General features: G+C 69.7%; 52 protein-coding genes (2 of these 52 cut by a window edge). 13 read left to right on the top strand and 39 right to left on the bottom strand.

Features of this window, described 5'->3' with window-relative positions:
* The 5 genes in view from tal to pgl are tightly spaced (at most 10 nt apart) and all read left to right on the top strand, a layout consistent with a single transcriptional unit that may run on beyond the window.
* Positions 1–948: the 3' portion of a transaldolase gene (gene tal, locus ACTU3I_RS09115; RefSeq protein ID WP_442925369.1), read on the top strand. 192 nt of this gene lie to the left of the window's left edge; the window shows 948 of its 1,140 coding nt (coding positions 193–1,140); its start codon lies beyond the left edge, outside the window; its stop codon occupies positions 946–948.
* Positions 945–2,567 (top strand): glucose-6-phosphate isomerase, encoded by a 1,623-nt coding sequence (locus tag ACTU3I_RS09120; RefSeq protein ID WP_442925370.1) that lies wholly within the window; start codon positions 945–947, stop codon positions 2,565–2,567. The genes tal and ACTU3I_RS09120 overlap by 4 nt, the downstream gene beginning before the upstream one ends.
* A 10-nt stretch (positions 2,568–2,577) precedes the next feature.
* Entirely contained in the window at positions 2,578–4,128 is a 1,551-nt protein-coding gene (gene zwf / locus ACTU3I_RS09125; protein WP_442925371.1) for a glucose-6-phosphate dehydrogenase, read from the top strand.
* A complete protein-coding gene (locus tag ACTU3I_RS09130; protein WP_442925372.1) occupies positions 4,125–5,096 on the top strand; it encodes a glucose-6-phosphate dehydrogenase assembly protein OpcA in 972 nt (323 codons plus the stop codon). Before zwf ends, ACTU3I_RS09130 begins: the two co-directional genes overlap by 4 nt.
* Positions 5,089–5,880 (top strand): 6-phosphogluconolactonase, encoded by a 792-nt coding sequence (pgl, locus tag ACTU3I_RS09135; RefSeq protein WP_442925373.1) that lies wholly within the window; start codon positions 5,089–5,091, stop codon positions 5,878–5,880. The genes ACTU3I_RS09130 and pgl overlap by 8 nt, the downstream gene beginning before the upstream one ends.
* Positions 5,881–5,910: 30 nt before the next feature.
* Here the strand turns inward: pgl and ACTU3I_RS09140 are convergent, their stop codons facing one another.
* The 11 genes from ACTU3I_RS09140 to ACTU3I_RS09190 all read right to left on the bottom strand — a co-directional run bounded on the left by ACTU3I_RS09140 (position 5,911) and on the right by ACTU3I_RS09190 (position 17,735).
* Positions 5,911–6,267 carry an RNA polymerase-binding protein RbpA gene (locus ACTU3I_RS09140; protein WP_442925374.1) on the bottom strand — a complete coding sequence of 119 codons (357 nt, stop codon included), beginning with the start codon at positions 6,265–6,267 and terminating at the stop codon, positions 5,911–5,913.
* A 1-nt stretch (position 6,268) separates the two neighbouring features.
* Positions 6,269–6,517, bottom strand: a complete 249-nt coding sequence (gene secG, locus ACTU3I_RS09145; protein ID WP_442925375.1) for a preprotein translocase subunit SecG — start codon at positions 6,515–6,517, stop codon at positions 6,269–6,271.
* Positions 6,518–6,597: 80 nt separating this feature from the next.
* Positions 6,598–7,389: a triose-phosphate isomerase gene (gene tpiA / locus ACTU3I_RS09150; protein WP_442925376.1), complete on the bottom strand. Its 792-nt coding sequence runs from the start codon at positions 7,387–7,389 to the stop codon at positions 6,598–6,600.
* Positions 7,377–8,594: a phosphoglycerate kinase gene (locus ACTU3I_RS09155; protein ID WP_442925377.1), complete on the bottom strand. Its 1,218-nt coding sequence runs from the start codon at positions 8,592–8,594 to the stop codon at positions 7,377–7,379. Before ACTU3I_RS09155 ends, tpiA begins: the two co-directional genes overlap by 13 nt.
* 9 nt (positions 8,595–8,603) lie before the next feature.
* The gene (gene gap, locus ACTU3I_RS09160) at positions 8,604–9,611 is read right to left on the bottom strand and encodes a type I glyceraldehyde-3-phosphate dehydrogenase (protein ID WP_442925378.1); all 1,008 of its coding nucleotides are present in this window, start codon (positions 9,609–9,611) and stop codon (positions 8,604–8,606) included.
* 102 nt (positions 9,612–9,713) lie between these two features.
* Positions 9,714–10,340: a superoxide dismutase gene (locus tag ACTU3I_RS09165; RefSeq protein ID WP_442925379.1), complete on the bottom strand. Its 627-nt coding sequence runs from the start codon at positions 10,338–10,340 to the stop codon at positions 9,714–9,716.
* Between the two features lie 130 nt (positions 10,341–10,470).
* Positions 10,471–11,448, bottom strand: coding sequence for a DNA-binding protein WhiA (gene whiA, locus ACTU3I_RS09170; RefSeq protein ID WP_442925380.1), 978 nt, complete (start codon positions 11,446–11,448; stop codon positions 10,471–10,473).
* A 58-nt stretch (positions 11,449–11,506) separates the two neighbouring features.
* Positions 11,507–12,388, bottom strand: coding sequence for an RNase adapter RapZ (rapZ, locus tag ACTU3I_RS09175; protein ID WP_442925381.1), 882 nt, complete (start codon positions 12,386–12,388; stop codon positions 11,507–11,509).
* 21 nt (positions 12,389–12,409) lie between these two features.
* Positions 12,410–14,296: an excinuclease ABC subunit UvrC gene (gene uvrC / locus ACTU3I_RS09180; protein WP_442925382.1), complete on the bottom strand. Its 1,887-nt coding sequence runs from the start codon at positions 14,294–14,296 to the stop codon at positions 12,410–12,412.
* A gap of 22 nt (positions 14,297–14,318) precedes the next feature.
* Entirely contained in the window at positions 14,319–17,237 is a 2,919-nt protein-coding gene (uvrA, locus tag ACTU3I_RS09185; RefSeq protein WP_442925383.1) for an excinuclease ABC subunit UvrA, read from the bottom strand.
* A gap of 63 nt (positions 17,238–17,300) precedes the next feature.
* Entirely contained in the window at positions 17,301–17,735 is a 435-nt protein-coding gene (locus ACTU3I_RS09190) for a MarR family winged helix-turn-helix transcriptional regulator (RefSeq protein ID WP_442925384.1), read from the bottom strand.
* Positions 17,736–17,763: 28 nt separating this feature from the next.
* On the opposite strand from ACTU3I_RS09190, the gene ACTU3I_RS09195 reads away from it, so the two are divergent.
* Positions 17,764–18,006: a hypothetical protein gene (locus ACTU3I_RS09195; protein WP_442925385.1), complete on the top strand. Its 243-nt coding sequence runs from the start codon at positions 17,764–17,766 to the stop codon at positions 18,004–18,006.
* Positions 18,007–18,016: 10 nt separating this feature from the next.
* Here ACTU3I_RS09195 and ACTU3I_RS09200 read toward each other — a convergent pair whose 3' ends face one another.
* From ACTU3I_RS09200 to coaE, 3 genes are all read right to left on the bottom strand, one after another.
* Entirely contained in the window at positions 18,017–18,439 is a 423-nt protein-coding gene (locus tag ACTU3I_RS09200) for a VOC family protein (RefSeq protein ID WP_442925386.1), read from the bottom strand.
* A 7-nt stretch (positions 18,440–18,446) separates the two neighbouring features.
* Entirely contained in the window at positions 18,447–20,528 is a 2,082-nt protein-coding gene (uvrB, locus tag ACTU3I_RS09205) for an excinuclease ABC subunit UvrB (RefSeq protein ID WP_442925387.1), read from the bottom strand.
* A gap of 64 nt (positions 20,529–20,592) precedes the next feature.
* Positions 20,593–21,183: a dephospho-CoA kinase gene (gene coaE, locus ACTU3I_RS09210; protein WP_442925388.1), complete on the bottom strand. Its 591-nt coding sequence runs from the start codon at positions 21,181–21,183 to the stop codon at positions 20,593–20,595.
* Positions 21,184–21,284: 101 nt separating this feature from the next.
* On the opposite strand from coaE, the gene ACTU3I_RS09215 reads away from it, so the two are divergent.
* A complete protein-coding gene (locus ACTU3I_RS09215) occupies positions 21,285–21,653 on the top strand; it encodes a response regulator transcription factor (protein WP_442925389.1) in 369 nt (122 codons plus the stop codon).
* A 3-nt stretch (positions 21,654–21,656) separates the two neighbouring features.
* On the opposite strand, the gene ACTU3I_RS09220 is transcribed toward ACTU3I_RS09215, so the two are convergent.
* The 19 genes from ACTU3I_RS09220 to rpsA all read right to left on the bottom strand — a co-directional run bounded on the left by ACTU3I_RS09220 (position 21,657) and on the right by rpsA (position 43,744).
* Positions 21,657–22,826, bottom strand: coding sequence for a hypothetical protein (locus ACTU3I_RS09220; protein ID WP_442925390.1), 1,170 nt, complete (start codon positions 22,824–22,826; stop codon positions 21,657–21,659).
* Positions 22,823–24,463 (bottom strand): sensor histidine kinase, encoded by a 1,641-nt coding sequence (locus ACTU3I_RS09225; protein ID WP_442925391.1) that lies wholly within the window; start codon positions 24,461–24,463, stop codon positions 22,823–22,825. Before ACTU3I_RS09225 ends, ACTU3I_RS09220 begins: the two co-directional genes overlap by 4 nt.
* Positions 24,464–24,514: 51 nt before the next feature.
* A complete protein-coding gene (locus tag ACTU3I_RS09230; protein WP_442925392.1) occupies positions 24,515–25,210 on the bottom strand; it encodes a hypothetical protein in 696 nt (231 codons plus the stop codon).
* A gap of 9 nt (positions 25,211–25,219) precedes the next feature.
* Complete coding sequence (locus ACTU3I_RS09235; protein WP_442925393.1) at positions 25,220–26,818, bottom strand: MFS transporter; 1,599 nt, start codon at positions 26,816–26,818, stop codon at positions 25,220–25,222.
* A 9-nt stretch (positions 26,819–26,827) separates the two neighbouring features.
* Positions 26,828–27,373, bottom strand: coding sequence for a GIY-YIG nuclease family protein (locus tag ACTU3I_RS09240; RefSeq protein ID WP_442925394.1), 546 nt, complete (start codon positions 27,371–27,373; stop codon positions 26,828–26,830).
* 107 nt (positions 27,374–27,480) lie between these two features.
* Positions 27,481–28,266 (bottom strand): sirohydrochlorin chelatase, encoded by a 786-nt coding sequence (locus tag ACTU3I_RS09245; RefSeq protein ID WP_442925395.1) that lies wholly within the window; start codon positions 28,264–28,266, stop codon positions 27,481–27,483.
* Positions 28,266–29,420, bottom strand: coding sequence for a uroporphyrinogen-III synthase (locus ACTU3I_RS09250; RefSeq protein ID WP_442926388.1), 1,155 nt, complete (start codon positions 29,418–29,420; stop codon positions 28,266–28,268). The genes ACTU3I_RS09245 and ACTU3I_RS09250 overlap by 1 nt, the downstream gene beginning before the upstream one ends.
* Complete coding sequence (gene cobA, locus ACTU3I_RS09255) at positions 29,411–30,646, bottom strand: uroporphyrinogen-III C-methyltransferase (protein ID WP_442925396.1); 1,236 nt, start codon at positions 30,644–30,646, stop codon at positions 29,411–29,413. Before cobA ends, ACTU3I_RS09250 begins: the two co-directional genes overlap by 10 nt.
* A complete protein-coding gene (gene nirD, locus ACTU3I_RS09260) occupies positions 30,643–31,008 on the bottom strand; it encodes a nitrite reductase small subunit NirD (protein WP_442925397.1) in 366 nt (121 codons plus the stop codon). Before nirD ends, cobA begins: the two co-directional genes overlap by 4 nt.
* A complete protein-coding gene (gene nirB / locus ACTU3I_RS09265; protein WP_442925398.1) occupies positions 31,005–33,575 on the bottom strand; it encodes a nitrite reductase large subunit NirB in 2,571 nt (856 codons plus the stop codon). Before nirB ends, nirD begins: the two co-directional genes overlap by 4 nt.
* A gap of 86 nt (positions 33,576–33,661) precedes the next feature.
* Entirely contained in the window at positions 33,662–34,543 is an 882-nt protein-coding gene (locus ACTU3I_RS09270; RefSeq protein WP_442925399.1) for a formate/nitrite transporter family protein, read from the bottom strand.
* 218 nt (positions 34,544–34,761) lie between these two features.
* Positions 34,762–35,967: an MFS transporter gene (locus ACTU3I_RS09275; protein WP_442925400.1), complete on the bottom strand. Its 1,206-nt coding sequence runs from the start codon at positions 35,965–35,967 to the stop codon at positions 34,762–34,764.
* 279 nt (positions 35,968–36,246) lie between these two features.
* A complete protein-coding gene (locus ACTU3I_RS09280; RefSeq protein WP_442925401.1) occupies positions 36,247–36,948 on the bottom strand; it encodes a response regulator in 702 nt (233 codons plus the stop codon).
* Positions 36,945–38,240, bottom strand: coding sequence for a sensor histidine kinase (locus tag ACTU3I_RS09285; RefSeq protein ID WP_442925402.1), 1,296 nt, complete (start codon positions 38,238–38,240; stop codon positions 36,945–36,947). Before ACTU3I_RS09285 ends, ACTU3I_RS09280 begins: the two co-directional genes overlap by 4 nt.
* 142 nt (positions 38,241–38,382) lie before the next feature.
* Positions 38,383–39,045, bottom strand: a complete 663-nt coding sequence (locus ACTU3I_RS09290) for a response regulator (protein WP_442925403.1) — start codon at positions 39,043–39,045, stop codon at positions 38,383–38,385.
* On the bottom strand, positions 39,042–40,313 hold the full coding sequence (locus ACTU3I_RS09295) for a sensor histidine kinase (RefSeq protein ID WP_442925404.1): 1,272 nt from the start codon (positions 40,311–40,313) through the stop codon (positions 39,042–39,044). The genes ACTU3I_RS09290 and ACTU3I_RS09295 overlap by 4 nt, the downstream gene beginning before the upstream one ends.
* A gap of 10 nt (positions 40,314–40,323) precedes the next feature.
* Positions 40,324–41,136 carry an ABC transporter permease subunit gene (locus ACTU3I_RS09300; protein WP_442925405.1) on the bottom strand — a complete coding sequence of 271 codons (813 nt, stop codon included), beginning with the start codon at positions 41,134–41,136 and terminating at the stop codon, positions 40,324–40,326.
* Entirely contained in the window at positions 41,133–42,044 is a 912-nt protein-coding gene (locus ACTU3I_RS09305; RefSeq protein WP_442925406.1) for an ABC transporter ATP-binding protein, read from the bottom strand. Before ACTU3I_RS09305 ends, ACTU3I_RS09300 begins: the two co-directional genes overlap by 4 nt.
* A gap of 230 nt (positions 42,045–42,274) precedes the next feature.
* Entirely contained in the window at positions 42,275–43,744 is a 1,470-nt protein-coding gene (rpsA, locus tag ACTU3I_RS09310) for a 30S ribosomal protein S1 (RefSeq protein WP_442925407.1), read from the bottom strand.
* A 390-nt stretch (positions 43,745–44,134) separates the two neighbouring features.
* On the opposite strand from rpsA, the gene ACTU3I_RS09315 reads away from it, so the two are divergent.
* Positions 44,135–45,424 (top strand): DUF222 domain-containing protein, encoded by a 1,290-nt coding sequence (locus ACTU3I_RS09315; RefSeq protein ID WP_442925408.1) that lies wholly within the window; start codon positions 44,135–44,137, stop codon positions 45,422–45,424.
* A gap of 18 nt (positions 45,425–45,442) precedes the next feature.
* Here the strand turns inward: ACTU3I_RS09315 and ACTU3I_RS09320 are convergent, their stop codons facing one another.
* The gene (locus tag ACTU3I_RS09320) at positions 45,443–46,063 is read right to left on the bottom strand and encodes a MerR family transcriptional regulator (RefSeq protein WP_442925409.1); all 621 of its coding nucleotides are present in this window, start codon (positions 46,061–46,063) and stop codon (positions 45,443–45,445) included.
* A 69-nt stretch (positions 46,064–46,132) separates the two neighbouring features.
* On the opposite strand from ACTU3I_RS09320, the gene ACTU3I_RS09325 reads away from it, so the two are divergent.
* Both ACTU3I_RS09325 and ACTU3I_RS09330 read left to right on the top strand, forming a co-directional pair.
* The gene (locus ACTU3I_RS09325; protein WP_442925410.1) at positions 46,133–46,696 is read left to right on the top strand and encodes a DUF4188 domain-containing protein; all 564 of its coding nucleotides are present in this window, start codon (positions 46,133–46,135) and stop codon (positions 46,694–46,696) included.
* 143 nt (positions 46,697–46,839) lie between these two features.
* A complete protein-coding gene (locus ACTU3I_RS09330) occupies positions 46,840–47,796 on the top strand; it encodes a lytic transglycosylase domain-containing protein (protein WP_442925411.1) in 957 nt (318 codons plus the stop codon).
* Between the two features lie 119 nt (positions 47,797–47,915).
* Here ACTU3I_RS09330 and ACTU3I_RS09335 read toward each other — a convergent pair whose 3' ends face one another.
* Genes ACTU3I_RS09335 through ACTU3I_RS09350 form a run of 4 tightly spaced genes read right to left on the bottom strand, consistent with a single transcriptional unit; the run spans position 47,916 to position 52,383 of the window.
* Positions 47,916–49,148 carry a family 1 glycosylhydrolase gene (locus ACTU3I_RS09335; RefSeq protein WP_442925412.1) on the bottom strand — a complete coding sequence of 411 codons (1,233 nt, stop codon included), beginning with the start codon at positions 49,146–49,148 and terminating at the stop codon, positions 47,916–47,918.
* A 19-nt stretch (positions 49,149–49,167) separates the two neighbouring features.
* Positions 49,168–50,058, bottom strand: a complete 891-nt coding sequence (locus ACTU3I_RS09340) for a carbohydrate ABC transporter permease (RefSeq protein WP_442925413.1) — start codon at positions 50,056–50,058, stop codon at positions 49,168–49,170.
* Positions 50,058–50,993 carry a carbohydrate ABC transporter permease gene (locus tag ACTU3I_RS09345; RefSeq protein WP_442925414.1) on the bottom strand — a complete coding sequence of 312 codons (936 nt, stop codon included), beginning with the start codon at positions 50,991–50,993 and terminating at the stop codon, positions 50,058–50,060. Before ACTU3I_RS09345 ends, ACTU3I_RS09340 begins: the two co-directional genes overlap by 1 nt.
* A 58-nt stretch (positions 50,994–51,051) precedes the next feature.
* Positions 51,052–52,383 carry an ABC transporter substrate-binding protein gene (locus ACTU3I_RS09350; RefSeq protein ID WP_442925415.1) on the bottom strand — a complete coding sequence of 444 codons (1,332 nt, stop codon included), beginning with the start codon at positions 52,381–52,383 and terminating at the stop codon, positions 51,052–51,054.
* A 140-nt stretch (positions 52,384–52,523) separates the two neighbouring features.
* Here ACTU3I_RS09350 and ACTU3I_RS09355 point away from each other — a divergent pair, with 140 nt between their 5' ends.
* Both ACTU3I_RS09355 and ACTU3I_RS09360 read left to right on the top strand, forming a co-directional pair.
* Positions 52,524–53,525, top strand: coding sequence for a LacI family DNA-binding transcriptional regulator (locus tag ACTU3I_RS09355; protein WP_442925416.1), 1,002 nt, complete (start codon positions 52,524–52,526; stop codon positions 53,523–53,525).
* On the top strand, positions 53,522–55,309 hold the full coding sequence (locus tag ACTU3I_RS09360) for a glycoside hydrolase family 2 protein (protein ID WP_442925417.1): 1,788 nt from the start codon (positions 53,522–53,524) through the stop codon (positions 55,307–55,309). The genes ACTU3I_RS09355 and ACTU3I_RS09360 overlap by 4 nt, the downstream gene beginning before the upstream one ends.
* A 3-nt stretch (positions 55,310–55,312) precedes the next feature.
* Here ACTU3I_RS09360 and ACTU3I_RS09365 read toward each other — a convergent pair whose 3' ends face one another.
* Positions 55,313–55,948, bottom strand: a complete 636-nt coding sequence (locus tag ACTU3I_RS09365; protein ID WP_442925418.1) for a TetR/AcrR family transcriptional regulator — start codon at positions 55,946–55,948, stop codon at positions 55,313–55,315.
* Positions 55,949–56,054: 106 nt separating this feature from the next.
* On the opposite strand from ACTU3I_RS09365, the gene ACTU3I_RS09370 reads away from it, so the two are divergent.
* Positions 56,055–56,945, top strand: the 5' portion of a protein-coding gene (locus tag ACTU3I_RS09370) for an MFS transporter (RefSeq protein WP_442925419.1). The gene runs 615 nt beyond the window's last position; 891 of the gene's 1,506 nt are visible here — the first part of the coding sequence; its start codon is at positions 56,055–56,057; the stop codon falls past the right edge of the window.

The raw sequence follows: 56,945 nt of genomic DNA on the forward strand, positions 1-56,945 counted from the left end.
CAGCTCGCCGCGAAGGGCGCGACGACGGACGAGGCGATCTTCGAGATCACCACCGACGACGTCCGCGACGCCTCCGATGTGTTCGAGCCGGTGTTCGCCGCCAGTGGCGGCGTCGACGGCCGCGTGTCGATCGAGGTCTCCCCCGACCTCGCCCACGACACCGAGGGCACGATCGCGCAGGCCAAGGACCTCTCCGCCCGTGTGGATCGGCACAACGTCCTCATCAAGATCCCCGCCACCAAAGCGGGGCTCCCCGCCATCACCGAGGTCATCGGCGCCGGCATCTCCGTCAACGTCACCCTGATCTTCAGCCTCGAGCGCTATGCCGAGGTCATCGACGCCTACCTGACCGGCGTCGAGAAGGCACAGGCTGCCGGCCACGACATCAGCACCCTGCAGTCGGTCGCCTCGTTCTTCGTCTCCCGCGTGGACACCGAGGTCGACAAGCGCCTCACCGCGATCGGCACCGACGAGGCGGCCGCCCTGAAGAGCAAGGCGGGCCTGGCCAACGCCCGGCTGGCCTACGAGCTGTTCCAGCAGAAGTTCGCCGAGCCGCGCGCGAAGGCGCTGCTGGACGCCGGCGCCACGGTGCAGCGGCCGCTGTGGGCCTCGACGGGGGTCAAGGATCCCTCGCTCCCCGACACGCTCTACGTCACCGAGCTCGTCGCGCAGGGGGTCGTGAACACGATGCCCGAGAAGACACTGCAGGCCACGTTCGACCACGGCGTCGTCACCGGCGACACGGTGACGGGTGCGTACGCCGACGCTCGCGACCTCTTCGCACAGCTCGCCGCCGTCGGCGTCGACTTCGCCGACGTGACGCAGGTGCTGGAGGACGAGGGCGTGGAGAAATTCATCGCCTCCTGGCACGAGCTTCAGGACACCGTGTCCACGGCCCTGCGGGCCGGTACCACCGACGCGGCGTCGGCTCCGCAGGGCGACGCGTGAGCTTCGAGATCCACGTCTCCGGGCGCCCCAAGGAGCTCGTCGAGACGACGGTCCCGGGCCTCGTCGCGTCGCTGATCGCCTCGGGCATCACCGCCGGTGACCCCTCGCTGTGGGGTGCGGAGGCCGAGGCAGAGGCCTCGCGCCGCCTCGGCTGGGTACAGGCCGTGACGGTCTCCCGCCCCCTCGTCGCCGAGATCGTCGAGCTCCGCGGGGCGCTCATCGCGGCCGGCGTGACGCGCATCGTCCTGGCGGGCATGGGCGGCTCGTCGCTGGCGCCGGAGGTCATCGCGCAGAGCGGCGGCGTGCCGCTGGTCATCCTCGATTCGACCGCACCCGGCCAGGTGCTCGCCGCGATCGACGGCGACGCGGAGGCGGGTGGGCTGGCGCAGACGGCGCTCGTGGTCTCCTCGAAGTCGGGGTCGACGGTCGAGACGGATGCGGCGCGCCGGGCGTTCGAGGCGGCGTTCCGCGACGTCGGTATCGACCCCGCCGAACGCATCATCGTCGTGACCGACCCCGGGTCGCCCCTGGAGGAGTCCGCGCGTGCCGCCGGCTACCGCGTCTTCCTCGCCGACCCCGAGGTCGGCGGCCGGTACTCCGCCCTCACCGCCTTCGGGCTCGTCCCGGCGGGGCTCGCCGGTGTCGACATCGACGAGCTCCTCGACGAGGCGGACGCGACGCTCCTGGAAGTCGCGATCGACAGTCCCGAGAACCCGGCGCTGGTCCTGGCCGCGGCGATCGCCGGCGGAGACCCGCGGCGCGACAAACTGGGTCTCGTCGCCGACGGCACCCACCTCCCCGGCCTCCCCGACTGGATCGAGCAGCTCCTGGCGGAGTCGACGGGGAAGACCGGCACCGGGATCCTGCCGGTGGTGCTCCTGCCCGTGTCTCCCGAGGTGGAGAATCCGCCCGCCGCCGACCTGCAGATCGTCCGCTTCGTCGACGACGCGGAGCACCTCCGCCTGTTCGAACGCCACCACGGCGAGATCCTGGTGAGCGGCTCGCTCGCCGCGCAGTTCATCGTCTGGGAGTACGCCACCGCGATCGTGGGGCGGATGCTGGGGATCAATCCGTTCGACCAGCCCGACGTCGAATCGGCCAAGGCGGCGACGCGGGGGCTGCTGGAGTCGCGGCCGGAACAGGCTCCCCCGGCGTTCACGGTCGACGGCGTCGAGGTCCGCGTGAGCGACCCGGCTCTTGCCGCGTCCGGGACCCTCGCCGGCGTCCTCGACGCCCTCTGGGAACGCCTGCCCGCCGACGGGTACGTCGCGCTCCAGGCATATGCCAACCGTCTCGCCGTGCCGCAGCTGCAGGGTCTGCGCGAGCTCGTCGCGGCCGACTCCGGCCGGCCGACCACGTTCGGCTGGGGCCCGCGCTTCCTCCACTCCACGGGGCAGTACCACAAGGGCGGTCCGGCGGTCGGGGTCTTCCTGCAGATCGTCGAGCACAGCGAGGTCGACCTGGAGATCCCGGGCCGGCCGTACACCTTCGGTGAGTTGCTGCGCGCCCAGGCCGCCGGGGACGCCGGCGTGCTGGCCGAGCACGGCCGACCCGTCGTCACTCTCACGCTCACCGACCCTTCGGTCGAGGTGCTGTCTCTGTTCGAGGCCGCGCAGTAAGGAATCCCGAATGACCGTTGAGATCTCCCGTGGGCACAACCCGCTGCGAGACCCCGAGGACCGTCGTCTCAGCCGGATCGCGGGGCCCAGCGCCCTGGTGATCTTCGGCGTGACCGGTGATCTGGCGCGCAAGAAGCTCATGCCCGCCGTGTACGACCTCGCCAATCGCGGACTGCTTCCCCCCGGCTTCGCGCTGGTGGGCTTCGCCCGGCGCGACTGGGAGGACCAGGACTTCGCGCAGGTCGTCCACGACGCCGTCAAGCAGTACGCCCGCACCGAGTTCCGCGACGAGACGTGGAAGGAGCTCCTCGAGGGCATCCGCTTCGTGCCGGGCGAGTTCGACGACCCCGAGGCGTTCCGGCGGCTGCGCGAGACCGTCGAGAAGCTCGACGTCGAGCGCGGCACCCTCGGCAACCATGCGTACTATCTGTCGATCCCGCCGAAGGCCTTCCCCCTCGTCGCGCAGCAGTTGAAGTCGTCCGGTCTGGTCGGCGACGGCGCGGATCGCGACTCGGGGTGGCGCCGCGTCGTCATCGAGAAGCCCTTCGGGCATGACCTGGCGTCGGCCCGCGAGCTGAACGCGGCACTGGAGACGGCGTTCCCCGCCGACTCGATCTTCCGCATCGACCACTACCTCGGCAAGGAGACGGTGCAGAACATCCTCGCGCTGCGCTTCGCGAACGAGCTGTACGAGCCGATCTGGAACCGCAACTACGTCGATCACGTGCAGATCACGATGGCCGAGGACATCGGAGTGGGCGGTCGTGCCGGCTACTACGACGGCATCGGGGCCGCGCGCGACGTCATTCAGAACCACTTGCTCCAGCTGATGGCGCTCACCGCGATGGAGGAGCCGATCAGCTTCAACGCCCGGGATCTGCGTGCCGAGAAGGAGAAGGTGCTCGCCGCGGTGCGGCTGCCCGAGGATCTCGCCCTCGCCACCGCCCGCGGGCAGTACGCCGGCGGCTGGCAGGGCGGTGAGAAGGTGCGTGGTTTCCTCGACGAGGACGGCATGGACCCGAAGTCCACGACGGAGACCTTCGCGGCGATCAAGCTCGAAGTGAACACGCGCCGTTGGGCGGACGTGCCGTTCTACCTGCGCACCGGTAAGCGGCTCGGGCGTCGCGTGACCGAGGTCGCGGTCGTCTTCAAGCGCGCGCCGCAGCTGTTGTTCAGTCGCAGCCAGACGGAGGAGCTGGGGCAGAACGCCCTCGTCATCCGGGTGCAGCCCGACGAGGGCGTCACGATCCGGTTCGGCTCGAAGGTGCCCGGCGACGGCACGCAGGTGCGCGATGTGACGATGGACTTCGGCTACGGCCACGCCTTCACCGAGGCGAGCCCCGAAGCCTATGAGCGCCTCATCCTCGACGTGCTCCTGGGGGATCCGCCGCTCTTCCCCCGCCACGAAGAGGTCGAGCTCAGCTGGAAGATCCTCGATCCGATCGAGAAGTTCTGGGCAGAGCAGGGCGGCCCGCTGGAACAGTACTCGCCCGGTTCGTGGGGTCCGCCCTCGGCCGACGAACTCCTCGCCCGCGACGGCCGCAGTTGGAGGCGCCCGTGATCATCGACCTGCCCGACACCACCGTCAGCCAGATCTCCAAGGCGCTCGTCAATGTGCGGGAGGAGGGCGGTGCGGTCGCCCTCGGCCGCGTGCTGACCCTCATCATCGTCACGTCGCACGGTGCCGAAGAAGAGGTCATCGAAGCGGCGAACGACGCGTCCCGCGAGCATCCGATGCGCGTCCTCGTGGTGCTCATCGACGAGGACGCGGACGCGGAGCCGCGCGTGAACGCGGAGATCCGCGTGGGCGGCGACGCCGGGGCCAGCGAGGTCGTCGTGCTCCGCGCGTACGGCGCCGCCGGATCCAACGCCGAGAGTCTCGTGACGGGTCTCCTGCTCTCCGACGCGCCGGTGGTGGCCTGGTGGCCCGCCGACACCCCGCCCTCGCCCGCCGGCTCCGCGATCGGCCGCATCGCGCAGCGCCGGATCACGGATGCATCGGCGCAGGCCGACCCGTCCGCATGGGTGGACGACCTCGGCAGCCACTACTCCCCCGGCGACACCGACTTCGCCTGGACACGGCTCACGCGTTGGCGCGAGCAGCTGGCCGCCGTCCTCGACCAGCCGCCCTACGAGCCCGTCACGGCCGTCGAGGTGCGCGGCGCGGCCGACTCCCCGTCGACGGTGCTCCTGGCGGCCTGGCTCCGCCTGAAGCTCGGGGTGCCGGTGGATTCGGCGTACCTCCCCGCCGACGAGTGGGCGAGCGGCATCAAGAGCGTGCGCCTCACGCGCTCGAGCGGCGACACGCTGCTCGAGCGCCCCCGCCCGGGCGTCGCGGTGCTCACGCAGCCCGGTCAGCCCACGCATGAGCTCGCATTCCCCCGGCGGACGCTGCGCGAGTGCCTCGCCGAGGAGTTGCGACGGCTCGACCCCGACGTGCTGTACGGTCGCGTCATCACCGAGGGCATGGAACTGCTCGAGCGGTCCGACCTCGACGGCAGCGGCAAGGGAGCGGCGACACATGGCTGATGCGGGCAACGAGAAGCGCGTGGTCATCAGCGAGGACGCCTCCTCGCTCGCGGTCAGCGTCGCACGGCGCTTCCTCGACCGCGTCACCAAGCGCGTCGACGCCGGCAAGACCGTCCACGTGTGCCTCACCGGGGGCACGATGGGCGGCGCCGTGCTGCGTGCCGCAGCGCAGGAGGAGCGGATAGCCGGCATCGACTGGTCGCGCGTGCACTTCTGGTGGGGAGATGAGCGCTGGGTGCCGCGCGATTCCGACGACCGCAACGAGAAGCAGGCGCGCCAGGCGCTGCTGGATGCGCTGCAGATCCCCGCCGAGAACATCCACCCGATGGCTTCCAGCGACCAGTCCCTCGACCTGGATGCCGCCGCGGTCGCCTATGCGGACGAGCTCGCGCAGTTCGCTCCTGCCGACCGGTCCGAGACCGGCCCGTGGCCGTCCTTCGACGTGTGCTTCCTGGGCGTCGGACCCGACGCCCACATCGCGTCGCTCTTCCCCGATCGGCCGGAGATCCAGATCACCGATCGGGCGACGGTGGCCGTCCGCGACTCCCCTAAGCCGCCGCCCGAGCGCATCTCGCTGACCCGACCGGTGATCAACTCGTCCAAGCGGGTGTGGATGGTCATCTCCGGCGCGGACAAGGCTGCGGCGCTCGGACTCGCGCTGGCGGGAGCCAGTTACGCGACAGTGCCGGCGGCGGGCGCCAAGGGCCGCCGTCGCACGGTGCTGTTCGTCGACGACGCGGCCGCGGCCCAGGTGCCGCCGCAGCTCATCGACCGCGAATACTGAGCGGACCGCCGCACACGGCGGGACGAGACGTCAGAGCTGGCCGCGGCGCTCGCGCAGCTGCTGCAGAGCGTCGTCGAGAAGGGTCTCGGCCTCTTCCTCGGTGCGGCGCTCCTTCACGTACGCGAGGTGCGTCTTGTACGGCTCGGTCTTGGCCAGCGCGGGAGGATTCTCCTTGTCGCGGCCGGCCGGAAGACCCGAGTGAGGAGAGTCGATGACCTCGGGGATCTCCTCCTCCGGGATGCCGGCGGCGAAATACCGCACGGTCTCGTTGCCGAGAGCGTCCCAATAGGAGACCGCGACGCGGTCTGCGTGGAAGCCGTGGTCCTGCTCGCCCATCGGACCCGCGCCGACGCGCGTTCCCCGGATCGCGTTGCCGCCTGTCGCCATGTCAGAGTCCCTGGAACTTCGTGATGAGGCCCAGCGCGACGATGGAGACGAACCATGCCAGCGCCAGGACGATCGTGAATCGGTTGAGGTTGCGTTCGGCGAGCCCGGACGAGCCGAGCGCGGAGGTCATGCCGCCGCCGAACATGTCCGACAAGCCGCCGCCGCGCCCCTTGTGGAGGAGGATCAGCAGGGTCAGCAGGAGGCTGGTGATGCCCAGCAGGACCTGCAGGACGAACTCGATGATCTGCACAGTGAAAAGCCTTTCGCGGCGACCCTCCCCGGTCGCACAAGCGTCAAGTATACGGGCGACGGTGCCTGAGCCTGTCGAAGCTAGACGCCGACGTGCTTCTGGTAGCGCACGATGGCGGCGAACTCGTCGACCACGAGGCTCGCGCCGCCCACGAGCGCGCCGTCGACGTCGGGCTCGCGCATGAAGCTGGCGATGTTGCCCGATTTCACCGAGCCCCCGTAGAGCACCCGGGTCCTGGCCGCCGCATCCGGGCCGAGGGCGTCGGCCACGACCTCGCGGAGCTTCGCGCACACCTCCTGCGCCTGCTCCGGAGTCGCCGCCTGGCCCGAGCCGATCGCCCACACCGGCTCGTAGGCCACGACGATGTCGGCGTCGGCGGGGACACCCTCCAGCGCGACCCTCAGCTGCCCGACGGGCACCGCGCTCGCGCCGAACTGCTCCAGATCCTCCGCCGTCTCGCCGACGCAGATCACTGGGACCAGCCCGTGACGAAGCGCGGCCTGCACCTTCGAGGCGACGATCTCATCGCTCTCGGCGTGGTACTGGCGACGCTCGGAGTGCCCGATGATGACGTAGCGGAGATCGAGCTTCGCGAGGAACTGCCCCGAGATCTCACCGGTGTAGGCACCGGCGTCGTGCGCGGAGAGATCCTGCGCGCCGATGCCGAACGGGATCTTGTCGGCGTCGACGAGGGTCTGCACGGTGCGCAGATCCGTGAACGGCGGGAAGACCGCCACCTCGACATCGCCGCTGTCGTGCTTGGCCTCCTTGAGCGTCCAGTGCAGCTTCTGCACGAATGCCACGGCCTGCAGATGATCGAGGTTCATCTTCCAGTTGCCGGCGATGAAAGGGGTACGAGCTACCGAGCCCATCCGAGGACCTCCAGTCCGGGAAGCTTCTTTCCTTCGAGGAACTCCAGGCTCGCGCCGCCGCCGGTGGAGATGTGACCGAAGTCGTCGTCGCCGAAACCGAGCTGGCGGACTGCCGCAGCGGAGTCTCCCCCGCCCACGACGCTCAGCCCGTCGACCTCCGTGAGCGCCTGGGCGACCGCGCGTGTTCCCGCCGCGTACGGTGCCATCTCGAACACGCCCATCGGACCGTTCCAGAACACCGTGCGACTGTCGCGGATCGCGGCGTTGAACGAGGCCGCCGTGCGGGGTCCGATGTCCAATCCGAGCCCGGCTGCTCCGAAAGGAGTGTCCTCGAGCCCGTGAGCGTCGGCGACGACGTGCTCGGCATCGGCGGAGAAGGAGGCGGCGACGACCGCGTCCACCGGCAGGAGGATCTCGACCCCGCGCTCGCGCGCGTCGGCGAGATAGCCCTTCACGGTGTCGATCTGGTCCTTCTCGAGCAGGCTCGCGCCGACGTCGTACCCCTGCGCGGCGAGGAAGGTGAACATCATCCCCCCGCCGATGAGGAGCCGGTCCACGCGCGGCAGCAGGTGCGCGATGACACCGAGCTTGTCGCTGACCTTCGATCCCCCCAGGACCACCGTGTAGGGACGGTCGGGGCGCTCGGTCAGCCGCTCGAGGACATCGAGCTCGGCCTCGATCAGAAGGCCCGCCGCGGACGGCAGGATCTCGGCCAGATCGTAGACGCTCGCCTGCTTGCGGTGCACAACCCCGAAACCGTCGGAGACGAAGGCATCGCCGAGAGCCGCGAGCTGCTCGGCGAAGGCGCGCCGTTCGCCGTCGTCCTTGGACGTCTCGCCGCGATTGAAGCGCAGATTCTCCAGCACGGCCACGTCGCCGTCCTCGAGCGCGGCCACCGCCTCGTGCGCGGACTCGCCGACCGTGTCCCGCGCGAAGGCGACGGGCTTGCCGAGCAGCTCCGACAGTCGCTGCGCCACCGGGGCGAGGCTGTACTTCGCCTCCGGCGTGCCGTCGGGCCGGCCGAGGTGGGACACCACGACGACGCGGGCGCCCGCGTTGATCAGGGCGTTCAGCGTGGGCAGGGACGCGCGCACACGGCCATCGTCCGTGATGACCTCGTCCGCGAGCGGAACATTGAGGTCACAACGGACGACGACGCGCTTGCCTGCGAGCGACCCCAGGGATGCGAGGGTGCGCAGAGCCATCAGCGAGCCTTACAGGCGCTCGGCGACGTACTCGGTCAGGTCGACCAGACGGTTGGAGTAGCCCCACTCGTTGTCGTACCAGCTCGAGAGCTTGACCTGATTGCCGATGACGCGCAGCAGGCCCGCGTCGAAGATCGACGAGTGCGGGTCGGTCACGATGTCACTGGAGACGATCTCGTCCTCGGTGTACTTCAGGATGCCCTTGAGCGGTCCTTCCTCGGCGGCGGCCTTGTAGGCGGCCTTGACCTCGTCGACGGTGACCGGGCGCGAGGCCGTGACGGTGAGGTCGGTGATCGAGCCGGTGGGGACGGGGACGCGCAGCGCGAAGCCGTCGAGCTTGCCCTTCAGTTCCGGCAGCACGAGGCCGATGGCCTTGGCGGCCCCGGTCGAGGTGGGAACGATGTTGATGGCGGCGGCGCGGGCACGGCGCAGGTCGCTGTGCGGGCCGTCCTGGAGGTTCTGGTCGGCGGTGTACGCGTGCACCGTGGTCATCAGGCCGTTCTCGATACCGAACGCGTCGTTGAACACCTTCGCCAGCGGCGCCAGGCAGTTGGTGGTGCAGGACGCGTTCGAGATGATGTGGTGGTTCGCGGGGTCGTACACGTCTTCGTTCACGCCCATGACGATGGTCGCGTCGTCACCGGTGGCGGGGGCGGAGATGAGCACCTTCTTGGCGCCCGCCTCGAGGTGCTTCTTGGCGAGCTCGGCCTTGGTGAAGAAGCCCGTCGACTCGATGACGATGTCCACGCCCAGCTCGCCCCAGGGGAGGTTTGCGGGGTCGCGCTCGGCGAAGGCCTTGATGACCTTGCCGTCGACGGTGATGCTGTCCTCGTCGTAGCTGACCTCGGCATCCAGGCGGCCGGTGATGGAGTCGTACTTGAGCAGGTGGGCGAGCGTCTTGTTGTCGGTGAGGTCGTTGACCGCGACGATCTCGAGGTCGGCACCCTGCGCGAGCGCCGCGCGGAAGTAGTTGCGTCCGATGCGGCCGAAGCCGTTGATCCCGATCTTGACGGTCACGGATTCACTCCTGATTGGTCGTGCGCGAAACGCGCTGTGATGAGGGTTTTCCAGATCGGACGGCGGCGTCCCGGCGGGGTCCCGCCGGGACGCCAACGCCGATTACGACAGTACCAGCAGACCCGCGGTCTTCTGGCGGGCGGTGGCGAAGCGCTCCTGCGCGTTGGCCCAGTTGGCGATGTTCCAGAACGCCTTCACGTAGTCGGCGCGCACGTTCTGGTAGTCGAGGTAGTACGCGTGCTCCCACACGTCCAGAAGCAGCAGCGGAACGGTGGCCGCGGCGATCTGGCCCTGCTGGTCGAAGATCTGCTGGATGACGAGGTTCTCTCCGATCGAGTCCCAGAAGAGCCCGGCCCAGCCGGAACCCTGCACGCCGAGCGCGGCGGCGGTGAAGTGTGCCTGGAACTTGTCGAACGAGCCGAAGGTGTCGTCGATGGCGGCCGCGAGCTCACCGACAGGCTTGTCGCCGCCGTCCGGCGAGAGGTTCGTCCAGAAGATGGAGTGGTTGACGTGACCGCCCAGGTTGAAGGAGAGGTCCTTCGTGAGCTTGTTGACGTTGGCCAGGTTACCGGCCTCGCGCGCCTCGGCGAGCTGCTCGAGCGCGGTGTTCGCGCCGGTGACGTACGCCTGGTGATGCTTGTCATGGTGCAGCTGCATGATCGTCGCACTGACGTGCGGCTCCAGCGCGGCGTAGTCGTAAGGGAGGTCGGGCAATGCGTACTTCGCCATGTTCTCTTCTTCCGTTCGGCGCGCGCCGATACCTCGGCGCAGCGAGGGTGACGTGTTCATCCTACTGAGCGCCAACGCGGCGGGTGGGCCCTTGCTTCCCGATATGACGCCCGGTATCGGGCGGGAGAGCTCAGTCCTCGACGCCCGCGGGGACGGCCGACTCGGTCCCCGGGATGCCGTCGGTCTCGGCCTTCTTGTCGGCCATCGCCAGGAGGCGCCGGATGCGACCGGCGACGGCGTCCTTCGTCAGCGGCGGGTCGGCGTGGTGGCCCAGCTCGTCGAGGCTGGCGTCGCGGTGGGCCAGGCGCAGCTCCCCCGCTTCGCGGAGGTGCTCGGGGACCTCGTCGCCGAGGATCTCCAGCGCCCGTTCCACGCGGGCGCAGGCGGCGACGGCCGCTTGCGCCGACCGGCGGAGGTTGGCGTCGTCGAAGTTCACCAGCCGGTTCACCCCCGCGCGCACCTCGCGGCGCTGACGCAGCTGATCCCATTCGGCGGCGGTGCGCCGGGCGCCCATCTCGGCCAGGGTGGCGCGGATGGCCTCACCGTCGCGCACGACGACGCGCGGCACTCCTCGCACCTCGCGGGCCTTGGCCGGTACGCCGATACGATGCGCCGCACCCACGAGCGCCATCGCCGCCTCGGGCGACGGGCAGGCGATCTCGAGGGACGCCGAGCGTCCCGGCTCGCTGAGGGTTCCGGCGGCCAGGAACGCCCCCCGCCACACGGCGGCCAGATCGGCACGAGATCCCGTGGTGAGCTTGTTGGGCAGACCCCGCACCTGGCGGCGACGCTGGTCGAGGAGGCCGGTCTGCCGTGCGAGGGTCTCCCCCGCCTCGATCACCCGCACCGCATAGTGGCCGCCGTTGCGTCCGCCCGACCCCTGCACGTGGACGAGCTCCGGCCGCACGCCGTACAGCTCGAGCAGGTCGCGTGCGACGCGTCGCGCAAGCTGCTCGGAGTCGAGCTCGGCCTCGACGGCGACGCGGTTGGCGATCGAGTGCAGCCCCCCGGAGAAGCGCAGGAGCGCCGTCAGCTCCGCCACTCGAGCCGTCGGCCGCGGGTCGCGGACGGTGGTCAGCTCGGCCTTCACGTCGGCGGTCAGCGGCACGATTCTCCTCGGGATGGACGAGCGGGGACGAGGGTAAAGCCTACTCGGCGTCGAGCCCTCACTCCCTCCCCAGGTCGCGATGGGCGACGCGGACGGCCACTCCGGGGAGGGAGCGCAATCGCTCGGCCAGCTCGCGCGCCATCGCGACGGAGCGGTGGCGCCCGCCGGTGCATCCGATCGCCACGACGGAGTGCCGCTTGTTCTCGCGCTGATACCCGGCCAGCACCGGCTCGAGGGCCGCGGCGTACGCGGTGAGGAACTCCTCCGCCCCCGGCGACGCCAGCACGTCCTGCCGCACGGCCTCGTCTTCGCCGGTGAGCGCTCGGAGCTGGTCGTTCCAGTAGGGGTTGGGGAGGAACCGCATGTCGGCGACCATGTCGACGTCGGTGGGGAGCCCGTACTTGAAGCCGAAGCTCATGAGGGTGACGGTGTGCTTCGCCGCCCCCTGCTCGCTGAAGAGCTCCACCGCGCGAGAGGTGAGCTGATGGATGTTCGTGGCAGTGGTGTCGATGAGCACGTCGGCGGCCGTACGCAGCTCGGCGAGCTGCTCGCGTTCCCGGCGGATGCCATCGAGGATCGTGCCGTCCGCCTGCAGCGGGTGCGGTCGGCGGACCGCCTCGAAGCGGCGGACGAGCGCGTCGTCTGCGGCGTCCAGGAACACCACGCGCACCTGTCTGCCGGCGCGGAGCGTCCGCATCACCTCGGGAAGATCGGAGAACAGCCCGCGGCCTCGGACGTCCACGACGACGGCGACGCGCGGCACCGCTCCGCCGGCGAGTTCGGTGAGCTCGAGCAGCGGCCGGAGCATCTGCGGCGGCAGGTTGTCCACGACATACCAGCCGAGGTCTTCGAGCGCGTTGGCGACCGTCGTGCGTCCCGCCCCGGACATGCCGGTGACGATCAGCACCTCGCCCGCATCGCGTGGCGCCGGATCCGTCATGTCCACCCCCGTCCCCCCACCCTAGCGAGACAGGTGCGCGCGAATCGACTCCGCCAGCTTCGGGCCGATCCCGGGGAGCTCGGTGATCTCCGCCACGGAGGCGTTCTTCAACGCGGTGACGGACCCGAAGTGGCGCAGCAGCGCTTTGATCCGCGCGTCGCCGAGCCCCGGCACCTCGGCGAGCACGCTCGTGATGTCGCGCTTGCGGCGCTTGCGCTGATGCGTGATGGCGAACCGGTGGGCCTCGTCGCGCAGCCGCTGCAGCAGATACAGCGCCTCGCTGGTGCGAGGGAGGATGACCGGGAAGTCCTCCCCCGGCAGCCACACCTCCTCGAGCCGCTTCGCGATGCCGCACAGGGCGATCTCCTCGTGGCCGGCGTCGGCGAGTGCCCGCGCCGCCGCTTCGACCTGCGGCTTCCCCCCGTCCACGACGAGGAGCTGCGGGCGGTAGGCGAAACGCGGGCGCTTGCGCGGAGCGGCCGATTCCTCGGATCCGTCGCCCGTCTCCGGCGCCTGCTCCTCCGGACGATCCAGATACGCCAGGCGTCGTGTCAGCACCTGGTAGAGGGAGTCGGTGTCGTCGGTGGTCTCGGGCACGCCGAAGGAGCGGTACTGGTCCTTGCGGGGCAGGCCGTCCTCGAAGACGACCATCGAGGCGACGACGTTCGTCCCCGAAAGGTGGGACACGTCGAACCCCTCGATGCGCAGCGGCGCCTCCGGGAGGTCGAGCGCCTCCTGGAGGTCGGTGAGCGCCTGCGTGCGGGCGACGTAGTCGCTCGTGCGCCGCGTCTTGTGCAGCATCAGCGCCTGCTGCGCATTCAGCGTGGCGGTTTTCATCAGCTCGGCCTTGCGTCCGCGCTGGGCGATCTGGATCGTGACGTTCTTGCCTCGCCGGTCGCGCAGCCACGCCTCCAGGTCGCCGGCGTCCTCGGGGAGGGACGGCACGAGCACCTGCCGTGGGATGTCCGCGGCGACGGCATCGCCGTAGGTGCGCTGCAGCACCTGGTCGACGAGGTCGGCGCCGTCGATGTCGATCTCCTTCTCGATCGTGGTCGCCCGGACCCCCCGTACGCGCCCGCCGCGAATCACGAAGTGCTGCACCGCGGCGGCAAGCTCGTCCTCGGCGATGCCGAACAGGTCGGCGTCGGTGTCGGGGGCGAGCACGAGCGCGCTGCGGTTGAGCACGGCGTCGATCGCCTGCAACTTGTCGCGGTAGCCGGCGGCGGACTCGTAGTCCATCGCGGCCGAGGCCTCCCGCATCCGCGCGGTCAGCTCCCGCGTGAAGCGCTGATCGCCGCCGGCCATGAACGCGACGAAGTCGTCGACGATCGCGCGATGCTCCTCGATCGTGACCTTGCCCGAGCACGGGCCGCCGCATCGTCCGATCTGGCCCGGGAAGCACGGGCGTCCCGATTGCATCGCCTTCTTGTACGACGCGTCACTGCAGGTGCGGATGGGGAACACCTTGATGAGCAGGTCGATCGTGTCGTGCACGGCCCACACCTTGGGATAGGGGCCGAAGTACTTGGCCCCCGGGATGCGCCGGTTGCGCGTGACCATGACGCGCGGCGCCTCGTCGCCCAGGGTGATCGCCATGAAGGGGTACGACTTGTCGTCGCGGTAGCGCACGTTGAACGGCGGATCGAACTCCTTGATCCACATGTACTCCAGCTGCAGCGAGTCCACATCGGTCGGGACGACAGTCCACTCCACGGATGCGGCCGTCGTCACCATCCGCCGCGTGCGTTCGTGGAGGGAACGCAACGGCGCGAAGTAGTTCGACAGGCGTGCACGGAGGTTCTTGGCCTTGCCGACGTAGAGCACGCGGCCGTCGGCGTCGCGGAACCGGTAGACGCCCGGGTTCGTCGGGATCTCGCCGGGCTTCGGGCGGTAGGGAAGCTGCGACATCCGTTCTCGGGATGCCACCGACTCAGCCCGCCTTGCGCACGTCGCTCGACGGCAGCCCGAGCGCCTCGGCGAGGAAGGCGCCGGTGTGGCTCGACGTGGCGCGGGCGACCTGCTCCGGCGTGCCCGTGGCGACGATGGTGCCGCCGCCGGAGCCGCCCTCGGGGCCGAGGTCGATGACCCAGTCCGACGACTTGATGACATCGAGGTTGTGCTCGATGACGATAACGGTGTTCCCCTTGTCGACGAGCCCGTTGAGCACCTGCAGCAGCCGCGAGACGTCCTCGAAGTGCAGTCCGGTGGTCGGCTCGTCGAGCACGTAGATCGATCGGCCGTTGCTCCGGCGCTGCAGTTCCGTCGCGAGCTTCACCCGCTGCGCCTCGCCGCCGGAGAGGGTCGTCGCCGACTGACCCAGGCGCACGTAGCCGAGCCCGACGTCCACGAGCGTCTTCAAGTAGCGGTGGATCGCCTGAATCGGCTCGAAGAACTCCGCCGCCTCGGAGATCGGCATCTCGAGGACCTCGGCGATGTTCTTGCCCTTGTAGTGCACGGCCAGGGTGTCGCGGTTGTACCGCTTGCCATGGCACACCTCGCAGTCCACGTAGACGTCGGGCAGGAAGTTCATCTCGATCTTCAGGGTGCCGTCGCCCGAGCACGCCTCGCAGCGTCCGCCCTTGACGTTGAAGCTGAACCGCCCCGCCTGATAGCCGCGCACCTTCGCCTCCGGCGTCTCGCTGAAGAGGGTGCGGATGCGGTCGAACACGCCGGTGTAGGTCGCCGGGTTCGACCGCGGCGTGCGGCCGATCGGCGCCTGGTCGACGTGCACGACCTTGTCGAGGTTGTCGAGTCCTGTCACGCGCGTGTGCTTGCCCGGGACGCGGCGGGCGCCGTTGAGGCGGGAGGCGAGCACCTCGTAGAGGATGCCGTTCACCAACGACGACTTGCCCGACCCGCTGACACCGGTGACGGCCGTCAGGACGCCGAGCGGGAAGTCGACTGTCACGTTCTTGAGGTTGTTCTCGCGCGCACCGACGACGGTGATCTGACGCTTCTTATCGATCTTGCGCCTCTTCTTCGGCGCCTCGATCGCCCGCCGACCGGAGAGATACGCGCCGGTCAGCGATCGCTCGTCCTGCAGCAGATCGGCCAGCGGACCGGAGTGGACGACGTGGCCGCCGTCGACGCCCGCGCGGGGGCCGATGTCGACGACCCAGTCGGCGGCGTGGATGGTCTCCTCGTCGTGCTCGACGACGATCAGCGTGTTGCCGAGGTCGCGGAGGCGGACGAGGGTGTCGATGAGACGGCGGTTGTCCCGCTGATGCAGCCCGATCGAGGGCTCGTCCAGCACATACAGCACCCCGGTGAGACCGGAGCCGATCTGGGTCGCCAGCCGGATACGCTGCGCCTCGCCGCCCGACAGCGTGGCGGCCGCGCGCCCGAGGCTGAGGTAACTGAGCCCGACCTGCAGGAGGAAGTCCAGGCGCGCCCGGATCTCCCGCAGCACGGCCGCCGCGATCTGCGCCTCGCGCTCGGTGAGCTCCAGCCGCGCGAAGTACTCCTGCGCATCGGCGAGGCTCAGCCGGGAGGCGTCGGCGATGGAGTGCCCGTGCACCAGCACGGCCAGGACCTCGGGCTTGAGACGGTCACCGTCGCACACCGGGCAGGGGACCTCGCGGAGGAACTCCGACCAGCGCTGTCGCTGCGTGTCGGACTCCGCCTGCAGATACTGGCGCTCGATGTAGGGGACGACGCCTTCGAAGCCGGACGAGTACCGCATCTCGCGGCCGTACCGGTTCTTCCACTTGACGGTGACCTTGTAGTTCTCCCCGCGCAGCACCGCCTCCTTGACGTCCGTCGGGAGCGCACGCCACGGCGTGTCCAGCGAGAAGTTCAGATCGCGCGCGAGCCCTTCGAGAAGACGCTCGTAATACTGGAAGAGTCCCTTGCCCTGCGTCGTCCAGGGAATGATGACGCCCTCGCGGATGGAGAGTTCCTCGTCGCCCAGCATCAGCTCGACATCCACCGACATGCGCGTCCCCAGGCCCGAGCAGGCCGGGCACGCGCCGAACGGGGCGTTGAACGAGAAGGTGCGCGGCTCGATCTCCGTCAGCTGCAACGGATGTCCGTTCGGGCACGCGAGCTTCTCGGAGAACGACTGCCACGCGGCGTCGCCTTCCTCGTCGACGAAGTTCACCTGCATGATTCCGCCCGCAAGTCCCAGCGCCGTCTCGACGGAGTCGGTGATGCGGCTGAGGATGTCGGGTCCGGCCACGAGCCGGTCGACGACGACGGCGATGTCGTGCTTGTAGCTCTTCTTCAGGGTCGGCGGTTCGGACAGCTGCACCAGCTCGCCGTCGACGACCGCACGCGCGTAGCCCTTGGCGCTCAGCTCCTTGAAGAGGTCGACGAACTCGCCCTTCTTCTGGGTCACGACCGGCGCCACGATCTGGAACCGCGTGCGCTCGGGGAGCTCCAGCAACTGGTCGGCGATCTGCTGCACCGTCTGACGCTGGATCTGCGCCCCGCACACCGGGCAGTGCGGCACGCCGATCCGCGCCCACAGCAGGCGCATGTAGTCGTGGATCTCCGTGATCGTCCCCACCGTCGAACGCGGGTTGCGGTTGGTGGACTTCTGGTCGATCGAGACGGCGGGGCTCAGCCCCTCGATGAAGTCGACGTCGGGCCGGTCGACCTGGCCGAGGAACTGGCGTGCGTACGCGCTCAGCGACTCGACGTACCGCCGCTGACCTTCGGCGAAGATCGTGTCGAAGGCCAGACTCGACTTGCCCGAGCCCGACAGACCGGTGAACACCACGAGCGCGTCGCGGGGGATGTCGAGGTCGACGTCCTTCAGATTGTGGACCCGTGCCCCACGGACGCTGAGCACCCCTCCGGTCCCGGAGTTCGTCGAAGGGCCGGGCAGGGCGACAGGGAGAATGGGCACCCCTCAAGCTTAAATGGGGCCTCCGACACCGGCTTCGGGTTGACTGGGAAGGAGCCTCGGATGCTAGGCGCGGCGCCCCGCGAACGGAGCCAGGCGGTCGCGCAGCTGGGCGAGCTCGTCGGCGTCCATCCCCACCAGCGCCATGATCTGCTCGGGCACGCGGAGGGCCTGCGTCCGCAGAGCCCGCCCCTCGTCGGTCAGCGCGATGTCGAGGACGCGCTCGTCGCCGGAGCGGCGCGTGCGCGTGACCCTGCCCTGTCCCTCCAGCCGCTTCACGAGCGGTGACAGGGTGGCCGGCTCCATGGCCAGTTCCGCCGCGAGTTCGCCGAGCGATCGCGGCGACTCATCCCACAGCGCCAGCATGACGAGGTACTGCGGGTGGGTGAGCCCGAGCGGTTCGAGCACGGGTCGATAGATCGATACGACATTGCGCGCCGCGGTGACCAGGGCGAAGCACACCTGGTTCTCGAGAGTCAGCAGATCGTCGGGGGGAACCATCCCACTTCCTCCATTCGTTAGTACACTAATGATCATGGCACGAAACAAGCCCGACGGGCCGCCGCTGCGGGACCGCGTTCGCGCAGCCGGGGGGTGGTACGCGTATCTCAATGCCCGGCTGATCCGCGTGGCGGGCCCGGCCTCGGTCGGCCCGTACGAGACGACGCCCGAACCCTCGCGGGCCGACCGGCCGTGCCCGCTGTGCGGTGCGGCCATGTCGGAGCACACATTCGATCGCTCAGGTCCCAAGCCTCTCATGCACTGCCCCTAGGGCGGCGATCTCACCCCAGCACGACGCGCCCGTCGCCGTCGAGGAGCCATCCGGGGTTGACCGCGACCTCCCAGGGATGGCCGTCCGGGTCGACGAAGACCCCGGAGTACCCGCCCCAGGCGGTGGCGGCGCCGGCGCGCCCGATGCGGGCGCCGGCCGCCGCGGCGTCGACGAGGATCGCATCGACCTCCGCCTCGGTACGCACGTTGTGCGCGAGGGCGACCCCGCCCCATCCGCCCTCGTCGGGGACCGCCGAGTCGGCGGCCAGCTCGCCGCGGTCCCACAGGGCGACGACCATCCCTCCCGCGTCGAAGAACGCCACCTCATCGGCGACGGACGACGGATGCGGCTGCCATCCGAGCGCGCGATAGAAGGCGAGAGCACGATCGAGGTCGCTCACCCCCAGCGTGACCAGACTGACCCGTTGCTCCACGGCGCTCCTATGCGTGCCCGGCGCGCTCCATGGCGCGCAGTTCCTTCTTGAGATCCTGCACCTCGTCGCGCAATCGCGCGGCGAGTTCGAACTTCAGCTCCGCAGCCGCGGCCAGCATCTGATCGCTCAGGTCCGCGATGGTCGCCTCGAGCTGGTCAGCACCCTCCGCCGCGATGCCGGTGCGCCGCAGCTGCGGCGTGGGGGACTTGCCCTTGCCGTTCTTCGCAGCGGCGCGGTCCTTGCGGGACAGCAGCTCCCGGGTGTCGCTGGCCTCCCGCGCCAGCACGTCGGTGATGTCGGCGATGCGCTTGCGCAGCGGTTGCGGGTCGATGCCGTTCGCGGTGTTGTAGGCGATCTGCTTCTCGCGCCGCCGCTCGGTCTCCTCGATCGCGTTCGCCATGGAGTCGGTGATCTTGTCGGCGTACATGTGCACCTCGCCGGAGACGTTACGTGCTGCGCGGCCGATCGTCTGGATGAGCGACGTCCCGCTGCGCAGGAACCCCTCCTTGTCGGCGTCGAGGATCGCGACGAGCGACACCTCCGGCAGGTCGAGGCCCTCACGGAGCAGGTTGATGCCCACGAGCACGTCGTACACGCCGGCGCGCAGCTCGGTCAGCAGTTCCACGCGGCGAAGCGTGTCGACGTCGGAGTGGAGGTACCGCACCCGCACGCCGTGCTCGCCGAGAAAGTCGGTGAGCTCTTCGGCCATCTTCTTCGTCAGCGTCGTGACCAGGATGCGCTCGTCCCGCCCGACGCGGACGCGGATCTGCTCGAGGAGGTCGTCGATCTGCCCCTTCGAGGGCTTGACGACGATCTGCGGGTCGACGAGGCCCGTAGGACGGATGATCTGCTCCACGACGCCGTCGGCGATGCCCATCTCGTAGCGACCGGGCGTCGCCGACAGGTACACCGTCTGACCGACGCGCTCCTTGAACTCGTCCCACCGCAGGGGGCGGTTGTCCATCGCACTGGGAAGACGGAAGCCGTGCTCGACGAGCGTGCGCTTGCGCGAGGCGTCGCCCTCGTACATGGCGCCGATCTGCGGCACGGTGACATGGGACTCGTCGATGACCATCAGGAAGTCGTCGGGGAAGAAGTCCAGCAGCGTGTGCGGCGGCTCCCCCGGCCCTCGGCCGTCGAGGTGCCGCGAGTAGTTCTCGATGCCCGAGCAGAAGCCGAGCTGCTGCAGCATCTCCAGGTCGAAGGTCGTCCGCATCCGCAGGCGCTGCGCCTCGAGGAGCTTCCCCTGCGACTCGAGCTCCTTCAGCCGCTCGGCGAGCTCGTGCTCGATCGTGCCGATCGCGCGCTTGACCGTGTCGGTGCCGGCGGCGTAGTGCGTCGCCGGGAAGATCGGGATCGCCTCCATCCGCTGCAGCACATCTCCCGTCAGAGGGTGGAGCATGTACAGCGCCTCGATCTCGTCGCCGAACATCTCGATGCGGATCGCGAACTCCTCGTACACCGGGATGATCTCGATCGTGTCGCCGCGCACGCGGAAGTTGCCGCGGGAGAAGTCGACGTCGTTGCGGTTGTACTGCATCGAGATGAATTTGCGCACGAGCGCGTCGCGGTCGTAACGCTCCCCCACCTGCAACGCGACCATGGCGCGCAGGTACTCCTCCGGCGAGCCGAGGCCGTAGATGCAGGACACCGTCGAGACCACGATGACATCGCGCCGCGACAGCAGCGAGTTGGTCGTGGAGTGTCGCAGTCGCTCCACTTCGGCGTTGATCGAGGAGTCCTTCTCGATGAAGGTGTCGGTCTGCGGGACGTAGGCCTCGGGCTGGTAGTAGTCGTAGTACGACACGAAGTACTCGACGGCGTTGTTCGGCATCAGCTCGCGGAACTCGTTGGCGAGCTGGGCGGCGAGCGTCTTGTTGTGGGCCAGCACCAGCGTCGGGCGCTGCACGGCTTCGACGAGCCACGCCGTGGTGGCCGACTTTCCCGTGCCGGTGGCGCCGAGGAGCACGACGTCGGTCTCACCCGCGGTGACGCGCGCGGCCAGCTCCGCGATGGCCTGCGGCTGGTCTCCCGACGGGGCGTAGTCGCTGATGACCTCGAAGGGTCGGACGGATCGGGTGGCCTGCATGATTCCAGCGTAGGACGAGCCTCCGACACCGGGGCGGGCGTTCGCGCTCCGCGGATGCGGTGTGCTAGCCGCGCAGGCGCTCCCACAGCGCGTCGGCCTGCGCGAGGGTGTGCGCCATCGTCCCCGCTGTGTCGATCACGACGTCGGCCAGTGCGAGGCGGGCCTCGTCCGACACCTGGGAGGCGATGCGCGCGCGGGCGTCCTGGGCGGTCATGCCGCGCTCTTCGACCAGCCGGGCGACGCGCACGTCCGCGGGGGCGTGCGCGACGACCACGAGCTCCCACGGGTCGTGGCTGCGCGCCTCGGCCAGGAGCGGCACGTCGTAGACCACCACCGCATCGTCGCGCGCGGCCTCGGCGAACCGGCGCTCCGACTCGGCACGGACGGCGGGGTGCACGATGGCGTTGAGTGCGGCGAGCCTGTCGGGATGGCCGAACACGCGGGAGCCCAGCGCGGCGCGGTCGAGCGTCCCGTCCGTCTTCACGACGTCGCCGCCGAACTCCGCGGCGATCGCCGCAAGCACCGGCGTGCCCGGAGCCTGCACGTCGCGGACGATCTGGTCGGCGTCGACGATCACGGCGCCGTGCTCGGCCAATCGTCGCGCGATGGTGGACTTGCCGGAGGCGATTCCGCCGGTCAGGGCGATCAGAGGCATGTGCCGAGCATTTCATGTTCCGCGGATTGGATCGTTCGTGGGCTAACATTTCCTCACACCGCCGGACACCCGACGTTCGGTGGACCATCGAGGTACTACGGATGCCGAACGCGCGTGTAGCGGTCATCATCGAGGACGACGCGGACATCCGTATGCTCATCCGGACGGTGCTCACCCAGGCCGGCTTCGATGTCCATGCCGCGTCGGCGGGTCTGGAGGGCATCGAGCTCGTGCGGGAGTTCTCCCCCGCCGTCACGACGCTGGATGTCAGCATGCCGGGCATCGACGGGTTCGAGACGGCGCGTCGCATCCGCGCCTTCAGCGACACCCGCATCCTCATGGTGACAGCGCGCGCCGACGAGGACCATGCCCGGCTCGGTCGCGAAGCGGGGGCCGATGACTACATCACGAAGCCCTTCCGCCCCCGCGAGCTGCGCGCGCGGGTCGAGGCCGCGATCACTCCCTCCTGACGCTCACCCCTCCGCCCGGATCACGGAGGCGTCGGGGCTGGACGCCGAGCGCCGAGCGGCCTCGTCCGCGGCGTCGGCGAGACGGGCGAGGTCGTAGCCGACCTGGTCGCTGAGGGCCACCCCCACCCCGACGACCGGCATCGCCGAGAGCCCGAGAGTGGCGAAGTCGTCGAGCAGCCGGCGGTGCATGATGCTGGCGATCCTGCGGACGTCGGCGAAGGACGTGGTGAGGAACGCCGCGAACAGGGTGCTGCGCCCGTTGTCACCGACGATCGCAGCGCTCGGCGCGTAGCGGCGCACGCCCGCGCGCCACGCGGCGGCGACGGATTCGGCCTCGGCCGGCCCGAACGCCACCGAGATCCTCCCGAGGTCGCCGATGCGCACCGCGATGATGCAGAGCGTCTCCTGGTTGCGCCGGGCGTTGTCCAGGATGGTCGACACGAGGGACTGGAAGGACGCCGGCAGCATGATCCCGTCGAGGGCGACGTGGAGGGTGATCGTGTCGCGCTGACCTCGCAGGTTCGATTCGCTCGCACGGAGCACCGAGGTGGTCACCACCGTGACGATCGTGAGGGTGATCGTCAGGATCGACGCGATCTCCGAGTCGAACCAGTCCTCGAACAGGGCACTGTCGGGGCCGCTTCCCACGAAGACCCCGGTGCGGATGACGAACCAGACCGCCTCGATGATGAGCACGACGGTCAGGCCGATGGCGCTCCAGCGGTCGGCGAGGGCACCGCGGCGGGTCTCGATCGCGCCGAGCGTGGCGAAGAGGGCGTTTCCGAGGAACATCGGCACCGCACCGGCCCAGTCGCCCCCGGTGGGTCCCGGGATGAGGGCGGCGATGAGAGCGATCGCCGCGACGGTGGCGAGGGCGCCGCTGGGGATGCGGAGGGGACGCTCGTTGAACGCGCGGCAGCCCAGCCAGATGAAACCCGCTGTCGAGACGAATCCGGCGTTGCCGACGGCGACCGCCAGGAAGGCCGACGGCGAGACCGACCACACCAGGTAGCACACGACAGTCAGGATGCCGGCGAGGAAGGCGATCGCCCACAGGCGCCCGGCCGGGCCGTCTTTGCGCATCAGCGTCTCGGTGATGTACAGGACCCCCGAGACGATGATGACCAGCGCGGAGATCAGGGTGATGGTGAACAGGTCGAGTTCGACGTTCATGCGCGGTCCTCTCCGGGGGCGACGGGAAGCCGCACCGTGAACGTGGATCCCCTGCCGGGCTGGGTCTCCACGAAGATCTCGCCGCCGTGCGCCGTCACGAAGTCGCGGCTGATCGCCAGGCCCAGACCGGAGCCGTGGGTCGTGGAGTTGCGCACGGCATCGGAGCGGAAGAACCTGTCGAACAGCAGCGGGCGCTCCTCATCGGAGATCCCCGGTCCGTCGTCGCTCACGGTGATCCATACGTGAACGCCGTCCTCGGAGACGCCGACCTGCACCGACCCGCCGTCGTGGTTGTACTTCACCGCGTTCGTCAGGAGGTTGTCGACCACCTGGCGGATGCGGTGCGGATCGATCAGCGCCATCGTCGGGCGCACCGCACTGGTGTCGATGCCGATGTGGCGCTCCGCGGCCCGCGGGGCGAGGGATTCGACGGCCGCCGTCACGATGGCCGAGACGTCGGAGGGCTCCGGATGCAGCGTCAGCTCGACGACGCCGTGCCGCGAGCTCGCGGAGAGGGCCAGGATGTCGGTGACCAGCTCCAGCAGCCGCTCGGCGTTCCGCTCGGCGATGGCGAGGTCGTGGCGGGTGGCCTCGGTAAGCTCCGGACGATCGAGCACCAGCTCGAGATAGCCCACGATCGATGTCAGCGGGGTGCGCAGCTCGTGCGAGACCGAGGCGACGAGGTCTTCCCGGGCGCGCAGCGCCTGCTCCTCGCCGGTGACATCGCGGGTCACCACGACGATGCCGGCCGAGGTGCCGTCGATGTCGGTGAGCGGCCGCGCGGTGACGGCCAGCGCGCGCCTGCCCTCGCCCGGCACGCCGTACCAGACGAGCTCGTTCTCGAAGGTCTCGCCCTGGCGCGCGCGGGCGACGGGCACCTCGTGCGGCGCCAGTGGCGTGACGCCGTCGGCGGCGAACACCGGGAGGTCGTCCTCGATCGGAGACGTGCCCTGCAGGCGTGCGTGAGCCTCGTTGGTGACGGCGAGCTGACCGTCCGGGGTGATGCGGACCACGCCGAAGTCGACGGCATCCAGCACCTCGGTGACGAGGTCCTCTTGCCGGCGCGCCCGATCCACCGAGCGTTGGAGGTGCACCGACTGCTTCTCCAGCAGCTCGCGCTGCGCGTGCGCGCGGCGGGCGGAGAGGAAGGCTATCGTCGCGAGCGCACCGACGGTGAGGGGAAGCAGGAACTGCGAGGCCGAGAGGACGGGCACCGGCTCCAGGAGGGTGATGACGGCCAGGAGGCCCGCGACGCTGACGGTGGACAGCACCACGCCGGCCAGCCCGAAGACGCTGCCGATCCACATCGCCGGAAACGCCCACAGCAGACCCAGGCCCGACGCCGGAGCCGATTCGCGGATGAAGGCGATCGCGAGGATGTCGACGATCGGGAGGATGCCCCCCGCCCAGTGCGGAAGGCGCTTCCACGGCACGAGCACCGCGGCGGCGGCGGCGATGAACACCGTCGCGGCGCCGACGAGGAAGCTCGTCGGACGCGCGACCTGGTCGAGGCCGAGGGCGAGCAGGGCTCCGATGAGGGTGACGCCGGCGAGGAGCAGCTGGTTCAGCAGGATGGTGCGATCACGCGTGGAGTCCTCCACGCGCACGCGCCGTTCGTCCCTGGACAGCCATGCCATGGGCTCGACAGTATCGCCCCGTGCGTATCGGGCCCGCTCGGCATGCCGGGCTCAGAATCCGTCGAACCCGCCGAAGTCTCCCCCTCCGAAATCCCCGAATCCTCCTCCGAAGTCGCCGAACCCGCCGGCGTCAGCCGCCGAGGCATCCGCGCCCGCGTCGGCGCCGCCCGAAGGGTCGCTGCCGTCGGCACCGTCGCCTCCCGCGCCCGGATCGTCGGCGAGGGCGGGCGCGAGGAGGCCGCCGACCAGCGCCGAGCCGATGACGTAGCCGCCGATCGTGCCGAGGACGGATGCCCCGAGCATCGATCCGAACCCCGGAGCCCCACCCCACGAGCGATTGCCGAAGGTGCGCTCCATGAAGCCGGGCTGCGTGTATTCCGCGCGCGTCGCGGCGCGCGCGAGCGCACGCGGATCGTCGCTGCCTGGTCGTTCCGCGGCGGGCAGACTCGCCGACAGGTCGCCGAGCACCTGCTGGCGCTGCGCCGGGGTCAGCCGTCCGAAGGCCTCGGCGTGCACCTGCTCGATCGTCTCCGGCGGCGCCGTCTGCAGGAGGTAGCGGTAGCGTTCGATCGCCTGCGCGTCAGCTCCCGCGGCCGGTGCGGCCCCGCCCGGCGGGGGCGGGGCGTACTGCCCGGAACCGTCGCGATGCGCGCTGGGGGGCGGTGCGGCGACGTTCGGGTTCTGTGCGATCGGGGGTGCGGGGCGAGCGGCGTCGTCCCGGCCGAACAGACGGTCGAGGAATCCCATGCCCCGACGCTAGAGCCCGGAGCTTTGAGCCGGCTGGGCTCCGGCATCCGCTCGCGCGTAGGCAGCCACCAGCTCTTTCTCGCGGGTGTGACCGGGCAGGAAGACGCTCACCACGACGGCACCGAGAGCGATCGCGATCGCGCCCACCAGGTAGGCCGCCCACGCCCCGGTGACGAGGCTCTGTGTCGCGCCCGCGAGGATCTCCGCGCGGTACTGCGGGTACTGGTCGGCGACGTGGAGGGCCGAGGCGTACGAGGCCTGCAGCGCGGTGGTGATCTCATCGGTCACGCTCGACGCCTCGGGAAAGGCCGCGATCTGGCGTCGGAAGGAGATCGCGAATCCGGCGGCGAGGATGGCGCCCAGCAGCGCCTGCATCACGGAGCCGCCGAGGTCGCGCTGCAGATCGGACGTCGCCGAGGCCATGCCGACCCGCCGCACCGGGGTGCTCTCCGTGAGCGCCCGCGAGGCGGGCGTCATGGCGAACGCGGCGCCACTGCCGATGGCCAGGAACCCGGTGCCGATGAGCACGTAGGGCGTGGCGGGGTTCCAGGTGAGGGTGGTGAGGAACCCGATGAAGACGAATGCGTACCCCGCGAGCATCGTCACGCGCGTGCCGCGAGCAGTGAGGAGCCGCGCCGACAGCGGAGCGCAGATCAGCAGGCCCACCGCAGCCGGGACCACCGCCAGCCCGGCCTGCAGCGTGGAGTACCCGAGGATGTTCTGCAGATACTGCTGCCCGACGAACATCGACCCCATGAGCGAGCCGAACACGATCGTGCCCCCGGTGGCGGGGACCCAGAACATGCGGCGCCGGGCGACGCGGAGGTCGTACAGCGGATGCTTCGCGCGCCATTGACGCCACGCGAACAGGCCCAGCAGAACTGCTGCCGCCCCGAGGAGCGTGGCGCCGAACGGCGTCTCCCCGGGAGCGAACACGGTGCCGATGCCGAGCACGAGCGAGGCGACGCCCAGCGTCGCGAGCACGCCGCCGACGTGGTCGACGGGCTCGGCGGACTCCTTGACGTGGGCGGGCACGGCGATCGCCACGAGCACGAAGGCCGCGGCCGCGATCGGCGCCGCGATCAGAAAGGCCGAGCCCCACCAGAAGACGGTGAGGAGAGCGCCGGCGAGAACCGATCCGATGACCGATGACATCGCGCTGACACCCGACCACAGCGCGATCGCGGTGGTGCGGCGAGCCCCTGGCGCCCAGAGGGCAGTGATGAGCGACAGCGTGGTGGGAAAGGCCATGCCCGCGGCGATCCCCGTGAAGATGCGGGAGACGATGAGCATGTCGATCGACACGGAGAAGGCGGAGAGGAAGCTCGCCGCCACCGTCAGCGCCAGCCCCAGGAGCAGAAGCTGCTTGCGGCCGTACCGGTCGGCGAGCGCACCGAAGTAGAGCACCGACATCGCCAGCCCGAGAGAGCATCCCAATCCGACGATGGTCAGCGCCGACTGCGTGGCCCCGAACGCGTCGCCGATCTCGGGAAGTGCGATATTCGCCGCCGCGAGGTTGATGTTGCACACCAGAGCCCCGAGGATGAGCGCCGCGAGGACGAGTCGCGCACGTGGCGGGGTGTCGGCATCGAGCCGGGTCTGCGTCACGCGCTCACTCTAGCGACGCGCCAGGGCTTCGCTCCGCCACCGCGCGAAGAGCCGCCACGGGTCCGTGACGCCGGCGCCGATCACCGCGATATGGTCGGCGAGCTCGTCGGACAGGCGGAACCACTCCGTCCGCGGCCAGCGGTCGGCGGCGAACTCGGCGTGGCGGCGCTGCTCGAGCATCCGATCACCGCGCTCGAACGCCAGCAGCTCGTCGTGCCGGATGGCGGCGAGGCGCTGGCGCGGATTCGCCGTCGTGCCGATCTTCACGCGATCGGCGTACCGCAGGTAGTAGACCACGTCGATGCGCGGCGGCGGCAGATCGCCGTCGGGAATCTCACCCTGGCGCCACTCGCAGTCGGCGCAGAGCCAACCACTCGGCCACCGGACGCCGAGCCGCGAGCCGCACAGCAGACACGGGGACGGCAGGAGGTCGGTCGTGCCGTACGCCCCCTCGTGCCATTCCGCCGCCAGCGCAAGATGGCGATCGCACAGCCGGAGCGGGGCATCCGGATCGGCGGTCTCACCGCATCCGTCTCCGAGGCACGTCGTCGCCATCCGCCGAGCGTATGCTCGGGGCCCGACATCCGCCTCCGGTCAGCCGCGCGGAGGACCGGGTCGGCGCGACGCGGATGATTCCGGCGTCGGTCCCGTCGGAGACGCCGTCAGCATACGCGTGCCTGCGCCGGCGCCGAGCTGCCGAACTCCTCAGATTCGGCCGCCGCATCGGCAGACCGGGCTCGGTTCGCGGGCCCGACGCGCATTCTTGAGGAGTTGCGCACCACAGCGGCGCGGTACCGCGCGGCGACGACGTCGGCGATGCGGGGATCGGGGGCCAACGGCGCGCTCACGGCATCGGCTCCGGCCGAGGCGATGACGTCGGCGAAGAATCCGTGCGCCAGCACGTAGCTGGCCGCGACGACCCGCCCCGCGCCGTGCGCGCGGGCCTCGGCGACCGCGGCACCGATGCGCTGCCCGTTCCCGGCGGCGAACCCCACGCTGACCGGGCGCCCGATGCGGACGGCGAGCATCTCGGCCGTTCGGGCGACATCGTGCGCTGCGGCCGGGTCGCTCGATCCCGCCGCGGCGAGGACCACGGCGTCCCCGGAGCCCAGGCCCGCCTCGCCCACGCGCGTGGCGAGCACGTCGACGAGCAGTTCGTGCGGGCCGAGCGCGGCGGTGGCGAGGGCTCCCGGATGCGCTGCCACCGCCCGCGCGATGTCGACGTTGGTGTGGAATCCGGTCGAGAGGAGAAGGGGCACCACCACGGCGCCGCTGCCCGGCGCCTCCCGTGCCACGACCTCGTCGACGCGCGGCTCCTGGACGTCGACGAAGGCCTCGACGACGCGGGTGTCCGGCAGCAGCATCCGCGCCTGTTCGACGATCGTCGCGATCGCGGCGCGACCGGGGAGGGAATTCGTCCCGTGCGAGCAGGCGATGAGCGTGGGCATCAGAACGTGGCCTCCCCCGGGTCGAGCACCGCCAGGCGGTACCCGCGTTTGACGACCGTCTTGATGAGGTCGGCTGCGCCCAGCGACTCGCGGACACGCGCCACGGCCACCTCGACAGCGTGCGCGCTGTCGGCCGACCGCGGCAGTGCTCCCTGCAACGCCGTGCGGGACACCACTCCCCCGCCCGCCGCGAACAGGGCCGACAGGACGGCCACCCCGGTGCGTGAGAGCGCGGTGAACCGGCCGTCCAGCACGGCGCCGCCGCTGCGCAGTTCGAGTCGGCCGGCCGCGGTGGGAAGGGACGGGGCGTGCCCGCCGCCGAAGTGCGTGACCACCGCGCGCACCAAGGATCCCAGCCGCCCCCGCTCGGCGATCAACGCGTCGATGCCGACGTCCCCGAGCGGGCCGGCGGTGATGGGGCCCACCGCCGCCATCAGCAGCTGTCCGGAGGCCGCACGGCTCACGATCGCGCCGAGCGCTCCCTCTCGCGTGGCGGCCGCGAGCCACTCCGCCGCCCCCGGCGCGGACGTGAACAGCACAGCGTCCACCTCTCCTCGCCCCGTCGCCGCGACCGATCGGGCCACGAGATCGGGGTCGGCGGGTGGCCCCCACCGGTACACCGTGAGACTCACGACATCCGCGCCGGCGTCCGCGAAGATCTCGTCGAGTCCGTCGGCACCGGATCCATGGTGCTGCACGGCGACCCGTCGCCCGGCGACGCCCTCGGCGAGGAGGAACTCGCCGAGCTCGGCGGAGGTCTCCGACTCCGCGACCCAGTCGGCCGTGAACCCGGCCTGCTGGATCGCACCGCGGGCCTTGGGCCCCCGAGCGACGATCTGCGCGCTCGCGAGCGCGGCATGAAGGTCCTCCAGGATCCCGGCCTCGTCAGCGGCCTCGATCCAGCCGCGGAACCCGACGCCCGTCGTCGCGACGACGACGTCGGGCGGCACGGCGATGAGCGCGCGCGTCGCTGCCAGCAGAGCGTCGTCATCGATGTGCGGCACGATCGTCAACGCCGGAGCGTGCCGCACCTGCGCGCCGTGACGCTCGAGCGCGGCCGCGAGCTCACCGGATCGCCTGTCGACGGCGATCACGATCGCGCACCCTTCGAGAGCGGCGGACAGGAGCGGACGGGGCGAAGCGGTCACTGGGATGCGACACCCGCCTCCACGCCGTCGGGCAGCAGGAGTCCCGCTCGAGCGACCTCGCCGACAACGATCACCGCGGGATTGCGGACCCCCGCCGCCGCCGCGTCGGCGATCACCGCGCCGAGGCTCGTCCGGGTCGTGCGCTGCTCCGATGTATGCCCGCGTTCCACGATCGCGACCGGACGGCCCTCCGGCACCCCCGCGTCCCGTGCCGCGGCCACGAGTCGCGGCAGGGCGGCGACGCCCATCAGCACGACCGTCGTGATCGCGTCGTCGGCCAGGGCCGCCCGTGTCGCCGGCGTGATCGCCGCTTGGCCGTTGACCACGTGCACCCCCGCAGCAGTCCCCCGATGCGTGACCGGGATGCCGGCGGCCTCGGGCACGGACACGACGCTCGTGAGTCCGGGCACGACCTCGACCGGCACGCCGGCGGCCAGGCATGCCGCCACCTCCTCGCCGCCACGTCCGTAGACGAACGGGTCGCCGCCCTTCAGCCGGACGACGCGCTTGCCCGCGCGTGCGCGGGACACGAGGATCGCATGGATCTCCGCCTGCGATACCGGGTGGTGCCCCGGCCGCTTGCCGACGTCGATGACCTCGACGTCGGGCTCCAGGTCGCCGAGCACGTCGGTCGGTCCGAGACGATCGGCCACGACCACGTCGGCTTCGGCCAGGAGGCGCCGCCCGCGCACCGTCATGAGATCTGCCGGTCCGGGACCGCCCCCGACCAGGTCGACCCGACCGACGCCGCGCGCGAGACGACGACGCCGGAGGGGCAGCATCCCCTCGCGCAGCAGCGCACCGATCGCGTCGCGCAGCCTCGCCGCCCGCCGCGGATCGACGCCCGCGTCGGAGAGGACTCCGACCACGACGTCGCCCGAGCGCGTCTCGGCAGCCACTCTCGCGGTGCCGTGCGCGCCGTCACTCGCGTTGACGCACAGGATGCGACGTGCCTCGCACCAGCCGGCCACGACGGCGTCCCGCCGCGCGTCCCCGGTGGCCACGTGCACGAGCCATGCCCCGTCGAGATCGTCTTCGCGCACCTCCCGGGCGGTCCACGTCGCACCGGCCCGCGCGACGAGCTCACGCATTTCCTCAGCGAGGGCGGGCGCGACCACGGCGATGTCCGCGCCCTCGGCGACGAAGCGGGGCATGCGGCGCGCGGCGACGGCGCCGCCTCCGACCATCACCACACGACGGCCCGTCAGGGTGATCCCGAGAATCGTCGTCATGATCCCTCCTCCGTGCCGACGCACACCCATCCGTCGTCGACGGCGACCGGCCAGACCCGGAGCGGTCGGGGATCCTTCCCCTGTGCGTCCAGGCAGGCGCCCGTGCGCAGATCGAACACCTGCTTGTACATCGGCGAGGCGACCGTCGGCACCTCCGATCGGGTGCCGACGATGCCGCGGGAGATCACGTGCGCGCCGCTGAACGGGTCGAGGTTCGCCACGGCGTGGACGCGCCCCGAGGCCAGGAGGAAGAGCGCGATCTGCGTGTCGCCGAGGAGGGCAGCGCGACCGCGCTCGACCTCGAGATCGGACACCCGGCACACCCGCACCCACGTGCGCATCGGTGTGAGGACTGTCGTCATCGGCGCACCTCCAGGACGGTTCCGGCGATGAGCACGCGGGGATCGTCGCGTTCGGCAGCCGTCGCCGGGCGCGGTTGGCCGCGTTCGGCGGTGTAGGCCAGAGATGGATCGGGCGTGGTCGGCGCGTTGACGAAGGACGCGAAACGGCGAAGCTTCTCGGGGTCGTCGAGTGTCGCCTTCCACTCGTCCTCGTACGAGCCGATGTGCCGCGCCATCGCGGCGTCGAGATCGGCGCAGATGCCGAGGCTGTCATCGAAGACCACTGCGCGCAGCGCCGCGATCCCGCCCTCGAGGTCTTCGAACCAGGGGGCCGTGCGCTGCAGCCGGTCGGCCGTGAAGATGTAGTACATCAGGAATCGGTCGACGGCGGTGAGGAGCTCGTCGTCGCTCAGTCCCTCGGCCAGCAGGACCGCATGACGAGGGGTGAACCCGCCGTTGCCGCCGACGTACAGGTTCCAGCCGGCCTCCGTGGCGATCACCCCGACGTCCTTGCCGCGCGCCTCGGCGCATTCCCGCGCGCACCCCGACACTCCGAGCTTGAGCTTGTGCGGGGAACGCAACCCGCGGTAGCGCAGCTCGAGCCGCACGGCCATGCCGACGGAGTCCTGTACGCCGTAGCGGCACCACGTCGACCCCACGCACGACTTCACCGTGCGCAGCGACTTGCCGTAGGCGTGCCCCGACTCGAACCCCGCGTCCACCAGGCGGCGCCAGATGTCGGGAAGCTGCTCCAGTCGCGCACCGAACAAGTCGATGCGCTGCCCGCCGGTGATCTTCGTGTACAGGCCGAAGTCGCGGGCCACCTCGCCGATCACCACGAGACCCGCCGGGGTGATCTCGCCGCCGGGGATCCGCGGCACGACCGAGTAGCTGCCGTCCTTCTGCAGGTTCGCCATCACGTGGTCGTTGGTGTCCTGCAGCGCGGCATTCTCCCCGTCGAGGACGTGCGCGCCGGTGAGCGTCGACAGGATGCTGGCGAGTGCCGGTTTGCACAGATCGCAGCCGCGCCCGCGACCGAACCGCTCGATGACGGCGGTGAACGTGCGCAGACCCGACACCCGGACGGCGTCGAACAGCTGCCGCCGCGACAGGTCGAAGTGCTCGCAGAGCGCAGAGCTCAGGGATGCGCCGGTCTTCGCGAGCTCGGCGCCCACGAGTCTCTTCACCATCCCGACGCAGGAGCCGCAGGCGGCCCCCGCACGCGTGCACGCCTTCACGGATGCCACGTCGGTGCACCCGTCGTCGTGTACGGCGGAGCGGATGGTCCCCGCGGTCACGCTGTTGCACGAGCAGACCAGCGCCGCATCCGGGAGCTCGCCCTTCGGCGCCTCGATCGCGCCCTCGGGGAGCAGGTAGGCGGCCGGGTCGCCGCCCAGAGCACCGCCGACGAGGGGGCGGAGGGCGCCGTACGCTGCCGCGTCCCCGACCAGGATGCCGCCGAGGAGCGTCCTCGCGTCGTCGGAGAGGACGAGCTTCTTGTACACCCCGGCCACGGGGTCGGCGTAGACGACATCGAGAGCACCCGGCGTCTCGGCGAAGGCGTCGCCGAAGCTCGCGACGTCGACGCCCGAGAGCTTGAGCTTGGTCGACAGGTCGTACCCCGGGAACGACGCGTCGCCGCCGAGAAGCCTCGTGGCCGCGACCTCGGCCATGGCGTAGCCCGGCGCGACGAGACCGACGCACTGCCCGTCGAAGCTCGCGACCTCGCCGATCGCGAGGATGCGGGGGTCGCTCGTCGCGCATCCGGCGTCGACGACCACCCCACCGCGCGGATGCACGACGAGGTCGGATCGGCGCGCGAGCTCGTCGCGCGGCCGCACCCCGACGGTGAACACCACGACGTCGGTGGGCGCATACGAGCCGTCGCGGAATTCCAGCCCTGCCACCTGGCCCGCGTGGTCGGGGTCGAGTCGGGTCGTGACGGTCTCGGTGCGCACCCGGATGCCGCGGGCCTCGATGAGGCGACGCAGCGCGCCGCCGGCCGCGGCGTCCAGCTGTGCGGACATCAGGCGGTCCGAGGACTGCACGACGGTGCAGTCCACCTCCAGGCCCTGCAGCGCCCCGGCCGCCTCGAGACCCAGGAGCCCCCCGCCGATGACCGTGCCGGTGAGGGGCCGGCCCAGCTCGGCACGGCGTCGGCGCACGAAGGCGGCGAGCCGCTCGACGTCGTCGAGCGTGCGGTACACGAAGCATCCGTCGAGGTCGTATCCCTCCACGGCCAGCCGCGCGGCGTACGAACCCGTCGCGAGCACGAGCGCGTCATAGTCGACGGCACGACCGCCGCGCGTGCTGACCCGCCGGGCCGCGCGGTCGACGTGGGTCACCGCGTCCCCGCGGATGAACTCCACCCGCTCGTCGTCGAGATGCCCGCGCTCGAGGGTCAGATCCTCCGCCGACGCTCCCGCGAAGAACGACGTGAGCCCTACCCGGTCGTAAGGATGTCGCGGTTCCTCGCCGATCAGCGTGATCCGCCAGTTGCTGCCGCCGCGCGTGAGCAGGCTCTCGACGAACCGGTGCGCGACCATTCCGGCCCCCACCACGACGACGTGGTGCCCGGTGGTGCTCATGCCCTCACGGTACGGAGCAGTTGTTGCATCCGCGTTCTGATCGTGTTTCGTCTTCTTGACGCTTCGTGCCACGGTGCGCTCCCTCGTCAGACCGCGGCCGGCGTCTTCTCGACCGCCGTCGCAGGGTTCGCGTCGGTCGCCGGAGCGACGCGGCGACGGCGCGGGGTGCGAGGGGAGCTCGATCGTGCGTAGGTGAAGTACAGCGGAAGACCCACGAACGCCAGTCCGCCGACGAGGTTGCCGAGGACGGTGGGCAGCTCGTTCCAGATGAGGTAGTCCCACAGCGTGAAATCGCCGCCGAGGAGAAGGCCCGAGGGGAAGAGGAACATGTTGACGATCGAGTGCTCGAACCCCATGAAGAAGAACAGCATGATCGGCATCCACATCGCGATCACCTTGCCCGGGACGTCCTTCGCGATCATCGACAGGACGACACCCGTCGCCACCATCCAGTTGCAGAGGACGCCGCGGATGAAGAGCGTGAGCATGCCCGCTGCACCGTGCTCGGCGTACCCGACGGTGCGTCCCTCGCCGATGTGCCCGATGGCCTCGCCGACCTCGTTGGGCGGGACGGAGAAGCCGTAGGTCACGACGACGGCCATGAGGACGGCGACGGTGAAGGCGCCGATGAAGTTGCCGACGAACACCAGGGCCCAGTTGCGGAGGATCCCGCCGATCGTGACGCCGGGGCGACGGTCGAGCCATGCCAGCGGTGCGAGGACGAAGACACCGGTGAGCAGGTCGTAGCCGAGCAGGTAGAGCATGATGAAGCCGATGGGGAACAGCACAGCTCCCAGGAGCGGGATGCCGGTGGTTACCGACACGGTCACGGCGAAGGCTGCCGCGATGCACAGCAGCGCGCCACCCATGATCGAGCGGATGAGCGTGTCTTTCGTGGACAGCAGCACCTTGGACGCGCCGGCGTCGATCACGGTGCCGATGAGCTCTGCGGGTTTGACGTAGGTCACGGGGAATCCCTTCGCATCGGGGACGCGGGCCGATCGCCGCGCACTTCGAAGCTAGGGACGGGATGTTTCACCCCGACCTCTTCGACGCGCCCGTTCCGTTACCTCTCCCTCTCTTTCGCCCTCGCGCGGTTGTGAGATCCGCCCACTTGCGTGAATCGGCTGCTGAATCGCGCGTCTTAGCCACCGATTCACGCAAGTGGGCGACGCGGATTCGCTCGCTAGGCGCGGGCGCGGCGCAGCGCCAGCACGGCGACCGCCGCCGACACCGCGAACATCGCGATCACGACGGTGACGAAGCCGCCCCATCCGGCTCCGGCGAACACCCATCCGAGCGCCCAGCCGAACAGGCTCGACCCGGCGTAGTAACCCAGGTAGTACAGCGACGACGCCTGCGCGCGCGTGTCGGAGCGCGCGGAGACCGGGGCCCAGCTGGACGCCACGGCGTGGGCGGCGAAGAACCCGGCGGTGAACACGACGAGACCGACCAGCAGGGCCGCCACCGCCGGGATGAACATGATCGCCAGTCCTGCCACGCTCACAACGATGGAGCCCAGGAGCACCGGCATGCGGCCGTACCGGGCGGTGAGCGAGCCCGCCCACGGCGACGACGCCGTTCCGGCGAGATAAGCGAGGAACATGAGCGTCACGATCCACGCCGGCAGGAGGAACGGCGGCTCGGTGAGGTGGAAACCGAGGTAGTTGTAGACCGCGACGAACCCGCCCATGAGAAGGAACGCCTGCACGTACAGGGCGAGCTGCACCGGCGACCGCAGGTTGACGGCGAGCCGCGCGGCGATGCGCGGGCCGCGCTCGGTCAGGTCCCGCCGCGGGACGAATCCGCGCGCCCGGGGCACGAGCCACAGGAACAGCGCGGCGGATGCGGCGCACAGCGCGGCCACCGCCCACAGCCCGGTGCGCCACTGCGCGAAGTCGGCCACCGGGCCTGCGACCAGACGGCCGGCCAGCCCGCCCACCGTCGTCCCGGAGATGTAGCTTCCGGCGGCCGCGGCGGCGTGACCCGCGTCGACTTCCTCGCTGAGGTAGGCCAGCGCGACCGCCGGCACCGCCCCCAGCGCCAATCCCTCGGCGGCACGAACCGCCAGGAACAGCGTGATCTCGCTCGCCAGGGGGGCGGCGAGACCGAGCGCCGTGGCCGCGACGATGCCGATGGCCATCGCCGGCACGCGCCCGATGCGGTCGGCGACCATCGACCACGGGAGCACGGCGGCCGCGAGGCCCAGCGTGCACGCCGAGACCGAGAGGGCGGCCGTCGCCGGCGGCACGCCGAGGTCGTCGGCGATCAACGGCAGTACGGCCTGCGGCGAGTAGAGCTGCGCGAACGTCGCGATCCCGGCGAAGAAGAGGCCGGCGAGCAGTCGCCGATAGTCGCGGCTTCCGTGCAGGTGTCCGGTGAAGCCACTCACCCTCCCACGGTACGGGCACGGGCGGCCGCGTCGTCCCGAAACGCCGCGCCACGCCGATCCTGCGACGCGTGCCCGACGAGCACGGGGACGGGTGGCGGATCCGCGGCCTCCCCCCAGGCGCGGATCCGCCTCCCCTTCGAGCCATTGTGTCGGCACGTCCGGCTCCTCGTCGCGCTCACAGCCGGCCGTGCCGGAGCGGAGGTGCGCCCGTTCCCGCGTCGTGCAGCGAGACCTCGCGGAGGCGTCGGCGTCCTCATCGCCGCGTTCACCCGTGTGATTTCACCCTTTCGGGCGATCGTCACCGAGGGCGTCGGCGTTGCGGACCCCCCACAGTGCGAGTTGCGTCCGATCCCCGAGCTGCAGCTTCCGCAGCGCGGATTTCACCTGCGAGCGCACGGTGTGAACCGACAGATGCAGGTGCGCGGCGATCTCTTCGTTGCGGGTGATGCCGGCGACCAGGGCCGAGACGATGCGCAGCTCGGCGGGCGCGAGCCGCGCGGTCTCGCCGTCATCCGGCGCCGACGATCGACGACGCTTGAGCTCGGCCAGCACGGGCGCGGTGACGCGCGACGACACCAGGGCATCCCCCCGTGCCGCGGCGCGGATGGCAGGGACGACGAGGTCGGAGTCGGAGCTCTTGAGGAGGTAGCCGGCGGCGCCGGCGTCGAGCGCGTCGAGCACGTACTGGTCGACGGAATAGCTCGTCATCACGATGACCGCCGGCGCGCTCGCACTCTCTTCTGCCGCGAGGCGCGCAAGAGCCCGCGTGGCGTCGAGACCCGTCATCCCCGGCATCTGCAGATCCATCAGCACGACCTGAGCGCGTTCCGCCCGCGCGGCGGCCACCGCGTCCGCGCCGTTGGAGGCCTCGCCGATGACGTGGATGCCGTCCGCGTGCTCGAGCATCAGGCGGAGCCCCCTGCGCACCTGCCGATTGTCGTCTGCGATCAGCACCCGGATGGGGGGTGTCGGCACCGTCATCGGGTCGAGCCTGCACTCGGTGCGATGGGGACCCGCACGCGCACGAGCCAGCCGCCGGTGCCGGTGGCCCCCACCCAGACCTCGCCTCGGAGCAGTTCGATGCGCTCGCGTATGCCGTCGATCCCCCATCCCAGCCCGAGGCCGGGAACATCCTCGGCATCCGCGCGCCGTGGCCCGTTCTCCACCACGACCTGGAGCAGCTTCCGCTCGCGGGCGATCGCCACGGCCACCGACGCACCCGGAGCGTACTTGGCGGCGTTGGTGATGGCTTCCTGCACAGCACGGTACGCGGTGGTCGACACCACGACGGGCAGATCGGTGATCTCGCCGTCGGTGCGCAGTGACACGTCCATCCCGCGCCGCCGCCAGAAGAGGACCAGCTCCGGTGCGTGTCGCAGATCTCGTGTCTCCTCGAGGGGATCGGCATCCGCTGCGCGCAGATCTGCCAAGGCTCCCCCGAGACTCGCGGCGGCGAACCGGCCTTCTTCACGCACCTCCCGCACGAGGTCCAGGGCATCGCTCGGTCGATCGGCCGCCAGTGCGACCGCGGCATCCGCGAGCGTGACAAGGCCCGCCAGATGCTGACCGGCGACATCGTGCAGCTCCTGCCCGATGCGCGCGCGCTCGACCGCCCGCGCACGGGCGATGCGCGCCTCGTGTTCGACGCGAGCGCGATCGGCCTCGTCCCGGGCCTGCTCGACCCGTCGCGTCTGCGCTCCCCACCACACGCCGAGTGCCGTTCCCCCGGTGGCTGAGGCAGCCAGCCCGAGGCCGTGCGACAGCAGGAATCCGGCGAGGACCGCACCGTCGGCGCCGACCGAGGAGGACCACGCGTAGGGCGCGCCCGCGCCGGTGACGATGACCAGGGCGCACCCGGTGAGAGCCGACGGCCCGGACGTGCGCGCGGCCAGGAGGAACAGCGACAGCGCGATCACGAGCTGCATGCTGAAGAGCCAGAACGGCGCGCCGAGGACGAAGAGGAGCGCGAGGTACACCAGGACGGCGAGCGTTGTCGCCGCCCCCGGCGACACGCGGCTGAGGAGCAGGCTGCTCGACTGCAGCGCGCAGCCGGTGATGAGGAGGGCGAGCGTGGCGCCCACGGGGATCGGCAGCGGCCACTCCTGCGCACCGAGGAGCGCAGCGGCGATGGGATCGACGAGCACCTGCGCGAGGGTGGTGACGAAGACGATGGCGACGAAGACGACCCCCGGCCGGATGCTGGCGTACAGCGGTGGTGGCTGCCGGTCGCCGCCGTCGCGGCGCGCGGGTCGAGGGGGATGGGGGGAATGCATGCGCGCCATGCTGTCAGAACCCGGCCCGAACCCTGGACGCCTCGGTCATCGTGCGATGACGTCCCTCCACCGCCGTGCGATGACGTCGCTCGCTGCGCCTGTCGCCCTCGGCAGATCGACAGCGCAGTTCGGCATCCGCCTTTCAGTCGAGGGTGGCGTGGCCCCAGCGATGGGCGAGGATGACCGCGTGCACGCGGTCTCGTGCGCCGACCTTCGCCAGGACGCGGCCCACGTGCGTCTTCACCGTCGACTCGCCGAGGAACAGCTGCTGCGCGATCTCGGCATTGGTGAGCCCCCGCGCCATCGCCTCGAAGACCTCGAGCTCGCGCTCCGTGAGGTGGGCGGCAGGGTCGCTGCCGGCGGGAGTGTGGGGCAGGCGGGAGGCGACGTGATCGAGGATGCGGCGGGTCACCCGGGGCGCGAGGATCGCGTCGCCTCCGTGCACGGCCCGCACGGCGCCGGTGAGCTCTTGACGCTGGGCGTCTTTCAGCAGGAAGCCGCTCGCGCCGGCCTGGATCGCCCCGAACGCGTACTCGTCGAGGTCGAAGGTGGTGAGCACGATCACCTTCGCGGTCGGCGTCGCCGTCACGATCCGTTCGGTCGCGGCGATACCGTCGACGCCGGGCATCCGCACGTCCATGAGGATCACGTCGGGACGAAGCCGCGTGGCCTCGGCCACGGCGCTCGCGCCGTCGGCGGCCTCCCCCACGACGACCAGGTCGGGCTCCGATTCGAGGACCAGGCGGAAGCCCACGCGGATGAGCTGCTGGTCGTCGACCAACAGGATCCGGATCTGCTCGCTCATCGCTGCTCCCCTCCCGGTTCGCTCGGGCCCGCCCCGGTGGGCAGCACCGCCCGCAGCATCCACCAGCCGTCGCCCTCCGGCGCCGAGATCATCGTTCCTCCCACGTGCGTCACGCGCTCCTGCACGCCGCGGATGCCGAACCCGCCGAGCGCGGGCACCCCCGACACACCGTCGTTGCGCACGGTCACCGTCACGCGCGCATCCGCGTACTCGATGCGCACCGCGATCGAGGCGGCACGGGGTGCATGGCGCATGGCGTTCGTCATCCCCTCTTGCACGATCCTCCCGATCGCGTACCGGACCGCGTCGGAGACGACCGGCGTTCCCGTCACCGTCAAGCTCGCCGGGAACCCGGCGTGCTGCGCGGTGGCGACCGTCGTCTCGGGCGAGACCGGCTCGATCGGCGTCAACGGAGCGGCCGTTGTACTGTCGCGCAGCACCCCCAGCATCGCGCGCATCTCGGTGAGGGCACCTCGCGCGGTCGTCGCGGTCGCATCCATCGCCGCACGGGCACGCTCCCGATCGGGCGTCGCGGCGGCCCCCTCGGACAGGGCCACGATCACCGTGAGCGAGTGCGACACGATGTCGTGCATCTCGCGCGCGATGCGGGCGCGCTCGGTCGCGGCGGCGAGCTGAGCCTGCTGATCGCGTTCGACGAGAAGCTGACGCGACCGGTCGATGATGGCGGTGAGATAGCGACGCCGGTTGCCGACGTTGATGCCGATGAGCGCGCCGATGAGCGCCAGCACCGCCTCGCCGATGATCGCGCTCAACATGGTCCCCATCGGCGCGAGGCCGTTGACCGTCACCGGGACCGCCACCAGCAGCAGGACGGCCATCGCCGCACCGAGCCCGATCCACGTGCTCCGCGCCGAGCGGTAGACCGCGAGCGAGTAGGAGGCGACGAGCAGAAGCGGGCTGCCGATACCGGGGGCGACGAGGAGGAACGTGGCCGAGCTCACGACCGCGACGGCGAACACCGTGACCGGCCAGCGCCGACGCCAGACGAGCAGGACGCACCCTGCGACGACCGTCGCGAACGGCACGAGTGTCGACCATTCCAGCGTCACATCAGGGTCGGACGTGTCGGGACCGGACGTGAAGGGCCCGGCCGAGATCAGCGAGATGAGAAGCACGACAGTCGCGATGAGGATGTCGGCGAACAGGGGGTGCCGCGCCCAGAACTGCCGGATCATCCCCGGCGCGCGCGGCAGCCGCAGCTCCTCCTCGGAGAGCGAGGACGAGCTGCGGCTGGGCGCGGATGACACGGCGTCGACTTTACGCGTCACGCATCCGCAGAACGGCCCACGACGAGGCCATGCCCGCCGCGACCCATCCTCCCAGGGCGAGGAAGGCGACCGGGGCGGAGAGGGCGGCACCCTCGGCCGTGGCGGTCAAGGAAGAGGACGCGAACATCGGCAGGTAGCTGCTCAGATCGTGGATCCACTGCCAGGCAGGTTCGGCCGGGAAGATGTTGACCACGATCGGGAGGACGAAAAGCAGCCCCACCGTTGCCGCGATCGCACCCGCACCGCTGCGGAGGAGGAACCCGAACGCCACTCCGATGAGTGCGAACACCGACATCGAGAACGCCGCACCCAGGAGGGGCCGGAAGGTGGCATCGAACGAGCTCCAGTCGATGCCGGCGCCGCCCGATCCGAGGATCGGGGTCACGACGACGGCCGCGATCAGCGAGATCGCCAGCGAGGCGACGAACATCAGCGCCGCGACCACGGCGGATTTCGCCGCGAGAACGGAACCGCGGATGGGATCGGCCGCGAGCGTCGAGCGGATCATGCCGGTGGAGTACTCGCCGGTCACCGCGATCACACCGAGGATGCCGGCGAGCAGCATCGTGAACTGCGTCGGCATCGTGACGGCCTGGATGCCCGTGAATTCGTCTCCGCCCACCGAGGAGGCGATGAGCAACGAGATCCCGACCGTCATCACCCCGACGAACGCGATCGACCACCAGGTCGAACGCAACGTCGCAAGCTTGATCCATTCGCTGTGCAGGGAGCGCGCGAAGGACAGGCGGTAGGTGGTCGGAGTGGACGTCCGCACGCGTGCGGCAGCGGTCACAGTGGTCATGAGATCTCCTTCGTGCGGTACTCGACCGATTCCCCGGTGAGTGCGAGGTACGCCTCTTCGAGCGAGCCCGTCGATGGCGTGAGTTCGTGGATGGGGATGCCGCGTTCCGCGGCCAGGTCACCGATGCGGGCGGCAGGCACTCCGACGATGTCGAGCGTCTCGGGGCTCGTCGTCACGATCTCGACGGCCGGACCCGCGATCGCCGCCGCGAGCTCGACGACGCGAGGGCTGCGCACCCGCACGGTCTGGGTCGTCCAGGCCCGTACGAGGTCCGGCAGCGGAGCATCCGCCAGCAGCTTGCCGCGGCCCAGGACGATGACGTGGTCAGCCGTCTGCGCCATCTCGCTCATCAGGTGGCTCGACAGCAGCACGGTGCGTCCTTCCGCCGCCATGCGCCGGACGAACTGGCGCACCCATCGCACGCCCTCCGGGTCGAGGCCGTTCACCGGCTCGTCGAGGATGACGGTGTGAGGGTCGCCCAGGAGCGCCGCCGCGATGCCGAGGCGCTGCCCCATACCGAGCGAGAAGGTGCCTGCGCGCTTGCCGGCGACCGACTCGAGCCCGGTGAGCCCGATGACCTCGTCCACGCGCGACCGCGGGATCCCGTGGGTGGCCGCCATCGATCGGAGGTGGTTGCGCGCCGATCGGCCGGTGTGGACCGCCTTCGCGTCGAGCAGCACCCCGACCTCGGTGAGGGGCGCCCGAAGCTTTCGGTAGTCGCTGCCGTTGATGGTGGTGCGACCCGCCGTGGGGCGGTCGAGTCCCACGATCATCCGCATCGTGGTGGACTTGCCGGCACCGTTGGGGCCGAGGAATCCGGTGACTCTTCCCGCGGCGACCGTGAAGGACACGTCGTCGACGGCTGTCTTGTCTCCAAACCTCTTCGTGAGGCTCTCTGCTGTGATCATGTCCCCGACGCTACGGACCGCCGTCGTGGCCCCGCATCCACCCCCGGTGCCGTCATCCGTCGCCGTCGTCGTCCCCCGGGATGACAGGCCCGGGACGGGCGGCGCGGAGCGCCATGAGCCACGAGGAATGGTGCTCCGTCCCCGTTGTGCCGAGAGCGGGGAGCGTGCGCCGAACGCACGAAAAAGCGGGCCGGAACCCGAAGGCTCCGGCCCGCTTCAGCGGTACGAGATCAGCGACCCGACAGCTTCTCGCGCAGAGCGGCGAGGGCGGCGTCGTCGGCCAGGGTGCCGGCCGAGGCCGACTCGGACGAGTACGACCCGCCACCACCGGTGGACGTGCCGGAGACTTCCGAAGCCGGCGCGTTGGCCTCGGCCTCGAGGGCCTTGGCGACGGCGGCCTTGTGGGCCTCCCAGCGAGCCTGAGCAGCGGCGTACTCCTGCTCCCACTTCTCGCGCTGCTCGTCGAAGCCCTCGAGCCAGGCGTTGGTCTCCGGGTCGAAGCCCTCGGGGTACTTGTACTCCCCGCGCTCGTCGTACTCGGTGACCATGCCGTAGAGGGCCGGGTCGAACTCGGTGCCGAAGGGGTCGACCGACTCGTTGGCCTGCTTGAGCGACAGCGAGATGCGGCGACGCTCGAGGTCGATGTCGATGATCTTGACGAAGACCTCTTCACCGACCGACACGACCTGCTCGGCGAGCTCGACGTGACGGCCCGACAGCTCGGAGATGTGCACGAGGCCCTCGATGCCATCCGCGACGCGGACGAACGCACCGAACGGAACGAGCTTGGTGACCTTGCCCGGTGCGATCTGGCCGATCGCGTGCGTGCGGGCGAACACCTGCCACGGGTCTTCCTGCGTCGCCTTCAGCGACAGGGAGACGCGCTCGCGGTCGAGGTCGACCTCGAGGATCTCGACGGTGACCTCCTGGCCGACCTCGACGACCTCGGAGGCGTGCTCGATGTGCTTCCACGACAGCTCGGAGACGTGCACGAGGCCGTCCACGCCACCCAGGTCGACGAACGCACCGAAGTTGACGATCGACGAGACCGTGCCCTTGCGGACCTGGCCCTTGTGGAGGTTGTTGAGGAAGTTCGAGCGCGACTCGGACTGCGTCTGCTCCAGCAGCGCGCGGCGCGAGAGAACCACGTTGTTGCGGTTCTTGTCGAGCTCGAGGATCTTCGCCTCGATCTCCTGGCCGAGGTACGGCGTCAGGTCGCGGACGCGACGCAGCTCGATGAGCGACGCCGGCAGGAAGCCACGCAGGCCGATGTCGACGATGAGACCACCCTTGACGACCTCGATCACGGAGCCGGTGACGACACCGTCGTTCTCCTTGATCTTCTCGACGTCGCCCCACGCGCGCTCGTACTGCGCACGCTTCTTGGACAGGATGAGGCGGCCTTCCTTGTCCTCCTTCTGGAGAACCAGCGCCTCGACGTGGTCGCCGACGTTGACGACCTCGTTGGGGTCGACGTCGTGCTTGATGGAAAGTTCGCGCGAGGGGATGACACCCTCGGTCTTGTAGCCGACGTCGAGGAGGACCTCGTCGCGGTCGATCTTCACGACGGTTCCTTCGATGAGGTCGCCGTCGTTGAAGAACTTCAAGGTCAGTTCGACCGCGGCCAGGAAGTCTTCGGCAGATCCGATGTCGTTGATCGCGACCTGCTTGGTGGCCGGGGCGGTCGTTGCGGTAGTCATGTAGTGGGTTGTCCTAGTTGGGTTGGTGTCGGGCTTCGACTCCCCCGGATCGGGATGCCGACTCGGCTCCGGAGCGGCCGCTCCCCTGACGCGCGGATTCCCGACCTTTCGACGTGATCCGTGCGGATCTGCCTGGGGCCGGTCCCTGAACGTATCGGAGGGACTGACAGCTTCCGTCACGCAAGCCGGCGCGAGCCGAAGCGAAGCGGATTGTTTTTGTGCGATGTCACCCTCGGCGCAGGCCGGGCGTGCAGAACGAGCCACACGAGTGACACCTGATGCTATCAAACGCCGGGGCGGTGCGTAATGTTCCCCCGAACGGGCGCGGCTCCCTGCGGATGTGTCACCGGGCTTCTGGTGTTTCTCGAACATTTGTTCTATACTTGAGGTATGAGCACAGCGGGCATCGCGTCGGCCGCAGAGACGCGGGACGAGGATGCCACGTGGTGGGATGAGGCGCCTTGGGACGCGGGCTTCCTGGATCCGTTGGATCTGGTGACGGATGTGTCGACGATGATGTCGGTACTCGCGGCCGAGCGGTTCGTGCGGGTGGATGCGATGCATCAGGACGCGCTGCGCGACTCGACGGTGTTCCGGGGCGCGCAGGTGGAGATCGTCGAGCGTTCGCTGCGGTTGGAGCTGGCAGCGGCGTTGCAGATCACCGAGTACGCCGCGGACCGGCTGCTGGTCACGGCCGAGGCCCTCGTAGGCCGGTATCCCGGGATGTTGGCCCTGCTCGCTCGCGCGGGCACGACGGAGCGGCACGCGGACGTGTTCGTCGAGCTCGTCGACACCGTCGAACCCCACCTGCGTGATGGGGTGATCCCCCGGGCGGTGGAGCTGGCTGAGACCCTCCCGGTGGGCGCGTTCCGCAGGCGGTTGCGCACCCTGGTCGACAGCGTCCGGGCAGCGGCGCTGGAGCAGCGGCATCAGGACGCGATCGCCACCCGCCGGGTAGCGGTGGAGGCGGGGTTCGATGGGATGGCGTGGCTGATGACGTACATTCCGGCCGTGGAGGCCCATGCCGCCTACGAGCGCGCCACCGCGATGGCGAAAGTGCTCGCCGCGGCCGACGGGGAGACCCGCACCCTTGACCAGCTGCGCGCCGACATCCTCGCCGACCTCATCATCGACGGCACCGTCGACGCCCACCCCGACGCAGCTCGCGGCATCCGCGCGCGCGTCGCGGTGACCGTCCCCGCCCTCTCCCTCCTCGACGACGACCACGCCGCGGGCAGCGAACCCGCCGTGGTCGAAGGAGTCGGACCGATCCCGATCTCACGAGCGCGCGAACTCTGCGCGAACGCCGACGGGTGGACGCGGATCCTCACCCACCCCGAGACCGGGATCGTCCTCTCCGTCGGCCGCGAGAAGTACAAACCCCCGGCAGCCTTGAGGAAACTCGTGCAATGGCGAGCCGACCGATGTATGGCCCCCGGGTGCGGAACCCCCGCCTCACGGTGCGAGATCGACCACCGCATCCCCTGGTCGGAAGGCGGTCGAACAGAACTCGCCAACCTCAACCCCTTCTGCACCGGGCACCACACGCTCAAACACCATGGCGGGTGGACGATCCAGCCCGTCGAGGGCGACGACGGCGCGATCGAATGGATCTCACCCCTGGGCAGGCGTTACATCACCCGGCCGGAGCGACGTGTGCCCGTGTTCCGGGTCGCCTGAGCGGCGAGAGATCGCGGATCACGCGCTCTCGGCGCGCCCGCCGAAGTGCTCAGCCGCAACGACCTGCTCCGCCATGCGCCGTAATGCGAGGATCACCGGCTCAGCCATCACCGTCCCCAGCACGACGTAGCGCACCACCGAATCGCGCGATTCGGTCGGGATGCCGGCCGTCTCCGCCTCGGCGATCTGTCGTGCCGCGACGACATACGCGTCGAGTACCTCCGGCGGCAGAGAGAAGCCCGATCGCTCCACCGTCCGCAACGCACGGGCCAGCACGGCGAGCTGAGTCGCATCGTACCGCTCGAGGTTGCCGCCGAGCCGGACGAACAGGTCGAGGGCGGCGGAAGTGTCGATCCCCTCCTCCACCTCCGGCGCGACCGCCGCGTGTGCGACTGCCAGGAGTTCGTAGGGGCTGGACGGTGGCGCATTCAGCGCGGCGATCACCTTCCGGGTTTCCGCGATGCTGACGCCCGACTCGACGAGGGCACGGATCACGCGCAGCCGCTGCACATGCACAGCGCCATACGCCGCCTGTGTTGGGGATGTGCGCAGCCCCTCGGGCAGGAGCTTCTCGCGCAGGTAGTACTTGATCGTCGCGACCGGCACGCCTGCCTCGGCGGAAAGCTCGGAGATTCTCATGGGCACCTCTTGACTTCGAAAGTACCACTATCCATTCTAGATAGCGGGACTATCGAAGAGGAGTGAGCCATGGCGCGGGTGATTCGTGGACGAATGACGCACCGGTACAGCGGAGAACTGGTGGTCTTCCACATCGGCATGCAGATCAACAAGTGGTGGCGCCCCGACCTATGGATTCCCGTCTTCTCCGCCATGCCGCCGATGCTGCGCGAGCTCAGTGCCGACCGCGACTCGGGGATGCTCAGCTACGAGCTGCTGCTCGGCGCCGGCGGGCCGTACATCGTGCAGTACTGGTCCTCCATCGACAAGCTGTACGACTATGCGACCTCTCCCACGCAGAGGCATCGACCGGCGTGGACGCGATTCAACAGGATGGCGCGGAGTGCGCCAGAAGTCGTCGGCGTGTGGCACGAGACGTTCCTAGTCGAACGCGCCGAGAGCATGTATGTGTCGACGAAGCCGATGGGTTTGCCGAAGGCGACCGAGCTCGTGGCCGTGGCCGCCTCCCATACGCACGCGCGCGATCGGTTCGTCGACGGGCGCACGCCCGCATCCGGACGCGATGACGAGCAGCCGGGAGAGGCTCAGCCGGTGGTCGAGCGCGGGAACACGGGGGCGAGAACCCTGCGCTGATCGGGCCGCCGTGTCCGCGGTTATCCACAGCCGCCCAGGTAACGCTCAGGTAACGGCTGCCAGGCTTAGGGATTTGTGTCCGCCGAACGCGGATCCGATGCGTCGTCCCGACGGCGAATCCCCCCGACACGGAACCAGAATCCATGCGCTCGAACACGTCGTCCGTCTCCACTCGTCGCACTCGCCGCGAAGCCCAGCGCCGCACGCGTCGGCGCCCGATCCTGGTGGTCGGAGGACTCGCGGTGGCCGCAGCCTGCACCCTGGGAATGAGCGCCACCGCTCCCACGCCTGCGCCTGTCGCCTCGGCCGCACCGACCGCGACGTTCGCGCTCGCCTCGTACGGCGTGGCGACGCAGATCGAGCCGTCCGCAGCACCCGAGATCACCGAGGCTGAGGACGCCGTCGCTGCCGCCGGCGCCTCGGTGCAGGCCGCGGTCGCGGTGACCAGCGAGATCGCCGCATCGGGTCTCGACGTCGGCGACCCGAACCCCACCGTCGACATCGCCCCCCTCGAGGCTGCCGCCGACAAGCTCGAGAACGCCGACGTTCTTCCCGCTCCCCTGGTCCCCGCCCTCACCGAGGATGTGGCCGAGCTGGTGGCTTCCGTCGACACCCGGGTCAGCGCCCTGCGCGGCGGGCTCGAGGGAGCAATCCAGAAGAAGGCCGAGGAGGAGGCTGCCGCGGAGAAGGCGAGACAGGAGGCCGAGGCGGCCGCCGCTGCGGCGAAGGCCGCGAAAGCCTCGAGCAGCGCGAGCTCGGCTCCCCTTCCCGCCGTGCCCGCCGGCACCGGAGACAACAGCCCCGCCGGTGCGCAGGCCACCGCGCGCGGCATGCTGGCGGCACGCGGATGGGGCGACGACCAGTTCAGCTGCCTCGTCTCCCTATGGAACAAAGAGTCCGGATGGCGCGTCAACGCGGCGAACCCGAGCGGCGCGTACGGCATCCCCCAGGCCCTTCCCGGCAGCAAGATGGCCTCGGCCGGTGCCGACTGGCAGACCAGCGCCGCGACCCAGGTCTCGTGGGGTCTCGGATACATCTCCGGACGCTACGGCACGCCGTGCGGCGCCTGGGACCACTCGGTCAACGTCGGCTGGTACTGACCCGCGTCAGCTTGCGAGCCCCCTCTCACCCTCGGGTGCGAGGGGGCTCTTTCGTCATGAACGAGGCGGGTGGCCGGGCGTGCGGAGAGTGCAGCTGCAGTCCTGCGCGGAACCGACGGTCACCCGCCGATCGCATCGTCGCGGGCGCCGCGCGCGAGCGATCGGAACTGCTCGAACCCCGCGTTCGGGACACGTTCCAGCCGTTGATCGGCGGCGCGCACCAGGTCCACGAGCCCGAAGGACAAGAACCACTCGTCGGGCGTCTTCGCGTCGAATCGGTACAGCCAGTCGACCATCGTGAAGAAGGGGAACCACGTGTAGCCGACGATGGGATGCCCTTCTGCGCGAAGGTCGTTCAGCTCGGCAGAGGACTGCCGCAGCCAGGCGATCCTCTCCTCGACCGAGCCGATCAGGGAGGTCTCGGTGACCGCGAGCGGCCCCCCGTACCGCGCCGAATACGCGGTCACGAGGTCGCGAAGACCCGCCGTACCGGCGCTCACCGGTGTGGTGGTCCCGTCGACCATGCGAACGGTGGTGAAGTGCGGGTAGTAGTTGACCCCGATGACATCCGGGTGCACGGCATTCGTCCGGAACCACTCGAAGTCGTTCTCGGTCACGCCGTGCGCCACCAGCCACTCGCCGACCACGCTGTCACGGTGCATCCGCCCCGTGATGAGATCCAGCGCGGCGAAGCGCCGCTCCTCGAGCAGTTCGCGGGGCAGCGGTGAGGTGTCCCCCTCGTAGCGGAAACCCGCATCGACGTGCACGAAGGTCGCGTCCGGATGCACGGCGGCGATCTCCTGCTGCGTGCGCACCATCCCTCTCGCCAGCTGCATGAGCACACGGATGAATCCGTCGTCTCCGACCAGGTACGGAGGCCAGGCACCGTTCTGACCGCACCACTCGGCGTTGACGATCGGCTCGTTCAACGGCGTGTAGTCCGTCCACACGTCGCGGTAGCGCTCGGCGACCGCGCGCCCGTACGAGGCGACCCGCTCCGGATAGGAGGAGTTGAGGAAGGAGTTGTCCAGCCACAGCGGCGTGCCGTAGTGCATCAGATCGACGATGCATCGCAGCCCCAGATCCCGCATGACCGCTGTCACCTCGTCCAGCCAGAACCAGTCGAACTCGCCAGGGCGGGGCTCGACCAGGTACCACGGGACGCCCCATCGGATGAACTCGGCACCGGCCTGGGCGGCGAGCTCGAGATCCTCGCGCCAATACCGGTAGTGCTGCGTCAACTCGTACTCGTCGAGCTTGCGATGACCCACGCGCTCCTGGGGGATGAAGGTGTCCTCGATGCCGACGCCGTAGCGCATTCGGTTCTCCTGGTACCACGGACTGTCGCTCACGGTGCCTCTCGTTTCGGTCTCACTTGAGCCCCGTCGTGGCGATGCCCGCGACGAAGCTGCGCTGGATGAGCAGGAAGAAGATGATCACGGGAAGAAGCGCCAGAAGCGATCCCGCCATGAGAAGGCCGTACTCGACGACGTGTTGACCCATGAACAGAGCCAGGCCCGCGGGGAGGGTGGAGCTCTCCACCGACGACGACATCACGAGCGGCCAGAGCAGGTCGTTCCAGTTGTACTGGAAGTGGAACAGGCCGAGGGTGAGCAGCGCGGGCCTGGCCAGTGGAAGGATGACGCCCCAGTAGATGCGCCACTCCGATGCCCCGTCCACGCGCGCTGCCTCTTCCAGATCCTTCGGCAACGACAAGAAGAACTGGGTGAGGAAGAAGATGCCGAAGGCGTTCGTCATCCGCGGGATGATCATGCCCGGGAGGGTGTTCGTCAGCCCCATCCCGTTGAGCATGTCGTAGAGCGGAATGAGCGTCACCTGGAACGGCAGCATCAGCAGGAGCAGGATGCCGACGAAGACGATCCCGCGCCCTCGGAAGGGAATCCGCGCCAACGCGTACGCGGCCATGGAGTCGAAGAGCAGGGAGATGACGGTGACTCCCCCCGCGAAGATGATCGTGTTGACGTAGAGACGCGCGAACGGGATGCGCTCCCACACCTCGACGAAGTGGTCGAGAGTGAGTTCGCGGGGCCAGAGCGTCGGCGGGTACGAGACGATGTCGGATTCCGGTTTGAACGCCGTGAACACCATCCAGATGATCGGCAGCAGCATCAGCAGACCGATCAGCACCGACGTCACGGTCAGCAGCACTGTCGCCGCCCGCGGGCCGGTGCGGCGAGGTGCGCGTGGCGGTCGAGACGCCTCCGGCGCGCTGCTCGAGGTCAGCACGGTTGTGACGGCCATCAGTAGGTCACCTGCTTCCGGCGAAGGTAGCCGAACTGGATCATCGACAGGATGAACACGAAGATCAGCAGGACGAAGGAGATGGCAGAGGCGTAGCCGAAACGCAGATCCTGGAAGCCTTCACGGTAGATCAGCATCACGAGGGTCTCCGTGCGGAAGAACGGGCCGCCGCGGGTCATCACGTAGATCTGATCGAACGCCTGGAGGGTCGCGATCAGCGCGAGCACCGAGACCAGCAGGGTCTGGTTCGACAGCAACGGAAGGGTGATGCTGCGAAAGCGCTGCCAGGGTCCTGCGCCATCCAGACGAGCGGCCTCGTAGACGTCCCCGGGAATCGACTGCAGTCCGGCCAGGTAGATCACCATGTAGAACCCGACGTTCTTCCACACCCCGACCACCATCACCGCCGCCATCGCATAGCGAGGATCGGAGAGCCATCCCTGCTCGGGGACGATCCCGACGAACCCCAGCCAGTACGACAGGAGGCCGATGTTCGGGTCGAGGAGGAACGCCCAGGCGATGGCGATGATGCCGAGCGACACGATGAACGGAAGAAAGATCGCCGTCCTCGAGAACGCCCGTCCGGCGAACCTCTGATTGAGCAGGATGGCGAACAACAGCGCGAGGACGACCGTCACCGGGGTGACGACCAGCGCGTACACCACCGTGTTGCCGAAGGCGTTCCAAAATGCCGGGTCGCGGAACAGCTCGGCGTAATTGGCGAGGCCGATGAACTCCGCGGCACGGATGAGGTTGTAGTCCGTCAGTGAGAGCCACACGGCCTGCACCATCGGGTAGAGGGTGAAGGCCACGAGCACGAGCAGGGCAGGGGTGAGAAACAGCCAGGCGGTGCGCGAGCGACGGGCCGCGACGTTACGCCGACGACGAGGGCGCGACGGACGCGACGAAGCGGCGGGGGCGACGGTGGTGGTCATGAAGTCTCCAGGGAGGCGGGCCGCGGATGACGCGACCCGCCCCCCGATGGGTGATCTGCTACTTGTCCAGCTCAGCCTGTACCTGGTCGGAGGCCGCGGTGAAGATCTCCTCCACGGTTCCCTCGCCGTTCAGGGCGCGCTGGAGTGCCGGGGTGAAGACGGTCTCGAGGATCGGGCCGCCGGCGGCGATGCCCGGAAGCAGCACCTGGGCACTGTCGACGACGTCTGCCGCGCCGAAGATGGCCGGATACGGGCTCTCGGTCACCTGATCCGCCACGTCGGCGCGGGTGGGAGGGAAACCCGACCCGCTCGACCACGTGATCTGGCCCTCGGCCGAGTTCCAGTACGCGAAGAACTCGTAGGCGGCGTTCTTCACATCGTCGCTCGCGTTCGAGGGCAGCCCCATCGCCACGACATCGGCCAGAACGTTCTCGCCTCCCGGGCCGGCGAAGGGCTTCGCGAGACCGAAGTTCAATCCGGCCTCGTCGAACCCGGTCGTCATCCAGGGCCCGACGATCTCGATCGCGGCCTTGCCGGTCTGGAAGAGCTTGTCGGCATCTGCGCCGTTGAGCCCGATCGGGCTGGCCTTCTGGTCACGGACCAGCGAGACCCAGAAATCGAGCGCCTCGATCGACTCCGGATCTCCGAGCGTCGATGTCGCGCCGTCGTCCGACACGATGCTGCCGCCCGTGCCCCACAGCAGCGAGGGGAAGATCGGCACTGTCTCGTGGTCGCCCAGCGCGATGGCATACTGCTCGGGCTTGCCGTCGCCGTTCTCGTCCACCGTGAGCTGGGGAACCATCGCCGCGAACTCGTCCCACGTCGTCGGCGGCGCCTCGGGGTCGAGGCCGGCGGCGGAGAAGAGGTCCTTGTTGTAGTACATCATCATGGGCGTGAAGTTCACCGGCACGCCATAGTTCTTGCCGTCGTAGATCGACGCCTCCACCGCCGCCGGCGCGAGCGCCGCCGTGTCGTGAGCGGCGTCGTCGTAGTAGTCGTCGAGCGGCAGGAACAGGCCCTCATCCGCGAACTGGGGCATGCGCGCCGCCGACATCGCGATGATGTCGGGGCCGTCCTTCGCCGCGACCGACGTGAGCACTTTCTGGTAGAGCGTGTCCCACGGCATGATGTTCGCTTTGACCTCGATCTCGTCCTGCGACGCGTTGAAGTCCGCGATCACCTGCTCCAGAGCGGGTCCGTCCGGGCCGGTGAACCCGTTCCAGAAGTCGAGGACGATCTTCCCGTCCGCGTTCGTGTCGCCTCCGCCGCCCGAGCCCTGCCCCGCGCATCCGGACAGCGCGAGAGCCACCGCCGAGGTCGTCGCGAGGCCCATCAGGATGCTGCGCCGGCGGCGGCGCCATGAGGTGGTGGGTGCGTGCTGTGATCTCATCACTCTTCCCCTTCGAATTCTCGTTCAACGTTGAACCAACCGAGTGACTACCGTTATACATGAACAGGTAATCGTTGAACAAGACACGCTGCCGTGCCAGTCTGAGCGGCGCGGTACTCACGCCGACAGAAGGACGAGGGATGGCGCGAACGACTCTGAAAGACGTGGCCGACCACGTCGGCGTGTCCGCGAAAACGGTCTCCAACGTCGTGAACGGCACGGGCGGGGTGACGGATGACCTTCGCCGGCGTGTGCGCGATGCGCTGATCGAGCTCGGGTACCGGCCGAACGCGGCGGCGCGACAGCTTCGCAGCGGACGAAGCGGAATGATCGGCCTCGCACTGCCCGAGCTCAGTCAGCCATACTTCGCCGAGCTCGCCGCTGAACTGGTGCGTGCCGCGCAGGAGCGAGCCATCACCGTCCTCATCAACCAGACGGATGGATCCGCCGATGCCGAGCGCCGTATCACGGACGGCGTGGACGCCCCCGTCATGGACGGGCTCATCCTCAGCCCCCTCGCCCTCTCCGCCCGCGATCTCGAGGGACGTCTGGACAAGACCCCGCTCGTCCTCCTCGGCGAACACATCGGGGAAAGCCGCTATCCCCACGTCACGGTGGACAACACCGCCGCGGCGCATGCCGCGACGACCCATCTCATCTCCCTGGGATGTCGTCGGATCGCGGCCGTCGGAGCCCAGGAGTCGGGGCCGAACGAGACGTCCACGCTGCGTCTGGAAGGCTACCGACGAGCTCTCGCGGACGCCGACCTGGAGTTCGACGAACGCCTGGTCCTGCCCGTCGACCAGTTCCACCGGGCGGACGGGGCTGCTGCGGCGCGTCGCATCCTGGAAGAGGATCTGCGGCCCGATGGGGTGTTCGCGTTCAACGATCTGCTCGCGCTCGGCGCGATGCACGTTCTCATGACCGCCGGTGTGCGCGTGCCCGGTGATGTGGCCCTCATCGGCTTCGACGACATCGAGGAGGCGCGGTACGCCACGCCGAGCCTGTCGTCCGTCTCTCCCGATACCGCCGCCCTCGCGCGCACCGCCATCGAACTCCTCCTCGAGGACGCCGAACCGGGTATCCGAAGCGTGTCCTTCACGATCTCGCACCGCGCCAGCACGAAGGGACCCTCGGAATGACCATTCCCGACGCCACCTCGGATGGTGGCAACCACCCCCGACCGCAGCTGATCCGCGCCTCCTGGCACGACCTGTCCGGCGCGTGGGACTTCGCGCGCGACGACGCGCTCGAAGGCCGGCTGGGCAGCGTGGCCTTCGATCGGACCATTCAGGTACCCTTCCCACCCGAGTCGCCGGCGTCAGGGATCCACGAAACCGGATTCCTGCCCTGCGTCTGGTATCGACGTCACTTCGGCCCGGAAGAGCTGCGCGAAGCCGGCTGGGACCCGACTCGCCGCACGCTCGTGCATTTCGGCGCCGTGGACCAGTCAGCCACGGTCTGGGTCAACGGGCAGCTCGTGGCAACGCATGAGGGCGGACAGTCGCCCTTCACCGCCGACGTCACCGAGGCAATGGACCCGATGGGGCCCAACGAACTGGTCGTTCGCGCCGTGGACAGCCCGCACGACGTCTCGGTGCTTCGCGGCAAACAGGACTGGCGGGAAAAGCCGCACTCGATCTGGTACCACCGGACGACGGGCATCTGGCAACCCGTATGGCTGGAGTGCGTGCCCGCCGTGTCGATCCAGCGCCTGTCGTGGCGCACCGACCTGCCCTCGGCCACGGTCGAGCTCGACGTCGAGGTGGAGGGCACCCTCCCGCCCGACGCCTGGATCCACGTGCGCCTGCGTCATGAGGGCGAACTCCTGGCAGCGGCGCGGGTCGCGGCCCTCGGCCGGTCGGCCGTCGCGCTGCGGATGGTCATCCCCCGCCAGCTCAACGGTCAGCAGTACGAAGAACTCCTGTGGCGCCCGGGACAGCCGACCCTGCTCGACGCATCGATCGAGATCCTCACCGCCGACGGCGACGTGACGGATGCCGTGGCCAGCTACGTGGGAATGCGCAGCGTGGCAGCCGGGGCGGAGGGACTCCTCCTCAACGACCGGCCGATATCGGTCCGAGCCGTGCTCGCGCAGAACTACTGGCCCGAGACCCACCTGGCGGCGTCGCCCGAGATGCTCAGGCGAGAGGTGGCGTCGATCCTCGAGCTCGGTTTCAACACGGCCCGCGTTCATCAGAAGGCCGAAGACCCTCGTTTCCTCTACTGGGCCGATCGTCTCGGGCTGATGGTGTGGGCGGAGACGGCGAGCGCGTACGCCTTCGATGCCCGCGCCATGACGAATCTCGTGGCGGAGTGGAGCGCCATCATCCGGCGCGACGCATCCCACCCGTCGATCGTCGTCTGGGTGCCCCTCAACGAGAGCTGGGGCGTACAGCACATCGCTCACGACCCGCGCCAACAGGCGTTCAGCAGGTCCATCGCCGATCTGACGCGGGCGCTCGATGGCACGCGACCGGTCATCTCGAACGACGGATGGGAGCATACGGCGTCGGATATCGCGACCGTGCACGACTACGAGCCCGACCCCGCTGTCATCGCCGCTCGCTACGGCGATCACGCGGCCGTGGCGCGGCTGCTCTCCGGCCGAGGCCCGGCGGGCCGTCTGATGTCGGTCGGCGCGCAAGCGGAGGGAACGGCCGTCATGCTCACCGAGTTCGGCGGAGTGTCTCTGGTCACCGGGTCGCACGAAGAGTGGGGTTACTCGACGGCCCCCGACCCTGAGGCGTTCGCCGAGCGGGTCACCGCGCTGCTGAGTGCGGCAGCGCACGCATCCGGCATCGTGGGCTTCTGCTACACGCAATTGACCGATACCGGGCAGGAGACGAACGGTCTGCTCTACGCCGACCGATCGCCGAAGGTGGACCCCGACCGCATTCGCGCGGCCGTGCTCGGTCGATCCTGAGCGTCAGGCTTCGGCGCGCGCCCCCAGGGCCGGCAGCAGAACACCGTCGATGATCGACACGAGGAACTCACGTGTCACCGGTGCGCGTTCGAGGAGAACGCGGTTGGCCACGATCGAGCTGCTGACGCCCGAGATCAGGTCGAGGTGCGGCGTGTCGGGGATCTCACCGCGATCGATCGCGCGCTGGATCAGGACGCGGGTCGCCGCACGCCGCGGCGCGACGATCGCCTCTTGCGCGGCATGCGCGAGTTCCGGTGACTTCGAGAGCATCGAGACGATGCCGGCCATGATGTGCATCCGGCGCTCGCTCTCCTGGAGCGTTGGCGGCTTAATCATCGCGACCAGGTCACCTCGGAGCGTTCCCGTGTCGGGCAGGTTGTCGAGATCGATCCTGGTCTTCTTCATGCAGGCCACGGCGTCGATCACCAACTCCGCCTTCGAGGACCACCGGCGATACACCGTCGCCTTGCCGGCTCGTGCGCGCGCAGCGACCTGATCGATCGTCATCGCGTCGTAGCCGTTCTCGGACAACACCTCGAGTGTCGCGTCCAAGATCTCGGCATCACGCGTGTGGTCACGCTTCCGACCGAGGCGCGGCGGGGGGCCGGCCACCTCCTCGGCGAGTTCGAGCTGCGCCATCGCATGCCTCCTTCGCTTCTGCGCTCCACCCTAGCGCAGGGCGAGACATGGGAGTTCAGGAACATTTCATTTCCGAAACGTCTCGGTTCCGTATTACTCTGTCGCCATGTCTTCGTCATCCGTTCCCTCCGAGGGCCCCGGACCCTCGCCGCGCCGGTGGATCACCCTGGTCGTCGTGGGCCTCGCGCAGCTCATGGTCGTCCTCGACGCCACCGTCGTGAACATCGCACTTCCTTCCGCGCAGGCAGACCTGGGTTTCAGCGACGGCGACCGTCAGTGGGTCGTCACCGCTTACTCGCTCGCTTTCGGATCCCTGCTGCTCCTGGGCGGACGCGTCTCCGACCTCATCGGCCGCAAGCGCACCTTCCTCATCGGCCTCCTCGGGTTCGCCGCCGCCTCCGCTCTCGGCGGCGCGGCACCCGACTTCGGTGTGCTGGTCGCCGCGCGCGCACTGCAGGGCGTGTTCGGAGCCCTGCTCGCACCGACCGCCCTGGCGGTGCTCACGACGACGTTCACGATCCCGAAGGAACGGGCACGGGCCTTCGGCGTCTTCGGCGCCATCGCGGGTGCCGGCGGGGCGTTGGGCCTTCTCCTCGGCGGCTTTCTCACGGAGGCGCTCGATTGGCGCTGGAACCTCTACGTCAACGTCGTCTTCGCGGTGATCGCCTTCGTCGGCGCGCTGATCTTCATCCGCCGCGTCGAAAGCGACGGCCCCCGGCCGAAGCTCGACGTGCCGGGCACGCTCCTCGTGTCGGGCGGCCTCTTCGGCATCGTCTACGGATTCGCCAACGCCGAGACGGAGGGATGGGGCTCGCCGCTCAGCTGGGCTGTTCTGGCCGGGGCGGGCGTTCTCCTCGTCGCCTTCGTCGTATGGCAGCGGCGCGCCTCTCATCCGCTGCTCCCGCTCTCGATCGTGCTCGATCGGAACCGGTCCGCAGGCTACCTGTCGATCCTGATCGCCGGCGCCAGCATGTTCGGCATCTTCTTGTTCGTCACC

The sequence above is a fragment of the Microbacterium sp. RD1 genome, from assembly GCF_052220165.1.
Taxonomy (GTDB): Bacteria; Actinomycetota; Actinomycetes; order Actinomycetales; family Microbacteriaceae; genus Microbacterium.

Excerpts from the sequence above, each read along its gene's own strand:
- ACTU3I_RS09365 (WP_442925418.1), bottom strand. The coding sequence starts at position 55,948 with ATGGCGCAGCTCGAACTCGCCGAGGAGGTGGCCGGCCCCCCGCCGCGC.
- nirD (WP_442925397.1), bottom strand. The coding sequence starts at position 31,008 with ATGACGACAGTCCTCACACCGATGCGCACGTGGGTGCGGGTGTGCCGG.
- coaE (WP_442925388.1), bottom strand. The coding sequence starts at position 21,183 with ATGCCTCTGATCGCCCTGACCGGCGGAATCGCCTCCGGCAAGTCCACC.
- ACTU3I_RS09140 (WP_442925374.1), bottom strand. The coding sequence starts at position 6,267 with ATGGCGACAGGCGGCAACGCGATCCGGGGAACGCGCGTCGGCGCGGGT.
- ACTU3I_RS09215 (WP_442925389.1), top strand. The coding sequence starts at position 21,285 with ATGCCGAACGCGCGTGTAGCGGTCATCATCGAGGACGACGCGGACATC.
- ACTU3I_RS09305 (WP_442925406.1), bottom strand. The coding sequence starts at position 42,044 with ATGATCACAGCAGAGAGCCTCACGAAGAGGTTTGGAGACAAGACAGCC.
- pgl (WP_442925373.1), top strand. The coding sequence starts at position 5,089 with ATGGCTGATGCGGGCAACGAGAAGCGCGTGGTCATCAGCGAGGACGCC.
- ACTU3I_RS09320 (WP_442925409.1), bottom strand. The coding sequence starts at position 46,063 with ATGAGAATCTCCGAGCTTTCCGCCGAGGCAGGCGTGCCGGTCGCGACG.
- ACTU3I_RS09300 (WP_442925405.1), bottom strand. The coding sequence starts at position 41,136 with ATGACCACTGTGACCGCTGCCGCACGCGTGCGGACGTCCACTCCGACC.
- nirB (WP_442925398.1), bottom strand. The coding sequence starts at position 33,575 with ATGAGCACCACCGGGCACCACGTCGTCGTGGTGGGGGCCGGAATGGTC.
- ACTU3I_RS09285 (WP_442925402.1), bottom strand. The coding sequence starts at position 38,240 with ATGCATTCCCCCCATCCCCCTCGACCCGCGCGCCGCGACGGCGGCGAC.
- ACTU3I_RS09290 (WP_442925403.1), bottom strand. The coding sequence starts at position 39,045 with ATGAGCGAGCAGATCCGGATCCTGTTGGTCGACGACCAGCAGCTCATC.
- cobA (WP_442925396.1), bottom strand. The coding sequence starts at position 30,646 with ATGACGACGATTCTCGGGATCACCCTGACGGGCCGTCGTGTGGTGATG.
- ACTU3I_RS09220 (WP_442925390.1), bottom strand. The coding sequence starts at position 22,826 with ATGAACGTCGAACTCGACCTGTTCACCATCACCCTGATCTCCGCGCTG.
- ACTU3I_RS09165 (WP_442925379.1), bottom strand. The coding sequence starts at position 10,340 with ATGGCGAAGTACGCATTGCCCGACCTCCCTTACGACTACGCCGCGCTG.
- ACTU3I_RS09325 (WP_442925410.1), top strand. The coding sequence starts at position 46,133 with ATGGCGCGGGTGATTCGTGGACGAATGACGCACCGGTACAGCGGAGAA.
- ACTU3I_RS09350 (WP_442925415.1), bottom strand. The coding sequence starts at position 52,383 with ATGAGATCACAGCACGCACCCACCACCTCATGGCGCCGCCGCCGGCGC.
- ACTU3I_RS09195 (WP_442925385.1), top strand. The coding sequence starts at position 17,764 with ATGATCATGGCACGAAACAAGCCCGACGGGCCGCCGCTGCGGGACCGC.
- rapZ (WP_442925381.1), bottom strand. The coding sequence starts at position 12,388 with ATGACGGATCCGGCGCCACGCGATGCGGGCGAGGTGCTGATCGTCACC.
- uvrB (WP_442925387.1), bottom strand. The coding sequence starts at position 20,528 with ATGCAGGCCACCCGATCCGTCCGACCCTTCGAGGTCATCAGCGACTAC.
- ACTU3I_RS09355 (WP_442925416.1), top strand. The coding sequence starts at position 52,524 with ATGGCGCGAACGACTCTGAAAGACGTGGCCGACCACGTCGGCGTGTCC.
- ACTU3I_RS09190 (WP_442925384.1), bottom strand. The coding sequence starts at position 17,735 with ATGGTTCCCCCCGACGATCTGCTGACTCTCGAGAACCAGGTGTGCTTC.
- rpsA (WP_442925407.1), bottom strand. The coding sequence starts at position 43,744 with ATGACTACCGCAACGACCGCCCCGGCCACCAAGCAGGTCGCGATCAAC.
- tpiA (WP_442925376.1), bottom strand. The coding sequence starts at position 7,389 with ATGGGCTCGGTAGCTCGTACCCCTTTCATCGCCGGCAACTGGAAGATG.
- ACTU3I_RS09225 (WP_442925391.1), bottom strand. The coding sequence starts at position 24,463 with ATGGCATGGCTGTCCAGGGACGAACGGCGCGTGCGCGTGGAGGACTCC.
- ACTU3I_RS09315 (WP_442925408.1), top strand. The coding sequence starts at position 44,135 with ATGAGCACAGCGGGCATCGCGTCGGCCGCAGAGACGCGGGACGAGGAT.
- ACTU3I_RS09345 (WP_442925414.1), bottom strand. The coding sequence starts at position 50,993 with ATGACCACCACCGTCGCCCCCGCCGCTTCGTCGCGTCCGTCGCGCCCT.
- ACTU3I_RS09340 (WP_442925413.1), bottom strand. The coding sequence starts at position 50,058 with ATGGCCGTCACAACCGTGCTGACCTCGAGCAGCGCGCCGGAGGCGTCT.
- ACTU3I_RS09230 (WP_442925392.1), bottom strand. The coding sequence starts at position 25,210 with ATGGGATTCCTCGACCGTCTGTTCGGCCGGGACGACGCCGCTCGCCCC.
- ACTU3I_RS09280 (WP_442925401.1), bottom strand. The coding sequence starts at position 36,948 with ATGACGGTGCCGACACCCCCCATCCGGGTGCTGATCGCAGACGACAAT.
- ACTU3I_RS09330 (WP_442925411.1), top strand. The coding sequence starts at position 46,840 with ATGCGCTCGAACACGTCGTCCGTCTCCACTCGTCGCACTCGCCGCGAA.
- ACTU3I_RS09155 (WP_442925377.1), bottom strand. The coding sequence starts at position 8,594 with ATGGCTCTGCGCACCCTCGCATCCCTGGGGTCGCTCGCAGGCAAGCGC.
- ACTU3I_RS09240 (WP_442925394.1), bottom strand. The coding sequence starts at position 27,373 with ATGGCGACGACGTGCCTCGGAGACGGATGCGGTGAGACCGCCGATCCG.
- zwf (WP_442925371.1), top strand. The coding sequence starts at position 2,578 with ATGACCGTTGAGATCTCCCGTGGGCACAACCCGCTGCGAGACCCCGAG.
- uvrC (WP_442925382.1), bottom strand. The coding sequence starts at position 14,296 with ATGTCGCAGCTTCCCTACCGCCCGAAGCCCGGCGAGATCCCGACGAAC.
- ACTU3I_RS09245 (WP_442925395.1), bottom strand. The coding sequence starts at position 28,266 with ATGCCCACGCTCATCGCCTGCTCGCACGGGACGAATTCCCTCCCCGGT.
- ACTU3I_RS09360 (WP_442925417.1), top strand. The coding sequence starts at position 53,522 with ATGACCATTCCCGACGCCACCTCGGATGGTGGCAACCACCCCCGACCG.